Source organism: Hahella ganghwensis DSM 17046, from assembly GCF_000376785.1.
Taxonomy (GTDB): Bacteria; Pseudomonadota; Gammaproteobacteria; order Pseudomonadales; family Oleiphilaceae; genus Hahella; species Hahella ganghwensis.
The window spans coordinates 1-41,667 of sequence record NZ_AQXX01000082.1 but is presented as its reverse complement, the minus strand read 5'-3'; the positions used below and the strand labels follow the sequence as shown (position 1 = coordinate 41,667).

General features: G+C 49.0%; 39 protein-coding genes. 23 read left to right on the top strand and 16 right to left on the bottom strand.

Annotation, left to right across the window (positions count from 1 at the left end):
* Window positions 1-69: 69 nt before the first annotated feature.
* On the bottom strand, window positions 70-1,959 hold the full coding sequence (locus F566_RS0105580; RefSeq protein ID WP_020405996.1) for a hypothetical protein: 1,890 nt from the start codon (window positions 1,957-1,959) through the stop codon (window positions 70-72).
* A 580-nt stretch (window positions 1,960-2,539) separates the two neighbouring features.
* Between F566_RS0105580 and F566_RS0105575 the strand changes: the two genes are divergently transcribed.
* Window positions 2,540-2,773, top strand: coding sequence for a hypothetical protein (locus tag F566_RS0105575; RefSeq protein WP_020405995.1), 234 nt, complete (start codon window positions 2,540-2,542; stop codon window positions 2,771-2,773).
* Between the two features lie 103 nt (window positions 2,774-2,876).
* Here F566_RS0105575 and F566_RS36810 read toward each other — a convergent pair whose 3' ends face one another.
* Together F566_RS36810 and F566_RS0105565 are read right to left on the bottom strand one after the other, a co-directional pair.
* Window positions 2,877-3,311, bottom strand: a complete 435-nt coding sequence (locus tag F566_RS36810) for a hypothetical protein (RefSeq protein ID WP_157496676.1) — start codon at window positions 3,309-3,311, stop codon at window positions 2,877-2,879.
* The gene (locus tag F566_RS0105565) at window positions 3,280-3,612 is read right to left on the bottom strand and encodes a hypothetical protein (protein WP_020405993.1); all 333 of its coding nucleotides are present in this window, start codon (window positions 3,610-3,612) and stop codon (window positions 3,280-3,282) included. The genes F566_RS36810 and F566_RS0105565 overlap by 32 nt, the downstream gene beginning before the upstream one ends.
* A 224-nt stretch (window positions 3,613-3,836) precedes the next feature.
* On the opposite strand from F566_RS0105565, the gene F566_RS0105560 reads away from it, so the two are divergent.
* A complete protein-coding gene (locus F566_RS0105560; protein WP_020405992.1) occupies window positions 3,837-4,217 on the top strand; it encodes a hypothetical protein in 381 nt (126 codons plus the stop codon).
* Window positions 4,218-4,228: 11 nt separating this feature from the next.
* On the opposite strand, the gene F566_RS0105555 is transcribed toward F566_RS0105560, so the two are convergent.
* Complete coding sequence (locus tag F566_RS0105555; protein ID WP_020405991.1) at window positions 4,229-4,693, bottom strand: hypothetical protein; 465 nt, start codon at window positions 4,691-4,693, stop codon at window positions 4,229-4,231.
* A 133-nt stretch (window positions 4,694-4,826) separates the two neighbouring features.
* Between F566_RS0105555 and F566_RS0105550 the strand changes: the two genes are divergently transcribed.
* From F566_RS0105550 to F566_RS0105525, 6 genes are all read left to right on the top strand, one after another.
* The gene (locus F566_RS0105550) at window positions 4,827-5,360 is read left to right on the top strand and encodes a hypothetical protein (protein ID WP_020405990.1); all 534 of its coding nucleotides are present in this window, start codon (window positions 4,827-4,829) and stop codon (window positions 5,358-5,360) included.
* Entirely contained in the window at window positions 5,335-5,568 is a 234-nt protein-coding gene (locus F566_RS0105545; RefSeq protein WP_020405989.1) for an OmpA family protein, read from the top strand. The genes F566_RS0105550 and F566_RS0105545 overlap by 26 nt, the downstream gene beginning before the upstream one ends.
* A 308-nt stretch (window positions 5,569-5,876) precedes the next feature.
* A complete protein-coding gene (locus F566_RS0105540; RefSeq protein WP_026179784.1) occupies window positions 5,877-6,365 on the top strand; it encodes a type VI secretion system tube protein Hcp in 489 nt (162 codons plus the stop codon).
* Between the two features lie 99 nt (window positions 6,366-6,464).
* A complete protein-coding gene (locus F566_RS0105535; protein ID WP_020405987.1) occupies window positions 6,465-7,616 on the top strand; it encodes a hypothetical protein in 1,152 nt (383 codons plus the stop codon).
* Window positions 7,617-7,627: 11 nt separating this feature from the next.
* Window positions 7,628-8,377: a hypothetical protein gene (locus F566_RS0105530; RefSeq protein ID WP_245555155.1), complete on the top strand. Its 750-nt coding sequence runs from the start codon at window positions 7,628-7,630 to the stop codon at window positions 8,375-8,377.
* A gap of 21 nt (window positions 8,378-8,398) precedes the next feature.
* The gene (locus tag F566_RS0105525; RefSeq protein ID WP_020405985.1) at window positions 8,399-9,115 is read left to right on the top strand and encodes a hypothetical protein; all 717 of its coding nucleotides are present in this window, start codon (window positions 8,399-8,401) and stop codon (window positions 9,113-9,115) included.
* Between the two features lie 171 nt (window positions 9,116-9,286).
* Here the strand turns inward: F566_RS0105525 and F566_RS35255 are convergent, their stop codons facing one another.
* Window positions 9,287-13,519, bottom strand: coding sequence for a response regulator (locus F566_RS35255; RefSeq protein ID WP_020405984.1), 4,233 nt, complete (start codon window positions 13,517-13,519; stop codon window positions 9,287-9,289).
* 485 nt (window positions 13,520-14,004) lie between these two features.
* Here F566_RS35255 and F566_RS0105515 point away from each other — a divergent pair, with 485 nt between their 5' ends.
* Complete coding sequence (locus tag F566_RS0105515) at window positions 14,005-18,234, top strand: tetratricopeptide repeat protein (RefSeq protein ID WP_020405983.1); 4,230 nt, start codon at window positions 14,005-14,007, stop codon at window positions 18,232-18,234.
* Window positions 18,235-18,290: 56 nt separating this feature from the next.
* Here F566_RS0105515 and F566_RS0105510 read toward each other — a convergent pair whose 3' ends face one another.
* Window positions 18,291-19,889, bottom strand: a complete 1,599-nt coding sequence (locus tag F566_RS0105510; protein WP_020405982.1) for an isocitrate lyase — start codon at window positions 19,887-19,889, stop codon at window positions 18,291-18,293.
* Between the two features lie 301 nt (window positions 19,890-20,190).
* On the opposite strand from F566_RS0105510, the gene F566_RS0105505 reads away from it, so the two are divergent.
* The 6 genes from F566_RS0105505 to F566_RS0105480 all read left to right on the top strand — a co-directional run bounded on the left by F566_RS0105505 (window position 20,191) and on the right by F566_RS0105480 (window position 23,760).
* Window positions 20,191-20,517 carry an ArsR/SmtB family transcription factor gene (locus tag F566_RS0105505; RefSeq protein ID WP_020405980.1) on the top strand — a complete coding sequence of 109 codons (327 nt, stop codon included), beginning with the start codon at window positions 20,191-20,193 and terminating at the stop codon, window positions 20,515-20,517.
* Between the two features lie 31 nt (window positions 20,518-20,548).
* On the top strand, window positions 20,549-20,971 hold the full coding sequence (locus F566_RS0105500) for a YeeE/YedE family protein (protein ID WP_020405979.1): 423 nt from the start codon (window positions 20,549-20,551) through the stop codon (window positions 20,969-20,971).
* Window positions 20,972-21,022: 51 nt separating this feature from the next.
* A complete protein-coding gene (locus F566_RS0105495; RefSeq protein WP_020405978.1) occupies window positions 21,023-21,439 on the top strand; it encodes a DUF6691 family protein in 417 nt (138 codons plus the stop codon).
* Between the two features lie 42 nt (window positions 21,440-21,481).
* A complete protein-coding gene (locus F566_RS0105490) occupies window positions 21,482-22,096 on the top strand; it encodes an Hpt domain-containing protein (protein ID WP_020405977.1) in 615 nt (204 codons plus the stop codon).
* 95 nt (window positions 22,097-22,191) lie between these two features.
* A complete protein-coding gene (locus F566_RS0105485) occupies window positions 22,192-23,259 on the top strand; it encodes a methyltransferase domain-containing protein (protein ID WP_026179782.1) in 1,068 nt (355 codons plus the stop codon).
* 48 nt (window positions 23,260-23,307) lie between these two features.
* The gene (locus tag F566_RS0105480; protein WP_020405975.1) at window positions 23,308-23,760 is read left to right on the top strand and encodes an arsenate reductase ArsC; all 453 of its coding nucleotides are present in this window, start codon (window positions 23,308-23,310) and stop codon (window positions 23,758-23,760) included.
* Window positions 23,761-23,784: 24 nt separating this feature from the next.
* Here F566_RS0105480 and F566_RS0105475 read toward each other — a convergent pair whose 3' ends face one another.
* Window positions 23,785-24,600, bottom strand: a complete 816-nt coding sequence (locus tag F566_RS0105475) for a hypothetical protein (RefSeq protein WP_020405974.1) — start codon at window positions 24,598-24,600, stop codon at window positions 23,785-23,787.
* Between the two features lie 161 nt (window positions 24,601-24,761).
* Window positions 24,762-25,577, bottom strand: coding sequence for a DUF547 domain-containing protein (locus F566_RS0105470; protein WP_020405973.1), 816 nt, complete (start codon window positions 25,575-25,577; stop codon window positions 24,762-24,764).
* Window positions 25,578-25,950: 373 nt separating this feature from the next.
* Here F566_RS0105470 and F566_RS0105460 point away from each other — a divergent pair, with 373 nt between their 5' ends.
* Entirely contained in the window at window positions 25,951-27,999 is a 2,049-nt protein-coding gene (locus F566_RS0105460) for a methyl-accepting chemotaxis protein (protein WP_020405971.1), read from the top strand.
* A gap of 32 nt (window positions 28,000-28,031) precedes the next feature.
* Here the strand turns inward: F566_RS0105460 and F566_RS32055 are convergent, their stop codons facing one another.
* A complete protein-coding gene (locus F566_RS32055; RefSeq protein ID WP_020405970.1) occupies window positions 28,032-28,430 on the bottom strand; it encodes a DCC1-like thiol-disulfide oxidoreductase family protein in 399 nt (132 codons plus the stop codon).
* Between the two features lie 210 nt (window positions 28,431-28,640).
* Here F566_RS32055 and F566_RS32050 point away from each other — a divergent pair, with 210 nt between their 5' ends.
* Window positions 28,641-29,585, top strand: coding sequence for a GGDEF domain-containing protein (locus F566_RS32050; protein ID WP_020405969.1), 945 nt, complete (start codon window positions 28,641-28,643; stop codon window positions 29,583-29,585).
* A gap of 29 nt (window positions 29,586-29,614) precedes the next feature.
* Here F566_RS32050 and F566_RS0105445 read toward each other — a convergent pair whose 3' ends face one another.
* On the bottom strand, window positions 29,615-30,184 hold the full coding sequence (locus tag F566_RS0105445; protein WP_020405968.1) for a YceB family lipoprotein: 570 nt from the start codon (window positions 30,182-30,184) through the stop codon (window positions 29,615-29,617).
* Window positions 30,185-30,470: 286 nt separating this feature from the next.
* On the opposite strand from F566_RS0105445, the gene F566_RS0105440 reads away from it, so the two are divergent.
* A complete protein-coding gene (locus F566_RS0105440; RefSeq protein WP_020405967.1) occupies window positions 30,471-31,007 on the top strand; it encodes a DUF1439 domain-containing protein in 537 nt (178 codons plus the stop codon).
* On the opposite strand, the gene F566_RS0105435 is transcribed toward F566_RS0105440, so the two are convergent.
* Window positions 30,994-31,461 carry a TetR/AcrR family transcriptional regulator gene (locus tag F566_RS0105435; protein WP_020405966.1) on the bottom strand — a complete coding sequence of 156 codons (468 nt, stop codon included), beginning with the start codon at window positions 31,459-31,461 and terminating at the stop codon, window positions 30,994-30,996. The genes F566_RS0105440 and F566_RS0105435 overlap by 14 nt on opposite strands.
* A gap of 164 nt (window positions 31,462-31,625) precedes the next feature.
* Between F566_RS0105435 and trpB the strand changes: the two genes are divergently transcribed.
* The 3 genes from trpB (at window position 31,626) to F566_RS0105420 (ending at window position 34,832) form a co-directional block, all read left to right on the top strand.
* On the top strand, window positions 31,626-32,912 hold the full coding sequence (gene trpB / locus F566_RS0105430; protein WP_020405965.1) for a tryptophan synthase subunit beta: 1,287 nt from the start codon (window positions 31,626-31,628) through the stop codon (window positions 32,910-32,912).
* Window positions 32,905-33,681 (top strand): tryptophan synthase subunit alpha, encoded by a 777-nt coding sequence (gene trpA, locus F566_RS0105425; protein WP_020405964.1) that lies wholly within the window; start codon window positions 32,905-32,907, stop codon window positions 33,679-33,681. Before trpB ends, trpA begins: the two co-directional genes overlap by 8 nt.
* An 80-nt stretch (window positions 33,682-33,761) precedes the next feature.
* Window positions 33,762-34,832, top strand: coding sequence for an NHL repeat-containing protein (locus F566_RS0105420; protein WP_020405963.1), 1,071 nt, complete (start codon window positions 33,762-33,764; stop codon window positions 34,830-34,832).
* A gap of 105 nt (window positions 34,833-34,937) precedes the next feature.
* On the opposite strand, the gene F566_RS0105415 is transcribed toward F566_RS0105420, so the two are convergent.
* From F566_RS0105415 to yjeH, 3 genes are all read right to left on the bottom strand, one after another.
* Entirely contained in the window at window positions 34,938-36,170 is a 1,233-nt protein-coding gene (locus F566_RS0105415; protein ID WP_020405962.1) for a lytic murein transglycosylase, read from the bottom strand.
* A 217-nt stretch (window positions 36,171-36,387) separates the two neighbouring features.
* Window positions 36,388-36,741, bottom strand: coding sequence for a hypothetical protein (locus F566_RS0105410; protein WP_020405961.1), 354 nt, complete (start codon window positions 36,739-36,741; stop codon window positions 36,388-36,390).
* Window positions 36,734-37,666, bottom strand: coding sequence for an L-methionine/branched-chain amino acid transporter (yjeH, locus tag F566_RS0105405; protein WP_026179779.1), 933 nt, complete (start codon window positions 37,664-37,666; stop codon window positions 36,734-36,736). The genes F566_RS0105410 and yjeH overlap by 8 nt, the downstream gene beginning before the upstream one ends.
* Window positions 37,667-37,816: 150 nt before the next feature.
* Between yjeH and F566_RS0105400 the strand changes: the two genes are divergently transcribed.
* Window positions 37,817-38,287, top strand: coding sequence for an Lrp/AsnC family transcriptional regulator (locus F566_RS0105400; RefSeq protein WP_020405959.1), 471 nt, complete (start codon window positions 37,817-37,819; stop codon window positions 38,285-38,287).
* Window positions 38,288-38,351: 64 nt separating this feature from the next.
* Window positions 38,352-39,800 carry a TrkH family potassium uptake protein gene (locus F566_RS0105395; RefSeq protein ID WP_020405958.1) on the top strand — a complete coding sequence of 483 codons (1,449 nt, stop codon included), beginning with the start codon at window positions 38,352-38,354 and terminating at the stop codon, window positions 39,798-39,800.
* Between the two features lie 556 nt (window positions 39,801-40,356).
* Here F566_RS0105395 and F566_RS0105390 read toward each other — a convergent pair.
* Entirely contained in the window at window positions 40,357-40,959 is a 603-nt protein-coding gene (locus F566_RS0105390; RefSeq protein WP_020405957.1) for a hypothetical protein, read from the bottom strand.
* A gap of 87 nt (window positions 40,960-41,046) precedes the next feature.
* The gene (locus F566_RS36805; RefSeq protein WP_157496674.1) at window positions 41,047-41,322 is read right to left on the bottom strand and encodes a PIN domain-containing protein; all 276 of its coding nucleotides are present in this window, start codon (window positions 41,320-41,322) and stop codon (window positions 41,047-41,049) included.
* Window positions 41,323-41,667 lie beyond the last annotated feature (345 nt).

Sequence of the window (41,667 nt, the reverse complement as noted above, 5' to 3'; positions counted from 1 at the left end):
GGGGGGGAAGATCCAAAATGGCCGGAAAAACACTCTGAATATTCGGCCATATATCGTCGAGAGTTTGAATTACCTCAGAACCTTGGGGTTATTCAGACTCTCCTTAGCAATCAAATCCGCCTTCAGCAACCCACCTTTACTCAACAACTTCGCCGTAAACTTAGGATTACGACGAGCTTTATAGGCATCCACAATCTTCTTCAACCCCCTAGCTTCCAGCAGAGAAATATTCACATCCGCATCCATTTCAGCCGCTTCAATAAAGTCCTCAGAAAACCCAGGTGCTATAATCAAAACCTGCTGGACACGCTTTCCTTGCCCTTCGCAGCGATTGACATAGGACTTAACCTGCCGGGATGTCGTGCTGTACTTTGAGAAATCGCCGTTTTTGAATGACTTTGCTTCCCCCACAATGAGATCGTCTTCAGAAAGGGACAACACAATGTCCATCTTGTCTTTGGTGGTGCTGAGTTGTTTTCGGAGTTCTTCGTCCACATCCAGTCCCAGCTGTCCTAGTAGCGCACGGGTGGATTCTTCAAACTTGGATCCTAGTTCCGATTCACGGATATGGACGCCGGCAGTCTCCAGTCCTTTCATATCCCTCTGTGCTAATAGCTCATAGTTCTCAATGAGTTTGTCCGTGGCGCTGGCAAAACTTTCGAGAATTGCTTTTCTCGGGTCTTGTCGTTTAGACAATCCTAAATCATTGCGGATCGTCTTCATTTCATCATTCGAGTAGAGGTAAAGAATATCCACAGGGGTGATGGACAGCGACCGCAAGGCTTCAGTATCCATAATCTCGATAGGTTCAATCTCGAACGTATCTTGTAAGCGTTTAATCACCGATGAAGGAGTGGGCTCTCGAGCTGGTGTTAAGGTTTCAAGAAACGCCAGAAGTTCATTGAATCCTGATGAGGTGAGCGCTTTGAACTCTCTGTCTTCAGCACCGTTAAGTGAATTGACGATTAAGTCGATTCTTTCCTGAATCGTCGTGCCAATCTTGTCTACCTCAAGATCCAAATCATCAATCATTGATTTGAGTCTGTCTTTGCGATCACTGACTTGGCTTTTCGGGTCGTGCATATCTTCTGCTAACAGGTTGTGAACTGAAAAACCTGCGCGAAGTACATACTTAATTTTGTCCTGACGATCAACGCCACGTATTTGCTGATCGTGAGCTTTAAGAATGTTCGAAAGTTCGGGGTCAGACATTGATCTCAGAATGCGCACTAGATACTTATCGGGAAGGGCTTTGCCTTGGATCGTATTAAGAATTTGGACGATCTCATCGGGAACGAAGACTTTATTCGTTCGTTTATTGATAAACACAATCCCATATTCGCGCAGACTGTTGAGGGCATCTAACACCCCATTGGCAGGTACCGGAATAATTTGGTGCTCAATGGCTGCGGCTTCTTGCCGTGTAATATCCAAGCGCTCCATTAGTATGTTCAGAATGGTCCGCTCGTCGTCACTAATCTTGGCCTGACGATTGATTCGCTCGTCATTGTGATAGGCGACTTCAAAACAATCTCGATAGATTGATAGCCTATTCCCTCGATCAAACTTATTGGCATCACTAGCGTCCTTTATTTCTTCTGCCAACGTCTTCGAGAGCCTGGTTAAGCCTCGATGCTCAATATCGTATAGCTTCTCTATCCAGCTTGTTCTGGCAACACAGTTACCATCACGCGATAGAATGTTGGTTAGAAGTGTTAGTTGAGGACCTTCCAGTGCCAGGGTTTCTTTCAGGTACTGAACAAAATGTGCTTTGACCGCGAAGAACAAGCGAGTGATTTCATTACTCGACGCACTCTTAAGCTGACCATCAATACTATTGAGTTCTCTAGACAGCTTGCTGTCGGTATCACCCGCAGACTGACAAACCTTATCAAGAGCATTAATGAATTTTGATTTCTCGATTTGATTCAGTTGCCCCAAAACTTGCGTCAGTTTCATCTTGCTCTCCTCTAGCAATCGGCAAATACCACCGAAACTTTTAGCGGCCGAGGACTAGAAAGGGAACAAAGGGGTAGAAATCGAGAAGGGTCTATCTTTTCAAACAGCAACGCAGGCAGCGATAACCCGCTGGGTATCTCGCCAAATTTCCAAACTCCATCTCGAACCGCCATACAACACTCCACATCCTTAGCGCTTCAATGATCTAGTGGGTAAACCATTCATCCAAAATCGACTCGGGGAATAGTGCCGAATCGATGTTCAATTTTCAGAGTAGTAGATAATCAGAATTTGTCACCCTAGACCAAAAGGGCTATGTGATATTTTGATTTTTATCAAGAGTTGGCGGGTTCGAGAGCAATCTCCAAACTATGGGAAAAAGCAATCTCAGTCCCCTTTAAGACTGGACACCCAAGGGGCTTTGTCCTAACTATCAGCCACTTAGCCGATTAAATTTTCCCATTGAAAACGTTAGTCTAGCTTTTTCAAACGAATGAACATCCCAAGAAATGAGCATATAGAAAGTGAGGATAATTCATTTCTCTCTGAATGATATAAATCGGTCAGTTAGGAGAGAACAATGCCACAATTAGATAGCCTACCAATCCCAATGACCATGGGTGATTGGGTTCTTATCATGGAATCAATTGATGCCAAACTAAAAATCATGGCGTCAGTGGACCCTGACTCTATTGACGAAGATGACTTGGCAGACATGTACACTGATCAGCAGAATCTTGAGGGTATACTCAGTCACATCAAATCGGAGTTTGAAAAGGAATATGGGGCTTTACCGCCTCACCTTGGGAACTAAGGATTAGCTTGGGCTATTCACTTACCGAAATGCCTGAGCTTGCATAACATTTTGAGAGGAAGGGAAGTGAGCGATAAAGACCTAGCGCCCCCTTTGTAAACGCTTACTCTTCTTCAAACTCTTTGACATAGTGATATTTCAAATACTCACAATCCCATTCCTCACCAAGAAGCTCTGAAATTTTCTTTCTGTAGTAAACATAATCATTCGAATACTCTTTTCTGTATTCGTTCGGGGGAATTTCGAGTTGCTCCTTGAATATGTTTCTAAACTCTTCTGTTTTGATCGTTGTCTTTATATCGCTGGCAAGATTTTGATAATACCGCTCCGTGCTTTCAGCATCTCCGTTTTGCCAGACTTTCATCCAACGCTCAGGGTTATGTACTTCGCAGAAGTCTGCGGATTCTTTTACGTGCGAAGGGGTATTCGTAGCGCAGGCGGTTACTAACGAAATTAGCGGAGTAATAAGTAGAAAGGTAACCAACCTGGAATGAATAATAGACATTTTATCCTTTGGATTTTCCTTCAGTGAATTCACGAGCTTTTTCAGAGATAAAAGCCCCGCTTCGAATTTGGTTAGTCGCTTTCGCCAACTTATATGCCTTGCTTAGGAGATGTGGATCATCGCTCCAATCACCTTCGTCATAAGCAACAACGGCAGTGACTTCTTCAACATGGATTCGGGCTTGTTCAAGGTGGTTTTTGAGTGCCGAAACCGCTTCCTCTTTAGTATCGGCAGGTACGACACTGCGGCCAAATTTATACTTTGAACCGTCATCACTGAGGTCACAACCTTCCAGCGCGGTTACCGTGGTGTCGATTATCCAGAAAGTCTTCATAAACGCTCGCAGGTGAATTATTGGTGGCCTTCAATGACGGAAGACATTACCTTTCAAGGGACTCATCGTCTACCGGCTATTGGGCCGATTGAAGGTAGAGCGTATTCTTTCTAAAGTGCTTCCTTTTCCTGAATCCAGATAGCTATCATATGATAGAGAAAAAGCATCTCATGTAAGGTGAATAGTATCCCATGACAGACGCCATGACAGACGAGAGCTACTGAATGGATAATGCTTCAAACCCCACACGTACAAGGAAATTTGTTAACTGGCTCTTTGTTACCATAGAAGCCCTCGTGCTATGTATCCTGGCCTCTCAGGTATATTCCCGCGATTATTATCAGTCTCTTTCCGAACTTGTTACCCCCAGTGCAGAATATCTTTTCAACTCCAGACTACTTGACTGGCTGATGACAGATGTAATTAGCAACCTCCTGTGGGGAGCATTGGCAATCCTGTTGATCAAGGAGCTTGTCATCAAGCCGTTTCATGTTCGGTTTTATAGCAACGTTACCGGGCTTATTGTATTGGTGGGACTGCTGGGGCTGGTGTTTCTGCAGCTCTATCAACCCATTTGGGATCTGCAGCCGGCTCCAGCCCATTAGGCACATTACTTTCACCCAGAACTCAGCCTTTCAACTTCCATCATAACCCGCTCAGCCCAGTGGTCATCATCGACATGAATAATCAATGATTGGCACCCTTGTTGCCGGCACTCGATTTCCACTCCCGGCAGATCGTCGATCATGAGATCGATCCCGAAAGCTGCGGGGGATTTGCTGAATCTGGCATACGCCGCGTTACCTGACACAGCTTGATGATGGGCGTCCTGATTAATAATGGATGCGACATCAATTCCCCAGAGGCGCAACCAGGCTTTTATATGCCAGGGCTTACGCAGGGATGTGGTGTAGATCCAGATTTCATGTTCAGCCGCCAGGCTCTTTATTAAAGCAGGCGCACCATTTCTTAGGGGCTCGGTAAAGATGAGGCTAAACGGAAAGCGGGCCTTCTTGCTTCCGACAGAAAAGGCACGGGTGGTCGGAATAAGTGTGTCGTCCAGGTCAAAGGCAATTCGCATACTCAGGGGCTCATCAAATGCTGGTAATGATCATGATAGTTTGCCAGCATAAGCGCGGCTGTATGTAGTGGGGGGTGAACGATCATGGGTTCCCCTCGTGAGAAATATCATACTTTTCAGGAATGAATAAACCATGTTCCGTATTACCTTTTTGGTGGGCTTGTTGCTTGTCAGCCAGATTGCTTTTAGTGCTGTGGATTATTCCATGGCGCATCCGCTTATTTCACCTTACCAGGGCTCAAGCGTCTGGAACTATAAGTCTTCAGAATTTAGCAAAGCGGAATTCCCGTTAGCGGCGGTTCCTGAGGATCTCGCCAAGGGCAAATATCTCGCGGTCTCCGGAAGTGCTCACTTCTATCAGTACGATACTCCAGAAGGCTCATCGATGGCGGCTGTGACAGAGAATTATAAACTGGCACTGGAGGCTGCCGGGATGGAGCAGTTGTTCTCCTGCTCCGGTTCTGATTGTGGCCCCGGAATCAATGCGTTATTTGAAGCCAAAAAGACCAGCGACATTTGGTATCAGTATGGGGGTGACACTCCGGTTTGGCTGTACCGTCTGACCAAAGACACTGGCAACACCTATGTGTTCCTGTATTTTGAAGCGGGATTGTATAGCCCGAGAGACTTCCAGACTGTTCTTGAAGAAAAGGCGTCACACCGATGACACCGGCTCAGAGCAGCACAACCTGGATCTTTCAAAGGCCAGGGCTGAATCTGTGGCCAACGCACTCACCAAAGACTTCGGCATTGCCAGCGCTCGCCTTATGCCGAGAGGAGCCGGACCCTGGGTGCCACAATCCAGAACTGGCAGTTTACAAACCAAAAAACTTAACCGACGGGTTGAGCTGGTGCTCTCTCTGCCAAAGAAGTGACCTGAATTGAGAAAGGCACGCCATATCATTAGGGGGCCAACGGCCCCTTTTCAATCATCCCGCCCTCTTCGCTTTTCTATTACATCTCTCTCTATTACACGTCTCTGTTGCCCCCAACTATTGCACCTCCCTCTTGCATCTTTTCCAAAGCTCTCTTAACCTACCTACCACATGGAAGGTCTATACCTTATGACCTACTCGCTAATCCCTATTGTTTGATACATAACAGGTCGTTAGGGTGATTGTCTGTTCAAGTTGCGGCCGCGGAATCTGGCCGTATCTCTGTCGCCAACAACAAGGAGCATGCTGTGGCAATTTACCTGAACTTCAACAACCTTTCTGTAAAAGGCAATGTAACCGCTGAAGGCTATAAAGACTGGATTCGACTCGATGGTTTTGAATTCGGTGTCAGCCGTCATATCACGATGGAAGCGGGGCATATGTCCAACCGGGAAGCGACTCGTCCCTCTTTGAGCACACTGTCTATCCAGAAATTGATGGACTCTGCCTCTTCCGGATTGTTTAAAGAGTCCCTGACCGGTGATGCCGGGGTGAAAGCCGTGATTGATGTTGTGCGTACTGCCGCAGACAAGATCGAAAAGTTCGCCACCTACGAACTGGAAGACGTGATCATCAGCAAATACACCGTCTCTGCTGGTGGTGACTCCGCGCCGACCGAATCACTTTCATTGAGCTACTCCAAGCTCACCATGAGCTACATCGCCGCAGACCGTGCCAACAAGGGCGCATCTCCGGAGCGTGTCGGATACGACCTGGAGGCCGGTAAGAAACTCTAAGCCTTGCGGCTTTTCTGTAAGAAGCTCTTTACACAGCTATTTACAAGACAAAGCGCCCAGGTAGGGCGCTTAAAAATATAAGGCAAAAAAGGATGTGCCATGAAAAACAATAATCTACCCGACCATCATCAGCTTATTCCTTTGGAGAATCCCCTCCCAAAGTGGGAACTTAAACAGAAAGCGACCGGCAAGGCTTTGATGATTACCAAAGAAGCCGACGCTTTCATGCGCAACCTAAACATGTACGATAAAACGCGGGTTTATAAAGCTGCCGAACAGCTAACCAGCGATGGAGGTTATGGGTTAAATAGCGCTGGATTCAAAAAGTCTCCGATGTTTATGCGTTACCAATCCTGCTCCAGCGGTCTTGGTTTCATGTACAGCGTGAATCCGGAAATGATCGTCGTTAACCAGATAAAACTCGACCGCCATATTACGAGCCTGCACACCCCTCCCAACAAGCAGCAAATGGGGTTGTTTGAAGTATCCAGAACGTCGAATATCAGATGGCATGAAAGCATTTCGTCAGATGATATTGCGAAACTAACAAGGGCCTGGGGAGAGCCCAAAGCTGTGCCCAAAATCAGTACCGAACATGTCGCTATCAACGGGATGCTCAATGATCTGGAAAAAGCCTCCTGGCTGATGGGGGTTCATATGGATACAGCCTACTGGGATGACTACGCGAAGATCTATACATTGGTATATAACCCTACTCGAGGCGGTATTCCTGACTTTTTTGAGTGCATACTAGACAAAATCGGCACCAGCAAGCTGGCTGAGTTTCTGGCAGTGATGATGGTAGAGAGTCAGCAAACAGGTAAGAAGCGCAAATGGACCGCTCATAGCCAAGGTGGGATTATTCTTACGCGCGCTGTAGAACTTGTGAATAAACGCAATATTCGTCTGGATGGACAACGGGTATCTATTCACGCCGGAGGAAACAAGAAAAAGAGAGCAGAAAAAGCCTTCCTAAAGGCAGGAATGACCATCGATAATATCAAACGCGATCATCCCTGTGATATTGTTCCTAATATCGCTGGTATGAATGACCTGTCTTGGTCTTCAATTAAGCGCAGCGCCAGTCACGCATCGTTGGTGGCAGGCAGCAAGCGTCCTGTGGAAGCCAGTCCACATACACTTCCCTACCTCAGCGCAGAATACAGTATTCGTTTGCTACAAATGTGCGGGTATCATGATAAAGCAGAAAAACTGGCAGGGTTTGTTACCAAAGAAATCGGTAAGTCATGATAAAACAATTTATGAAACCAGCACTAACCGGCAAAGGACCTGACTTTTCATTGTTGGATGAAAAGGAGTGCCGCTTGGGTAACTACCAATTACGCTACAAATTGCCGGGTAATCCAATCAACTCCGGACACGCCAAAAAAGCAAAGCCATCCCAGGTAAACCTCCAGAAATCTCTTTTTGATGCCTATGATTGCGAAAAAGAATTTAACCGTCGTTTCGTAAGAGTTGAGTTTGAGTGGTGGGCTTATAAAGGGCTTTTTTTTCAGGGACACTTGGGCAATCTCAGTCAGTTCAGTATGTACATTGATGTCAATCGCAGGGAGCCTCATTCCAGCTTTGAAGAAGGCAAACTCAGTCATTTCGAAGACTACTTGAAACAAGACTATTGGCAATATTACGAAACTGAGAGCAACCCAGATGGGCAACCAGGCGCTAACTGGGAGAAACGCAACAGGACAGATCCCAACAATCCCTACATTGATAACAGCGGCTCCCCATTGGTCCAACTGCCCGAGCGCTATGAGCGCGAACAAATAAATGGCACTGAGTGGCTTCATTACCAAATTCAGGGAGAGGGCGTTGGAAGGGGGCTGAATGATTACTGGGCTTACCCGATTAATAGCGACTTTTACCTGACCATCAGTTACTGGATGTCATCAGAGCAGGGAGACAAAGACTCTCGCTATCTGCGTATGCTAGATGATGCCAGGCGTATCATGTCCATGGTCGAGCTAAGTAAAGCTTCTGCCGCACCTATTTAAGAGCATGTATAGATAGTCGTAATGCCAAAATTAACCGGTACAGGGCCAGACTTCTCTAATCTGCAGAGAAAAGAATGCGGCATTGGCAGCTATAGGCTGACGTTCAGACTTCCCGGCAATCCCTACATGCAGAACAGACCTGAGGAAAATTTACCTACCCAGGTAAATCTTCGTTCAGATCTGTTTGATTCCGGTTGTACTCACACATTTAATCGCACACATATCACGATCGGTTTTGGATGGTGGGCATATAAGGGGTTCATACTTCAGGGAAATAAGGGGCAGTTGTGTGATTTATGCCTGCATATCGATGTGAATAAAGTGGAAGGAGATGCAACCCTCCAGAAAGGAGACCTGATTAGCCTGGAAACTTATCTAAAAGATGACTTGGATAAGTATTACGAAGCCGAGGGTGGGGTTAATTGGAAAACCCGCCAACGCAGCCAATCCTCCAATATTATCCGTCAAGGCGAAACACCCGCGCAGTTCCTCGCTCTATTGCCGGAGCGATATGAAAAAGATCGAATTAACGGTATTGACTGGTTGTCCTACCATTTTGGCTCAGAAGGCGGCGGTATGTTTCGTCGCAGTGATTATTGGGCATACCCATTGGATGCGAATTACTACCTCACCGTAAGATTCAAGCTTACCTTTGAGGCTGGGGACCGAGAAAGCCGGTTACAACGAATGCTGCAGGATGCCAGACGCATCATGTCTATGGTGGAACTGCACAGTTAATTACCTTTCCCAACCACCGTATTCACCTCAACCGGCGCTTCTTTTGAGACGTCCAAAGTGCCACGAAAATCCAGATCACCGACTGACGACTGAATGCAGCTGATTTAGCGGTCAGTATCAGGGGCTGACGGGTATCATCAGATACTTGGTGATATTCCAAGTATAGCGCTGTTAGGAATTCACAGAGCCGGATAACAGGGATTTGGAGATTTCCTTCAGTACTCTGCTCAATTCTTTTAGTAAAGGCTCCACTGAAACGGCTTTCCCCGCACGTAGATTGCTCTCAACATCATCCGCTGCATCGGCAAGCATATGGGCGCCAATGGCCAAGCTGGAGCCCTTCAGGGTATGCACGAGGTTGATCGCTTTTTCATCGTCAGACTGATCAATGAATTCCCTGAGTTTGATTTCAGCCACCTGAAACTCCAGATAGAAACTCTCATAGATTTTTCTTAACAGGACCCAGTTTCCTCGCGCCCGATTGGCAACTTCCTGAATATCCACCCCGTCAATCGTGAAAGGTCTCTCCAGATCAAGGGACGGCTTTTCCTTTTCCTTTTCCTTTTCCTTTTCCTTTTCCTTTTCAGAAGCAGGTTTCGGCCTGGGCTGAATATATTGCAACAAGGCGAACGCAAATTCCCTGAAATCGATGGGCTTGACGATATGCCCATTCATTCCAGCCTCATGGGAACGGGCTTTATCCACCTCCATGGCGGCTGCGGACATCGCCAAAATAGGTATATTTTTTCCCCGGGGAGTCTTTCGGATACGACGGGTGGCCTCCAGTCCGTCCATTAACGGCATGTGGATATCCATTAATATCAGATCAAAATCCTGTTCCTTGACCAACTCCACAGCTTCTTTGCCGTTATTGGCGACGGCGGGTTTTAATCCGCATTGTTTGATCAGGTTAACGGCGACCAGTTGGTTGGTGACGTTGTCTTCAACCAGCAGAACTTCCGCCCCTTGAATGGCTGACATATCCGGCAGATCAGCCATTTGTCGGGATACCCGGGGTCTGTGTTTTTTTCTGGATTGGGTCTCAAAGCTCTGCAGTTCCACCAGCGTATCCTGTAATTGAGAAGCGATGATTGGCTTTTCCAAAAAACCATCAATGGGAATGCCCTCTGCTGCTTCCTGCACTTGCATACGACCATGGGCGGTGACCATAACGACCACGGTTTCTACCGGAATATTCTCGCGCGCATATATCTGACGAACATACCGTCCCAGCTCCAATCCATCCATTTCCGGAATTTGCCAATCAATAATGAATAGCCGAATGGGATCGCCTTGCTGCTTTGCTTCCTCAATCATGGCCAGTGCTTCTTCGGAGGATTGCGCCAGGAGCACGTCAAATTTCCAGCTTTGAAAAATCTTGCCGATGATTTCCAATGACTCCGGCTGATCGTCGACCACCAGCGTTTTCATTTTTCTCAGGGGCACCAAGTCAGGCTGCCTTCCCTCCACTGCAGTGACCGGCACGGAAAAACTGAATGTCGAACCCTCACCTTGCCGGCTGATAACACCAATATCGCCCCCCATCAGTTCGACCAGTTTCTTACAGATCGTCAGACCCAGACCTGTACCACCAAAGCGTCTCGTAATTGAAGTGTCTGCCTGAGAGAACGGCTGAAACAATCGATTGGCCTGTTCAGCGCTCATCCCGATGCCGCTATCCTCTACGGTGAAATAAAGCAGCGTTTTATCTTCCTGAAAGTTCATTTCACTCACACGAATACGTACATGACCTTTCTCAGTGAACTTGATGGAATTGCTGACGATGTTGTTCAACACCTGCCCAATACGCATGGCATCGCCATGATAAAAACGGTTCATGTCCGCCTGCATATCAAACAACAGTTCCACTTCCCTTTCTTCCGCACTGAGCGCATAAAGTCCGGAAGTATTCAGCAGGAGTTTTTCCAGATCAAAGTCCTCCGCGACAATATCGAGCTTGCCGGCCTCGATTTTGGAGTAATCCAGTATATCGTTGAGAATATTCAGCAATGACTGGGATGAGCCGCGCACTTTCTCCAGGTAGGATCGTTGTTGATCATTCAGTTCTGTTCCCAATACCAACTGGGTCAACCCAAGGATTGCATTCATTGGTGTGCGGATCTCATGACTCATATTGGCGAGAAATTCAGACTTATACTGGTTCGCCCGCAGAAGTTCTGCCTCTATCTCCTTGCGGGAGGTGATATCGCGAACCACGATAACAATCCGCTTTCCGTGTATTCTTGCCAACCTTGCTTCGAAAGAACGAGGGCCTATATCTTTAAGATCAAGTTGGTATTCCACCAGGATTGAGGAGAAATCATAGCGTACTGTTTTTATCGCCTCATCAAATTGTTTCCCCACGTCCGGGGGTAGTATCTCCTGCATACGCCTGCCGAGAAATTCATTGGGCGCCATGTACAGGCCGCTATGGTCGCTGGCTCGGAAATCTTCGATGTAGTCATTGGCATCCAGCCAGAAATACATATCACCGAATGACTGACAGATTGCCTCCAGATTGGATTGCTTGGTCAGTAATTCATTTTCTTTTGTCAGTCTTTCCGTGATGTCGGAGAACACCATGACAGCTCCGGTGATGCGATCCCCGTCCTTGACCGGGGTGACAATATATTCGACGGGGATAGCGAGACCGTCTATCCGCCAGAGGATTTCATCATTAATGCGGGCAGTCTCCCCAGTGGCCAGAGTCCTGGCAATGGAGTTGGTACCAGCGTCGAATGGCTGTCCCTCTTTGTTCCTGCACTGAATGACGGGCAACATCAATTGACCGATATACTCATCAGGAGAGTATCCCAGAATTTTATATGCTGCAGGGTTGATAAAGGTGGCTTTGCCCTCGTCATCCAGTCCCAGAACCCCCTGCCCCACCGATTCGAGTATCGCTCGGGTGGATTCCTCGGATTGCGTGAGCTGGCGGTTTTTCTGCTCCGATTTCAGGCTCAAATACGTCATGAATCCGATCGCAAGCGAAAGCATGGTACCGAGTATCAATTCCAGTGACACCAGAGGTGTAGACAGCTCATTTACCAAGTCATCAGAAGGCGCAATCAACAGGTCCACATTCCGTTTCCCCAAGGAAAACTGCATTTCGGTCTGATACTGGTAGTTAATCACTGCCTCCCCTGTCACTCCTTTTTGAAGGATCGGAAATCCATCCAAGGAGAGGATGAAGTGGTATCCATCCAGGCGAGACAGTACAAACTGGTTTTCGGCCAGAGAATCCAGCGCCAGATAAGAAATCAGCATGGGTGTTTCTCTCGCTGCTCCTGCCGTTTTTCTTCCCAGGGAGATTCTTTCAATCAATCCATAAGAACCCGTCGCGGTTTCCCAGACATCCACTATTGGCAAGTTGCCAGGATGGCGGCTCCTGATGCGGTTAAGTGTTTCTGGTTGTCCAAATTCCGCGTCTTTGTACTCCGCCTGTAATTCACCATCCTCCTGAAGCCAGAAAATACTGCGGTATATATCGTGATCCTGAAGGTATTCTTTTGCGTCCTGCCGCCAGATTTCCTCCCGGTTCACATCATCAATTTCGGTCAATTGCGTCAGCCGGGAGGCCATTCGCTCTAATGCCTGATACTGATCACCATACACATTCAACACAATCTCACGCAGGCTGATCGCGGATTTTTCAGACTCCAACCGTATTGACCGCTGGTTATCGCTACTTAAAGCCACTCCCAGCAACAATGTGAACAGAAGACAGATATAAAACACCACAAATGGAAGATATCTATCGGTTTCCGGCCTTCGCTTGATCAGGTTCAACCGGCCGGCAAGAAATGTGGATGAGAGCAGAATGAATCCGAGGGAGGTGTGCACAGCCATCCTGGTAAACTCGCTCCACCCGTATGCATCTTCAATGGAAGCAAGGTAACCGATCAACGCTGTCGAAGAGAGGGACAATACGATGCCACTGAGAATGATGACCGAAATTATCACACGTGCCCGGTTCTCAAACCAATGCCAGGTGATGATGGCGGTATTCAGCAGGAAAAAGCAGGTAGCTGAATTAGGAGACATTCTCCCCGGATGAGACGTCTTGGTGGTAATGCCGTGGTCAACGAAGAGCTCGTCTATACCAAGATTGATGTCGGCAACATATTCCACCAGAGTCATCACGGCGATCAGGCAGGGAATAGAAGCAAAGATGATGGCAGCTCGCTGACGTGCCTGAACCGTAAAGATCACCGCGAACGCTGTCAGTAGCAGCGACAGCGCCGTATTGAACTGCATGGGAGCAAAAGAGGGATAAACCTGAACCAGTCTGGAACTGTTGAAGAACCATCCCGTCATGACGGAGATTGTCACGACAATCACAACGGCGGGCGTCAGGTATCGCAAGGAACGAACAAATTGGCGACTTATAGAGTGATTCATCATGAAAGCTACAACATCCTTATTTGTCGTAGAGTCAATTCAGCCCGCGTGAGATATTGACCTCAAACTTCCAATTCGCACTTCTATGTTATAGGCCCAAGCAGGGCAAGTCGCAAGGAGGATACTCAGGTTATTCAACTGAATCCATTTCAACTCCACATTCCAACAGCTCTAAACCACCGACGCACAGGGCCGCACATGTTAGTTAGAATACCGAATAAAAATGCTAGGTTGTTACTTTTTAAATAGCGAAGCAATTGCTAAGCTACTGCCGACGTTGCCGACCCTATGTAGAACGAGTCGTTAGCCTCTCCCGCACCCTGTTGCGCCAGGACGGCACATGTTTTCAGGAAATCTGAAGCCAAAGCTCCTCAGTGTCCCTGAATACGAAGTAACCAAATTACCTGATAAGGCCAATACCCGTTTGTCTTGACCCAAGGCTCTCCTGTCAGGTAACTGCCAGATTAATATGATCAGAAGGTGTATGAATGATCAGTTGGTTCAGGACTATCTACCCTAACGTTTCCAATAACTTAAAGACCATCAGGAACCTTTATTGTAAAAAGCAGACTTCCGAGGCTTACTCTCAGTTCAAAGTGCTCAGGTCCTCAGGTGAGAAACTTCTTCAAAAACCTGGCGACGCATTGTTACTCCGTGATGTGCTCATTGCTGTCGGTAAATTCAAAACGGCCAATGCGATCATTCGTATTTCCTCTCGTCTCTTTAAACAACATTTGGAAACACAGCTGAATTGGTTAATTGTCCAATCCAAATTTCGCAACTCGTTGAGTTTACTGGACCAGGCACAGAATCTCCGTTCACTCTGTCAGTCAAAAAGTGAGGAAGCTCTGCATAGCGCCGTATGCGCCAGACTAGCAGCAAGTTTCGGGGTAATTCAGACCTCTGAAAAGCATTTACTTCAGGCATGGCAGTCCCTCGGCAAAAGACAGACAGAAGGCTGGATGCACCTGTGCATCGCCTCGGCATTGCTTAAAAACTGGGATCGGGCGGTTAAAGCGGGCCGCCAACTTCTCTCCTGCGATTCCAAACAAGAGAACAAAGTTCTGCTGATATCCACGTTACTCTCCCAAGGAAACTTAACAGAAGCCCGAAAGCTGCTTGATAGTCTGGACCAGCAAAAAGGCGTGTTTTATCCAGCTGATTACTTTGCAAGCCAATTTCACTATTTTCTGGGTAACTTGGAATTCGCATTGGAGCGTTTACAACAACTAAAAACAACCTGGCCCGATTCGGTTCCAGACTCCATTGACCATTCGATTGTTCATTTGAACTGGATGCAGGGAAATATCGAAACCGCCCAAGAGCTTGCAAAGGAAATCGACAGCGAACTCTATGAGCAGCTGGTTAAAGCTCCATTGGAGTCCAAGAGGGTTCTTATTCCCCTCCCGGTGATGACTCAGGAGCCGTTGATGTGTGTCCCTACCACGGTGGCAATGTGTGCATCAGCGTTCGACATCAAGTTAAATCCAAATGAATTGTTTAAAGCCATGCGCGGTAACGACGGCACCGAGATCTGGCGCATGCAGGCTCACCTGGAAACCTTAGGGTTTGAAGTTCTTTATTTAAAACCTGATGTGTGCACGGTTAAGTACTTTCTCGATAACGGTATTCCTCTCATTGGTTCATTGTTATCGTTATTCAGTGCTCACGTCGAGGTGATCGCAGGCTACGATGAGGGCATGAAGCGCTTTTTTATCAGGGATCCCGAATTACTGAGCCCAAATGTTGTCAATGAAGACTATATAAGCCAGGCATACAAGGCAGCAGGTAATTATCTGATCGCCATTGCTCCCAAAGGTCGTTTTGGAAAAATCGACAAGGAAGTCATCAACAATGAAGCAAACAATCTAATAGCGCTCAGCCGAGCGGTTGCAGAGGGTCAGACTGAAGAGGCCCTAAAGCTTTATAAAGGCATTCCTGACCACAGTGACTGTGCTTTTATTCGTGATATCTATGGTTTCGGCGTTAGCCTTTCACCCTCACAGTATTCAGAAGCAATGAAGCAATATGCGAATAATAGAGATGTGGCTGAAGTCACCCGTCTGAAAGCAGCTATGAATACCCAGAACAGTGAGTTTTTTGAGCAATGGGTTCAGGAGTTCATTGCAGACAACAATGACGTCAGCCAGAGCTTCACTCACTATCTGGATATGCTTGTGGCGCTCAATCAAAGGGACTTTGAACTGGTATTGAAAAAACTCAGTTTTCTATTGGCAAAATCCCCCTCATGTGACGCGTTATGGATCAATAAGGCAGAAGCTGAGCTTGAGCTGGGTCTTCTGGAAGAAGCCAGAAAGAGTGTCCAGATTGCCCAGGATCTGTCTCCAAAGTCCTATTCGATAAAGCAGCGCTTGCGTCGGCTATATCCGTATCAGGAACGATTTTCCACCACGCTTTCCAGCCTGGAGGAGCACATTGATGAATATCCCGGAGTTTACCAACTGGAGGAAGAGTATGCAGATCTCCTGATACAGGGCGGAAATGGGTTTGCCTATGAATCCGCCATCAAAAAGTGTATCGAAAAGCGCCCATTGCTCCCCTGGAATTACAACAAGCTGGCGAACTGGTATCTGAATCAGAACCGGGTAGATCTTGCCCGCGCGATCATGCAGGAGGCAAGACTTCACCTGACAGAGGAAGACCTGCCAAAGCAGCCGTTCGAAGAGGACCAGGAAACAGCAAGAACACAGGAAGAGCAATTAACGGAGCTTGATACTTCTGACACAGATCAACCATTAGAACCGGCAGCAAATGCCAGACGAATTATCCACAGGTGGTTGGAACAGGTTTCACCATCGAAAGATGACATCAGTTTTCTCTCACTTCTGTTAGACAAGGAGAAGGGAGATTTTGAAGAACTTGAGCTTTCCTGGTGGGAGCAAGTCCAGCTTTGGGCAATATCCTATGCCTTGGCGGATCGTGAGGGACGTTCGTCTGATGAACTCAGGAGCAGGCTTCCTGAGTCTTTGCCGGGCGTCACTGTGTATTCCGTTCTCAGCTTTAACAGAGCACTCGAATACATCCGCCTGTCCTCATCAGCCTGCAATATCCTTTATGAGTGGCAAGTCTCTATTCTAGGTGGGTCTGAATGGCGATACGATGTGGATTTTGACCTTTCCTATTTAAGAGAACAGGCTGGACTTCTAAATGAAGCACAGACCCGATACTCCAATATTGTGAAAAAGGTTCCGGGATATGCCGCTGCCCACTATCGATTAGCTACCGTACTTGATCGTAAAGGCATGCTCAACGAGGCTGTTAAGCAGTATGAATCCAGTCTTACTATTTCTCCTCGTATTGAAAATGCAGCCAGAAGACTCGTCGACATTTACGCCGACAACCAACGCTATGATGACGCTGTTTATTGGTCAGCCTATCTGAAGAAAATTTCTCCCTACAATTTTGAATGTATTGAACGTTGGATTAATTTTGTTGCCCAGGCTGAAGGAATGGAGGAAGCCTTCCGGCAGTTGGAACTTCATGCAAAGTATTTAACCAATACCGGATTATGCGCCATACGGGCCCGCCTCCTGGAACAACAAGAGCAGTATACGGCGGCCTTGGCGGAGCTTGATAAAATCGACAATGACGTTGAATTGGACAGGCACATACTCGTCACTCGCGTCCACTGCTCGTTGAGGCTAAAGGATTGGCAAATGGCCATGACTCTATGTGACCAGGCTTTGGAGCGCGCGCCAGATGATCACTGGTTTATCGACGCTAGACTGGCCACTCTCAGCGAAGTGGATCCCAATAGCATGGGAAGCTTTGTTGCGGCCTGTCTGGGAAGGAATGTCGTAACGGAAAACCTGGTTAATTGCTGGATCAAAGAGCAGTTGGAAGACGGACAAGTCACTGAGAATGTTTATTCCAAAGCCAGAGATATGATTATTGGTGAAGAAGGCACGGCAGCAAATTATGCACTTGCCCGTTACCTGACCCAGTTTTTCGGGCAGAACACTGATATGTACCTGCTTATCAAATGGCTCGAAATAGCCATTACGATTTTCCCCTTGGATGACTATTTCACTGAAGTTCTGGCTGGTGAATATTTGACTCTGGACCAGAACGCCGCTGCCGAGAAACTCGTCCATGAATACTACGAGGCGAATCGGGAAGACACCAATGCCATTTTGTTGATGGGTAAAGTTCTGGAGGACACCAACCCCACGGAAGCTATGATCTATTTGCAGGAGGCATACAAGAAAAGCGGTTCAGTGGAAAGTCTCTCTCGCATAGGTAGGGTCCATCATCTTCTCCGGGAACATACATTAGCGATAGAAACTTACTGGCAAGTACTGAAACTGGACCCTCTGCATGATCTTGCTATGAATAATCTTCTTATTCTGGGTATGGAAGCCAGGAGAATGAGCTCTTACTTTCTCCATGCATTATCCCTGGGGATTGGAGGAAACACCCAATACTTCCTGATAAATGCGATTAAATGTGCGCAGTCAGTCGGGGAAACCGTTCCCGATTTGTGGCTTCCTCTTGCTCAACGGAGATTTAAACAACTAGAGATAGAAAAGCCTTTTAATGATGAGAAAGAGCGCTTAGCGGCTGCCTTGTATGAGTGGTACAGGAAAGCAGGGGATGTAGAAAGTGCCAGGGAAGTCCTGGTACAGGCAGGTATAAAGAAACCATTGCTGATTGGTTTTTTGTGGCCAGGAAAGCGTTGGATTCCCAAGCAGGCGTAGAGCCGGAAATAAAAAAGGGGCAGAAAATTCTGCCCCTTGCTACATCGGAAATCCGATTAGCTGAACTGGTTCATGGTGTTGTCTTTACCAGACGCTTTCAGTGCGGCGTCACCAGAGAAGTATTCTTTGTGATCGTCACCCATGTCGGAACCGGCCATGTTCTGGTGCTTAACGCAAGCGATACCCTGACGGATTTCTTTGCGCTGTACGCCAGCGACGTAGCCCAGCATGCCTTGCTCACCGAAGTACTCTTTGGCCAGGTTGTCAGTAGACAGGGCCGCAGTGTGGTAAGTCGGCAGAGTGATCAGGTGATGGAAGATACCCGCTTCACGAGCAGCGTCACGCTGGAAGCTCTGGATACGACGGTCAGCTTCTACAGACAGCTCGGTTTCGTCATATTCAGCGCTCATCAGTTTGGCGCGGTCGTAGGCAGACAGATCCTTACCTTCTTCCGTCCAGGCATCGAACACTTGCTGACGGAAGTTCAGAGTCCAGTTGAAGGATGGGCTGTTGTTGTAAACCAGCTTGGCGTTGGGTACCACTTCACGGATACGGTTAACCATGCCGGCGATCTGACCAACGTGAGGCTTCTCGGTTTCAATCCAAAGCAGGTCAGCACCGTTCTGCAGGGAGGTGATACAGTCCAGAACAACACGATCTTCACCAGAACCTTTCTTGAACTGGAACAGACCTGACGGCAGACGCTTAGGCTTGAGCAGTTTACCGTTGGCTTTAACAACCACATCACCGTTGGCAATATCGTCAGCGCTTTCTACGTAGTCACCGTCAAGGAAAGCGTTGTACTTGTCACCCAGGTCACCTGGCTCATTGGTGACAGCGATCTGCTTGGTCAGGCCAGCACCCAGGGAGTCAGTACGGGCAACGATGACACCATCATCGACACCCAGTTCCAGGAATGCGTAGCGAACGGCGCGGATCTTGGCCAGGAAGTCAGCATGAGGAACAGTAACTTTACCGTCCTGGTGACCGCATTGTTTTTCGTCGGAAACCTGGTTTTCGATCTGGATACAGCAAGCACCTGCCTCGATCATACGCTTGGCCAGCAGGTAGGTAGCTTCTTCGTTACCGAAACCTGCGTCGATGTCAGCAATAATCGGCACAACGTGGGTTTCGTGGTTATCGATTTTGGCTTGTACTTCAGCTTCTTTTGATTTATCGCCAGCTTCACGTGCAGCGTCCAGCTCACGGAACAGACCACCCAGTTCACGCGCATCAGCCTGACGCAGGAAGGTGTACAGTTCTTCGATCAGATCAGCAACAGAGGTTTTTTCGTGCATGGACTGGTCAGGCAGAGGACCGAACTCTGAACGCAGAGCCGCAACCATCCAGCCAGAGAGGTACAGGTAACGACGCTTGGTATTACCGAAGTGCTTCTTGATAGCGATCAGTTTTTGCTGACCGATAAAGCCGTGCCAGCAACCCAGTGACTGAGTGTACTGAGCAGTATCAGCATCATACGCAGCCATGTCTTCACGCATGATTTTCGCGGTGTACTTGGCGATATCCAGACCAGTTTTGAATTTGTTCTGGGCGCGCATGCGAGCGGCATACTCAGGGTTGATTGCGTCCCAAGTCTTGCCTGCAGTTTCTTTGATAGCTGCTACAGCTTGAATGTCATTTTGAAATTGAGACATGTGCTGATCCTCAAGATATCCGTTATTTAGTGAGACCATTCTGGTATACGACTGGCCTGTTTCAATGTTCGAAATGAAGTCTAAGGAACCGAGCAGAATAAATGAAATATATATAATCGATACTCGATATAAAACTGATGAATATTTGCGTCACATCAACTTTACGACTTTAGTATTAGATCTAAGTGAATGGTTTTGTTTGATTTTTACACAAGACAAATTAGTTATTGCTAATTTAGATTTTACTAATATAAAATTCAAACAGGTTAAAAATCATTCAACCGTAGGTTAAATTCGACTTATGAACCTGCAAGAGAACAACTCCGACACCGGCATGTCACAACTCGCTGAAAACGCAAAAGAAGCTGCCGGACTGTTGAAAGCGATGGCCAACGAGAACCGATTGATGGTGCTGTGCAGTCTTTTGGAGAAGGAGCTGACAGTAGGTGAGCTGAACCGCGTGGTTCCTTTGAGTCAGTCAGCTCTGTCGCAACATCTGGCAGCGCTGCGAAAAGCCGGGTTGGTCAGCACCCGGCGCGAAGCACAAACTGTCTGGTATCGGTTGGAGGGAATCGCTGCCCAACAAGTAATTGCTGTGCTGAAAGAGTTGTTCTGTCCCGAGAGCTGACGAATATCGTCCTTTACTACGAGGATCTACTATGTCTCTGTCGTTTGATTTTGTCTGGCCGCTCACGGGCGGAGTGTTGATTGGTTTAGCCGCTGTTCTGATGCTGTGGCTACTGGGCCGTATTGCAGGTATCAGCGGCATTCTTTGGACGTCGATAGTCGAAACAGATCGTCATTGGCGACTGGCTTTTATTGGCGGGCTGATTCTTGGTCCTGTTCTGGCTCACTTTTTCCTGAAACTCCCCATCCCCGAATCGGGAGGCCAAAACTGGTTGCTCATTATCGTCGCTGGGCTACTGGTAGGATTCGGAACACGACTGGGCAGTGGCTGCACTAGCGGCCATGGTGTCTGTGGGTTGGGACGCCGCTCTCCCCGCTCTCTTAGTGCCACCCTTACCTTTATGGCGACCGGCATCCTGACAGTCTTCATCGTCCGACACCTTTTGACCAACTGAGAGCCATCTGAGGCTCATACTTTGTCAGATTAACAAATAGGACAGCATGACATGACACAACTGATTGCCCTGATCTGCGGAACCCTTTTCGGAATAGGCCTGGCCATTTCAGGTATGACGGATACACATAAAGTGCTGGGCTTTCTGGATCTCTTCGGCACCTGGGATCCGACACTGGTATTTGTGATGGGTGGAGCCGTGGTTACCACTTTTGTCGGTTTTCATATCGTCCAGAAACAGGCCCGCCCGGCATTTGCCAGCTCCTTCTCGTTGCCGGTTAACAAAAATATCGACCGCCCACTCCTCATCGGCGCCGCCTTGTTTGGTATTGGCTGGGGGCTTTACGGCTATTGCCCGGGGCCGGCCATTTCCAGTCTGGCCTATTTGAGGCCGGAATCCCTGGTATTCGTATTGGCGATGGTCACCGGCATGTGGCTGGAAAAACTCTGCAGTGAGCGTACTATATAGAATCTGTTGTGTTTTAATTGCTCACTGGTTCCAGGAGACTATATGACCCCACAACCACCTATCGATCCAGAGGAAGGAGATATCTTCAATCCGGCTCAGCTTGATCGATTGGTCAGTTTAGGCTCCAAGCAAAGACAGCAAATCATTCAGTTGATATCAGACTTTATAAAAAAGTGGCCTGCGGAAGTGGAGCGATCCGAGCAACTTTTCAAGCAAGGCGACCAGAAAGAAGCCGCCAGGATACTTCATACTTTACGAGGCTCCTGCGGTACGGTCGGCGCCAAAAAGCTGGTCGATTCATCTTTCCGGGCCGAGAAATCGATGCCGGAAGTTCCCGAAGAAACCACTTTGGCCAATATCAGTGAAGTCAAAAAGGATCTTGATAAAATGCTCCAATTGGCGTCTGTGTGGTTAAACAGTATCGAGTCAGAGCCCCCCCAACCAGAAACCGATACAGACTTTGACCAAACGAAGATCCAGCGGCTTATTGAGCATCTGGAAGCTCAGAATATGGAAGCGCTCTCGCTTTATCCAGAGCTAAAGCCATCTCTGGATATGCATATGACACCAGACGCTCTGGAAGAACTGGATGAGGCCGTACATCAACTTAATTTCAACTCAGCAGCACAAATTCTGAAACAAACGAAATTTCATTGAACCTTTCGCTGAATCAGGGTTCCAATAACGATTGATTGGGCCTGTCATGCATAGGTCCGCTTTCTGACTTCAGCACAACCCAACTTGGATTCCACATGCGCGACGAAGTACAAGACTATTACGGTAAAACGCTCTCCTCTTCTGACGACCTACAAACCAATGCCTGTTGCACAGCAGGAGACATGCCTGAACACCTGAAGCCTGTTCTGGGCAAAATCCACGATGAAGTCATGACCCGCTATTACGGGTGCGGCCTGATTGCACCAGACCATCTGGAAGGCACTCATATTCTGGATCTGGGCAGCGGTTCCGGGCGTGACTGCTATGTCTTGAGCGCTCTGGTGGGAGAGCAAGGAAGTGTGACCGGCGTGGACATGACCGAGGAGCAACTGGAGGTGGCCCGTCGGCATGTGGATTACCACCGGGATATTTTTGGTTATCAAAGGCCGAATGTCAGATTCCTGCATGGGTATCTTGAACAGTTACATGAATTGGAGCTGGAGAAAGAGCAGTTCGATATTATTGTTTCCAATTGCGTGTTGAACCTTTGCACTGATAAGGCCGCGGTACTTCGTCATGCCTATGAGCTCTTAAAACCAGGCGGCGAGCTGTATTTTTCTGATGTCTATTGCGACCGGCGTGTCCCTGAAGCCCTGACCAAAGATCCGGTTCTTTATGGCGAGTGCCTGTCAGGCGCCCTGTATTGGAATGACTTTGAGAATCTTGCAAAGCAGGCCGGCTTTGGTGACCCGCGCCTGGTGGAAGATCGACCTTTGACCATCGATAACCCGAAACTGGAAAGCAAAGTCGGCAATCTGCGTTTTTTCTCTGCCACTTATCGACTGTTCAAACTCGATGGCCTGGAACCTGCCTGCGAAGACTATGGTCAGGCCGTGCGCTACAAAGGCACCATCAGCCATAATCCGGACCGCTTTGTGTTGGACAAACATCATGTGATTGAAACAGGTCGTGTATTCCCAGTCTGTGGCAATACTTACCGCATGCTGCATGACACCCGTTTCCAATCCCATTTCGAGTTCTATGGTGACTGGAGTACCCACTACGGTATCTTCGAAGGCTGCGGCACCAGTTTGCCTTATGACACGGGTTCCAATGGCAGCATGACCAGTAGCGCAGGCACGTCCGGTGGCGGATGTTGTTGATATTCTTTTACCACTCTTTACCGGTTTATCGCAGCACAGGAGCCACCTATGGATCTATCAGCCACTGAGCGGAGAAAGCTGCTGTTTCTCTGTACGGGTAATTCCTGCCGCAGCCAGATGGCAGAAGCGTTGGCAAAGGCACTTCATGGCGACCACTTCGATTTTTATTCTGCCGGCATTGTCGCACATGGGATGAATCCGAATGTCGAGGCCGTGATGGAGGAAGTGGGCATTTCCATGCAGGGACATTATTCGAAAACCCTGGAACAGCTGTCCGACGTTGCTTTCGATTATGTGGTCACGGTCTGTGACCACGCCTCGGATCATTGTCCTGCCTTCCCGGCCACGGTTTCCTGCATTCACCAACCATTTCCCGATCCTCCCAGGTTGGCCAGAGAGGACATGAGTGAAGAGCAAAGGCTTGATTGTTACCGCCAGGTGCGCGACCAGATCCGACTCTGGCTGACAGAGCAGTTTCCTGCTCCCTCTTACGCGAAATAATAGGGCCCAGGAGACATAATGACTTTAACCGCCCTGGTAACTCTTCAAGCGGTTGATCCAGCCCGGCAGCCACTTTTCCCGTTCTATCGGGTCCTGGGCATTATTCGCCCGGCGTGTCAGGACGACGATCGCCGCCTGTTGAAAACGTGTGACAGGACTCATGCTATCGTCTTCGGACATCTGCTGAAGCACCTGCAATAATCCCCAGCCGTTCCCCTGATAGGATTCTTCAGGAGAGAGCCCCTCGCCCTTGAAGTTCACGTAATCGATGAGGGCATATACGCCCGCCGGTGCCGACGTTAACGCATCCAGGTGCTGGCGGATTGTTTCACGCTCCGTCTCAGGGGCGGCTTCAATGACTCGTTTCAACGACGCTTTTGCACGGGCAAACATAAACTCTGCCTGAACACCTCTGGTCGAAGATAGAAACTCGCGCAGAGACTGAATCCGGGAATGGTTCTGTTGTGAAAGGAAGCTGTCTCGATCTGGCCAGGGAGCATCAAAGGGCTCCAGCGTTTCAAGCCAGGGCGGCAGAGATACGGAGGCCTTTTGCATATAAGCAATTAATGAGGGAAAACTTTCTACGAAAGGGTCGTCTACTTGTGCGGGGTACCAGATAAAGTGTCCAATGCCCAGGGAAGGAAACGACTCGCCTTCATTCCAGTGGACCAGGCAAGCTTCCTGACCGGCACATTCATTCTGGAAAATTTTCTGTCCTACCCAGTCGAGCTGATCCGGCGTCAGGCTGATAGATATGTCCGCCTCCTGATCGGAACATCCCGCCAAGAACACCATGGTAAGCACAAATGGAAGCAGGATGATTGGTACCGCAGACTTCACTATAACCCCTTACGATTGCGACTGAATAATGATTCTCGCATGTTCGTTGCGGGCTTCGCCAGATCAGTATTTTACCGTATCAGGCTCGGTACCGGCTCAATGCTGTGCTTCCTCCTATGGCTGAGAGTGAGCAGTGAAGAACGCCTATAAAAAACAGGGATCTATTTTAGCTCGTTGAGGCGCCAGTCATACTCATAATCGATATCGCCATCAAATCCTTCCAATGCTTTTTTTAAGTCTGGTCTGGCATAGCTGCTCAGGTGCCGAAGGACATCCTGCTCATCTTTGCCGAAATCCTCCTGATACCACTTGTATATGGAGGACAGCACCAACTCATCGCCCTCCAGATCGACGCCTCTTTCGTGATTGATATAGCTTGTAGCCCCCTGCTCCAACAATCTTTCCAGATTGGTTGAGGTATAGGCCTCACTGGCAAGATTCGGACAACTGAAGCTGGCACAGTTCACTGCATAGTGAATACGAGGGTCCTGCCATATGGGACGCAGAATTTGGTGCTCGATATCATTTAGGGTCAGTTCCTCGCCAGCCACGGTCACGGCATCGTCATCCCAGGGGCCAAAGGCGAAAAATGTCTCCCCCAGATCAGTAATTGACTCCACGGGATAGTGTTTCAGTATCAACTTAACTGTCAAAGCGTTATAGAGATTAATCCAATAAGCTTTTTGCTCTGCCCTGGAGAACTCTCTCGGATCAAGTTCTGCCAGATTGTGAAGGTACTCGGACAGCTTTTTATGGTCTTCAGAGGTCACATCACTGTATCGAAACAGGTGAACACCTGAAGCATGATTGACGTCGAGATAAGTTGCCAGAACTTGATTCCACCGGCTGTGGTCGATGGAGGAACGATTCAGTTCATCACTCTGCCGCCAGTCGTCGGTATCGGCGGCAAACACGTGCATGGACAATAGGGTCGTCAGTACCAGTAATGTCTTTCCTGCCCATTGGCTAAGAATCATTTTTGCTCCCGGATAATGCAGATTTCAGACAGAGGCCATTAACTCACCTCTTACACTGATCTCTATGACAACAGGAAGCCCTGGCAGTTCCCGAAAATGCGCATCATGGATAACGGCAACCGGTTTAAATCCTGCGACAGCTTTTAGTTCCGGACAGCTTTTAATCCGCGACAAGCTTCCAATTTCATCCATACCTGAAGCAGGCTCGGTTAACCTGTGGAGATTTATGGAGTTTTATTTTGCGCAAGTCCCGCCACAATTTTTCGTAACAACCTATTACAGTATTCCATGTGGTCAATGACCCGGATGCCAACTATTCTGAAATAAAACAATACACTGAATTAAAACAAAAACTCTGCGATAGAGGTCTAACATGGCAAGCATGATTCCCTCGCAGGTAAGTTCAAAGTTCAACAGCATCAGTTTTCGTGTGGTGTTTTTACTGATACTTACCGCCGTGATTATCTTTGGAATTTTTGCCTTTACATGGAATGGACTCGGGCAGATCGAGGAGCGCTTCAGCCACTTGATCAACAATGTCAGTAAGGCGGATGACCTGTCTGATGCTCTCACCGTCAACTACCTGCAAACCACCAAGGGTGTGAACGAAATCCTTTCTGTCAGCGAGGTGGGGGAAATACAGCAGAAACACGCCACAATCCAGTCGCTGACGCCTGATTTTATTAAAGAAGCTCAAGAGCTGGCAGGGGTATTACCGGAAACTGAGGGCGATGTACGCAAACTTCTGGCAAGCCGTACCCAGCTCGATAAACTGGTGGGCAATGTGGTGCAGTTCCAGATTCAGGCACTTCAGCTCGATGATAAGAACCTGGACTTAATCGAGGATTTCAAGGCCAGGGGTGATGAAGTCTCCAAGTTGCTAGAAGAGCTGATATCTCTTATCAATATGTTTGCCAGTGACTATCCGGTCGTCATTGAAGCCCAGAATCTCAATAAAACGCTCCTGACCCTACAGATCGTGTTGACTGAGTTCATGTCCGAACGCAACCCGGACACGCTGAATAAGCTGCGTATTGAATTTGAGGACCAGCAAAAGGAAGGGATCGCCACGCTGGAAACTCTCAGCCGTATGGTCGAGGATGAGCTGACGCTGGAGGATATCGCTAAAATTAAAACCAACTATGAATCCTGGCTGGCAAAAGCGGTGGAGGAAGACAAAGTCTTCGAGTCCAGAATTACGCAACTGGAAACCAGGGCTAAAGCCCTTTCACTGATCAGTGACATTGAAGTGGTTATCGGACAACTGGACGCCACCGTGAACCGGATCAAACAGGTATCCATACAGGCAATGAGCGACTCGGGAGAGTCCACCAATCAAGTGGTGTCCCAGGTGACCAAAGCGATTTCCATCGGTGTGCTGGTTGCCGCTGTGGCCTTTGTCCTGGTGGCCATCATCCTGCTCAATGTTGTCATAAAACCCATTAAGGAAATTACCAGACGAGTCCTGGATATTGCCGAAGGCGAAGGGGATCTCACTCAGCGAATCAACTTGGGCAGCCGAGGTGAAATCGGCGTACTGGCGTCTCATTTCAATACCTTTATCAGCAAGATACAAGAGGTCATCACTCATATTCGCGATGCCAGTGAGAATATGCTCAACAATTGCAATGAGTTGAATACCTGCGCCCACAACACCACCGAATTCAGTGAGAAACAGCGCAAGGAAACCTCACTGTTGATGAATGACATGTCAGCGTTGTCCAATTCGGTCGACGTAGTGGCTCAATCTTCTGAGCAGGCCATTACCCTGGCGGAAAAAACCGCTCATATCGGTGAGCAGACCAAGGTACTGGTAGAAGACTCGATTGCTGCCATCGAGGCGCTTGCGGAAAATATCAGCCATGGTACTGAAATTATCAACAATCTGGGTGAGGAAATTGAAAGTATCGATTCCGTGGTGAGCGTTATTAATTCCATTGCCGAACAAACCAACTTACTGGCCCTGAATGCCGCCATTGAAGCCGCCCGTGCTGGCGAACAGGGCCGTGGATTTGCGGTGGTGGCCGATGAAGTTCGTTCACTCGCATCTCGTACTCAGGAGAGCACTGCGGATATTCAGGCCATGATTGAGCGTCTGCAACAGGGCTCCAAAAACGCCACCAGTTTTATGCATCAAAGCCAGATCAAAGGTAACGAAACGGTGGACGAAGCCCGTGCAACCGGAACCCATCTGGATGAGATGGTCAGCGCCATCAATAATCTGCGCAATATGAATCATGAAATCACCACCGCTACTCAGGAGCAGATGGCTCTTACCGGTAGCGTTAATCAACGTATTGAGGTGGTGGAAAGTATCAGTCGGGATACCGATCAGGAAGCCCATCGCAGTGCCGGACACAGTGAAGACATGAACGAACTGAGCGAGGAAATGAGCAAACTGGTGCACAGGTTCAAAATATAGGCGATAGAATCAGTATCGACGTACAGTCACTATCAGCGGGATTCAGGGGGCGGGTCCGGACGCTCACACTGATCACAGACAAGATACCCGTCCCGCTCCAGACGTCTGGTGACGGACTGACGATAGCTGCGGCGCAACGGCTCTCTGATCCAGCGCAATGAGATCATCCAGGCCAGAGGTTTCAGCCAGGGAATCTGGTCCAACAGCACAATATAGCTTTCAATATCCTTTTCAATACGCCCGTCAGGGTGCTCGATATGCAGTTTCAGTCGTGCTTCCTGAGGATCAATGCCTTTTGCACGCAGCATCTCTTCCTGTCCATTGATATCGAACCAGTGAACTCTGTCTTTGCCTGCCCAGAAGTCATATCTACGCCTGTCACGACGGCATCCGGCGCAGGCAGCATCGTAATACACCGTTATTTTTTCCATACCTCATTATAAGCTTCTGGCCATCCATCCTCTATGTTGAATATATACAGAATTGCCACAAACTAATCATTCAATATTGCCAAAAAAGGACTATGCTTAAAGCATTACTGACTTCATCCGGGGAATTCCCTTAGTCAGTTAACCGCAGACCCGAATCGTGCGAAACAAACACTTAACAATAATAGAAATTATTTGGAAGCGGAGCCCGGCATGTTCTCCAAAGATAAAGGAATACAACGCAAGTTATTCGATTTTGTGGATAAGAGCGGCGATGCCTATGCCGTCTTCAGCGCCGAGGACACCCTGATTTACTGCAACGGTTCCTTTGCCAGCATTTTCAACAGTGAATGCAAAGATCTGATGGGGAAAACCTTTGAGGATCTGGCCAAACAATCTTACGAACTGAATGAAGGTCTGCGCATTGATGCGGACGACCTGGAAGGGTGGCTGCAGTACGCACAAAGTGTGCGACGCTCCAAAGACTTTCGAATCTACGAGGTCAACCTGACCGATGGAAGCTGGTTCCTGTTCTCCGAACAATTAAATGATAAAGAAGAACTGCTGGTTCACGCCAAAAACATCACCGAGCAAAAACGCCTGGAAGAACGCATCCAACAAAGCAACCATAAGTTGAGACAATTGGCGCTCACCGATGAACTGACCGGCATTGCCAACCGACGTTGCTTTACCAGTTCTGCCGAAGCGGAATTAAACCGATGCTGGCGCTCCGGTGCTCAGGCGGCCCTGATGGTGATTGATATCGATCATTTTAAGAATCTGAACGACCAGCATGGTCATCAGGCCGGCGATGCGGCGTTGGTTCACATGGCAAGCCTGATTCGACAGACACTCAGGGAGTACGATATTTTTGGCCGGCTCGGCGGCGAGGAATTTGGTATCTTTCTGGGCCAGGCTGACGCCGATCTGGCCGAGCAGATTGCGGAACGCATTCGTCATATCGTGGAAGAGCATCCGGTGCGCTATGAAGAAAAGAGCATCACAATGACCGTCTCCATTGGATTGACCAAAGCGCCCTGTGACACCCCTTATGACCAATTATTCGAAAAAGCCGATGAGGCCCTGTACAAAGCCAAGGAGGGAGGACGCAACCGGGTCATTGTGAATGTCATCAAGGCCTCCAGCACCCCTGCCTGAGATATTCAGGCCTCAACTTGCCGATCCGATCAGGAACCGGTCTTTCCTGCCGGTACCAACACGAGTTTTCCTGGCGCGACTTTAATATCAAGGTCAGTCAAACCCAGTAACTGGCCGGTGAGATTGGATTCGTCCAACCGATAAACCGGCATGGTTTCCAGCATTTGCGCCAAAGCACGCATCAGGTTTTCGGCTACCGGTTTGAAATCGCCTTTGAACAGGCTGGATTCGACCCGGCTATCGATCAGATTGAGGCGGCGGATATAGATCGCTTTCTCATCACTCTTATAAACAGGAGCACCTTCCACCTTCAGGAAAACATCCACAGGGATTTTGGTTACCAGTGCGTTCACAGCTACTTCTCCCTGAACACTTAACACCGCGACATCACGTCCATCCGGCCCCAGTGTGACATCCACATCACTGAGTTTCACGCTCAGGGGAGAACCGGATTTGAGCTGCTCTTGGTCAAACCGGTGCACTTGCTCCTGGAGATAGCCTTCCAGGGAGTTTTCACTGATGCTCAGTGGCGACCATGTGGCACAGGCGGATAGAAGAGACGTGATAAAAAACAGTGTCAGAACTGATTTGATTTTCATGGTATTGAAAGATTCCGGTCAGTAAATTTTCTTTTGTGTATACCATGATCTCCATCCAGTGTTAAAACCTAATTTGTCAGCCTTCCATTATTTAATGAACAGACCAAAGGTGTTTCTTGTGGGCAAGGTGCGGATATCAGGAGGTGGAAAAACACTCGATATTAATGAACGGATTTGAACGCCGGCACAAATTTCACGCTCTGAAAAATCCCGGCTGGACTCCGCTCACGGGACTGATTAGGCTGCAATAGCACGCTATTGCAGTAAGAGCACGGATAATCACGCCATGCACACACCCAATGTCATTTCGCCTTATCATATCAGCCGACATATTGTCCGCGCTCTGGCTTACCGCCTGGCATTGACGGATAAAGCGCTGGAGCGGCACCTGGCCCGCTTCTTCCCACTTGAAGCCAGAAAGCTGGGTATTTACCTGCAATTGTCCCACCCCACGGTCAAACTGGATGAACGGGCAAACCGCATACACTTGAGGGTGAATCTGCTGGTACGCCTGCCTGGTCAGATCACGACCGAAGGACAGTTGGAGCTTTCAGGTAATCTGGTGTACGACCCGGAGGAAGGTGCGTTCTATCTTAACCGGCCGGAAATCTGTGAGTTCTCACTGGGGTCAATCCCAAGGGGATACCTGACGCCAGTCAGAGTTCTTGTGAGAAGCCTGCTGTCACGCTTTGTTACCAGCGTGCCTCTGTTCAGGTTTCGGAGCACCAGCCTGAAACACAGACTGGTGCGTTCAGTGGTGAGAAATGTCGAAGTTCACCGGGGAAAGCTTAGGGTTCGCTTTGCGCTTCCTAAGCGTCTCTGAGACGACTCCAAAGCTGATGGCTGATCCAGGCCTGAAGATACTCATCACCCATACTCTGAATCTCCAGGTTTTTGTAACAGGTGATCGCAAGATCATGCCACCTGGCGTCAAACTGCTCCCAGAACAACTTGGCATATGCGGGAAAACGCCAACCCTCACCGATGATCAGGCGGTACAGCGACATCACATCTGAATTCCACCACAACGTCGCGAGCCGCTCTTCCAAATGTTTTTCAGAGAATATTTCCTCCAGCGCTACCGGATGTTGCTGAAGCCATCTTTCAATAACTGCACCCATCAACTCCGATTTATCCGGAAAATGATTGTAAACCGTCGGCTTGGAGACCTGGCAGGCACTCACCACCATATCGATGGAAGTTCCCTTAAATCCATTTTCCAGGAATACGCCGGTGGCAGTTTGCACGATAAAATCTTTCTTTGACGCTCTTGCCATTTGATTCCTTTCGCTATATTTTAACTAAACCGTTTAGTTTAAATTGACCTTACCCCAGCATTATCTATCAGGGACTCAAGGAGTTCTACCCCAGTCGGTGGAGAATTCCGACCAGACCACAGAAACAGTCCTGAATAGATATCCGCAACAAAAGGAGAATCAGCATGATCCGCAGCCAAAACGGTATGTTCGGCGAATTTGGAGGACGCTTTGTCCCAGAAATATTACTTCCAGCATTGCTTGAGCTTGAAGAGATGTTTGGTCGCTTACGTGAGGATGCGGACTTCTGGCAGGAATATGTTGAGCTGACCCAACAATTCAGCGGCCGCCCGACCCCTTTGACGCCTTGTCATCGACTTTCAGAACATCTCGGTGGTGCGTCTATCTGGTTAAAACGGGAAGATTTGAATCACTCGGGCGCACACAAGGTGAATAATGTGCTCGGCCAGGGGCTCTTGGTCAAACGCCTGGGGAAAAAACGAGTGATTGCTGAAACCGGCGCAGGTCAACACGGCCTGGCGACCGCGATCATGGCTGCCCGACTGGGCCTGGACGCCACCATTTATATGGGGGCCGATGATATTGAGCGCCAATACAGTAACGTGTTCTGGATGCGCCAGTTGGGAGCGACGGTTGTTCCGGTGACCACCGGGGCACGTACGCTGAAAGAGGCTATGGACGAAGCCTTGAGAGATTGGGCGGCCAGTTGCGAGACAACTCACTATGTTCTGGGTACTGCCTGCGGACCAGCGCCTTTCCCGGAACTGGTGACCTATTTTCAGAGCGTGATTGGCATTGAACTCAAAGACCAGATCCAGACGGCAATCGGCAGAATGCCTGACGCTATTACCGCCTGTGTCGGTGGTGGAAGTAACGCCATGGGAGTCTTTACACCGTTTCTGGAGCAATCAGAGGTGAAACTGATTGGTGTGGAAGCCGGTGGCCGCAGTCGCGACGATGGCGATCATTCCATCCGACTCCAGCCGGATACCGCTGAAACTGGAATCGCCCAGGGCTTCAAAACACTGTTCCTGCAGAACCAGGACGGTCAGTTAGGGCACACTCACAGTATTGCTGCAGGATTGGACTATGTGGGCGTTTCCCCCATCATTGCCCATCTCCATCAAAGTGGCCGGCTCACTGCAGATTCCGCCAGCGATGAACAGGTTCTGGATGCCTTCAAACTTCTGATGCAATACGAAGGCATCATTCCGGCACTGGAGTCATCCCATGCCCTGGCCGGAGGTTTCAAAGCCGCAGCTGAAATGAGCGCGGATCAGCATCTGGTGATTAATCTCAGTGGTCGCGGCGACAAGGATATCTTTAACGTAGCCCGGGCCTTTCCCCAGCCGGAATGGACCGCATTTCTGCAACGGGAAATCGACCGCCAAAATAATGAACCTGCCGATCAATCGTCTATCGCCGCTGCAGAGGAGGCTCGCCATGCTTAAATCCGGATCACCTTTACAGGTCATGTCACACGCGGTGGTGGGTTTTCCCTCGCTGGAGGAGAACCTTCGGGCAATCGATGGGCTGGTCGAGGCCGGGGTCCGAATGATCGAACTCCAGGTCCCGTTCAGTGATCCCGTGGCTGACGGCCCAACGTTGGTCAATGCCTGCTATCAGGCCTTGCAGCAGGGAGGCTCGGTTGCCGCCACGCTAGCGCTGGCCAGACAGGTCAGCACGCGACACCCTCAGGTGACCTTCATCCTGATGAGCTATCTTAATCCGCTTTACCGGTATGGGCTCGAACAATGTTTCCGGGATGCTGCCGAAGCCGGCATACGAGGGCTGATTATTCCAGACTGGCCTGTGGAAGAAGTGGAACCCATGCTGCCGTTACTGGATGAACTGGACCTGTCGCCAATACTGATGGTCACCCCGAATACGTCTACCGACCGACTACCACGCATCTGCCGGGCCAGCCGAAAAATGGTGTATGTGGTCGCCCGCATGGGAGTGACAGGCAGCGCCACCAAATGGGATCAGGAATTTATCGATTACATTGACCGCATACGCTCCCACACCAAGCTTCCACTGGCAGTAGGATTCGGCATACGTCACGCCGAAGACCTGAAATCTCTTAAGGACAAGGTGGAAGTCGCCGCCGTATGCTCGCGTTATATCGAGTGGCAGGACCAGGAAGGTAGTGACGCAGCAGCAGCCAATATGGCAACTCTGATCAAAGATTCAGGTTTGCCCCGTTTGGGGGATTCCTAAGCGCGACGGTTTACCTAATAATGTGTCCCTTCGTGGGTCAGCCGACCCACATAAAAAATAACATAAGGGACTAGAAAAACATGTCGACCAAGTATTGTGTTGCGTTGTTAACCTCTGCCACATTGTTGAGTGGCTGTATCGAAAAAGAACATATTGTAGACGTGCCTGACGCCGAAAACCTGATGTTCGCCAGTAATGGCGACCTACTGGTTACCGGTGGAAATGGCGTCTTCCAGGTCACCCGGGAAACAGATCAGAACGGTAATAGCAGTTATAGTAAACGCTCTCTGTTTCCTGATTTTTCCTGCACCTTTACTGGCCTGACTCAGCATAAAAACTGGGTATTCACGGCCTGTGAGAAACGCACCTGGTTTGTGTTCAAAAACAATTATCTTTTTGCCGCCAACCTGGATGAACCAGACTACCGCTTTCGGGTGATTTCCCCTTCCAGCAATGATCCTATGGACTCTCTCTCGATTCCTAACGGTATGGCATTCACCCCAAAAGGTGATTTGCTCATTGCTGATACTAATTTCTTCGCCACATCCGGCATTGCTCGGGTTAATCTGGATTTCAGCGGTGACACACCACGTATCCGCAGCTTTACCAAAAACTGGATAGGTCCCAATCACGGGTTGAGCTCCGCAAACGGGCTCAAAATTGCCGGCCAGTACCTTTACGTTTCAGACGGTCAGAAGGTGAAGCGGTTTGCGATCGATGGCAATGACAATGTCCCCATTTATGTCAATGACCGAGATGGCAACCAGGTACTGAACGAAACTGTGATGTGGGAAGCCCCCAGGGCGATTGTGGATGATATCCAGACTTATTGCGGCGGTGTCGCACTGACGAACTTTATCAGCGGCAGAATCCACTATGTGGCTTCCTACACACGGCCGGATACCGGTGAGGAAACCTTCCCTGTCATTTACTCTTCACCCACCTTTGGATTCGAGAGTCCGACATCCCTGGCGTTCGGGAATGGTCCCTGGTTCAATGGGGAAGACATTCTGGTTACCGAAAAAGGCATGCTGTTTGATTTGCATTCCTCTTTCGGAAATCAACTAAGCCGCGTATCTCTGGGGATTGATCTCAATGACCCTGACGCCTGTCTGATGATACAGGCTGAAGCAGAGTCACGCGTACTTTAACAAGCTAGGGTCTTTACAGGCCAAGGGCTTCGGTTTGATTCCGAACCGAAGCCCTCATTGGCGATGTCGACACTATTGCAGCAGGGAAAAACCAGCTCAGGTGAGCTACTGTTTCTGTTGCTCCTGTTGTGGAAAAGCGACCCCCAGTTTTGCAAAGGTGGTTGAATCAGGAAATCCATCTGCCACCAACCCCTTCTGATGTTGATATTCCCGTAATGCCTTTCGCGTTGCCGGTCCCAGAATGCCATCGAGCGCACCAGGATCGACGCCATTGGCAATCAGTTTTTCCTGCAACTCAAGCACAATCTGACGACTCAGGCGGGGGGAATCTGAAGGGGGTGGATTTTGCAGTGCACCGGCCCCGGCGATTCTGTCAGCCAAATGGCCAACGGCCAGGGCATAAAACTCAGAACGATTCCAGCGCATGATCACGTCAAAATTATCATAGACAAGAAATGCGGGTCCTTCATGTCCGGCAGGCACCAGCAAGGAGGCTTTGACATCCACATCGGGCAATGCTCGTCCAAAGGCATCGGTCAGGCCAAACTCCCGCCATTCTGCCAGGGATTTGGTTTGCCCCAAACCGGCCATCTGATAGCTGAACGTTTTCGGCAACAGGACTTCACGTCCCCAGCGCAGACCACTCTCCCAGCCAATTCCCTTGAGAAAGGTTCCGGCTGAGAGCATGGCATCGGGAATGCTGCCCCAGAGATCCCGGGCACCGTCCTGATCGGCATCTCGAGCGTAGCGAAGAAATACCGATGGCATAAACTGCACATGCCCCAGAGCACCAGCCCAAGAACCCTGCATACGTTCTGCTTCAATATCCCCACTATCGATAATCTGCAGAGCCGCCATTAACTCACCGGTGAAGTATTCACTTCGCCGGGGATCGCAGGCCAGAGTGGCCAGGGAATCCAGCGTCGACATTTTACCGAAATAGCTGCCATAGTTGGTTTCCAGGCCCCAGAAAGCCACCAGGTAGTGACCGGGCACACCGGTTTCACGAGTTACCCGCTGCAGCAGGTCCTGGTGCTGACGATAAAGCTCCCGGCCCTTCTGAACCCTCTGTTCGGTTACCCTTAGCCCAAGATACTCAGAAAATGGGGTGGTGAACTCCGGCTGACGACGATCGAGTTCAATGACCCGGTCCAGGTAATTGACTCCGGCCAGTACCTGGTCAACGGTCGTATTGGATATGCCGTGGGCTCTAGCTTTATCCTGTAGATCCTCAACACACTGCTGGAAGTTGTCATTTGCCCACGTCAAGGAGGCAACACTGAATGTGGATAAAACAAGCACGGCTTTGACGACCGGCCGCAAGAGATCGATTCGCACTTTTGATACCTATTGCCTTGAAACCCTGGCCTCCCGGATGACATTCGGTCATGACGCTGCAGAGAGGCTGACAGGGTCTTTTATATGAGCTGATGGCAATGAGGATCTCAACGCCTTCATATACTGTCAACTGCCGACCCCATTAAGTTTCAGAAAGAATTCCTCAGGTTATGTATCTAGCCGCTAATCTAACTGTGCCAAGGTCACGGTCAAAGCTTCAGGCACCATCTCCCATCAGGTTGGCCTGGCTTAGGGTCTGTCTTCGGAACCACAACCAAAGCAAGGCATACAACACCCCGGCATAAAGCATGGAGGCCGCCAGAGTGTATGCCAGCCATAAACAGATGATCATGCCCATCGCCGCCATGAGTTTGTGGCGTCGGGATAACAGTTTGATGGCCGCCATCATGGTCATGATATAGACCAGCACGATAATGCCATTGGCCAACATGATCAGTCCTTCCAGAGAAACCTTAAGATGACTGGACAACAGAATGCTGAGCAAGCACACAACCGTCATCGTCATGACACTGTTGGCTGGAACCTGTTGCCGATTCAGTTTTTCAAGCACCCGAGGAGCATCTCCAGATGCTGGCCAGACTCCAGAGCATGCGGGAAGTACTGGCGTGATAGATGTTCATCGTCGCTATACAGGACAGAAACCCGAACAGGCCAATACACAAACCACCCCATGATCCAATCAGGCGATCAAACAACACGACCATTGCCGGTGTATCGGGAGTATGTGCATCCGGGTAGGAAAGTACCAGCCAGGTACCCAGGGCGTAGACCAGTCCGACAACCAGCACCCCGATGACCAGAGCCAGCGGAAAATCGCGCTGAGGATTACGAAACTCAGCCGAAACATGCGCCAGGGCCTCGACACCGATAAAGCTCCAGAACGCCAGTGCCGCGGCAGCCGCAACGGCTCCCAGTTCAATCCCTGACACGTCAAAGGGGTGATATTGGTGAACCGCCTCTGGCCCTGTATCAGTCAAAGCCAACCAGGTAAGCAGAAAAATCACACTGCAAACCGTCACGGAGATTATCGTCTGGATGGCTCCGGATAGCCTGATCCCCCTCAGATTCACCGCCAGTATCAGCAATAGCAGCACTACCTTGGCTACCACCTGCTGAAACTCGGACATACTGATTAAACTGTCCAGAAACCATATGGCCATTTCCATCGCAGCGGGTAATCCCACTGGCAGCAACGCCAAAAACAACCAGCCGACGATACGTCCCTGAATACGTCCAAAAGCCATTTCAACAAAGTGAGAGGCACCACCGGCATGGGGATAACGTCGCCCTAACTGCCCAAACGACAGAGCCACGGGCAAAATCGCCAGAATCAGCACCAGCCAACCCCAAAGAGCACTGGTTCCCGCTGTTCTGACGGTCAGCTCCGGCAACATAAAAACACCTGTGCCTAGTAACGCGGATGTTAATAACCCAAGACCCTGCATGAGGGTGAGCGTCGGCTTTAGTTCGGTCATGCGAAGTTTTCCTTATCGCCGGATTAGTGGTAATACAGACTGACAATAAACACGGAGAATTCGGCTACAATGGTCTGGTATTTCGATGCCATCGGACCCAGGCTGTCAGAGGCTTAGATTAGCGTATCTTCTACTTGCAATTTGTCGTAAATGACCGCCAGAATGCGTGATCTTCCGGCACCTTGTTCCGAGGCCAAAGTGGATCGTTTTGACGAAAAGATAATCGAGTTGTTGCGTGAAAACGCCAGGCAGTCTGTTTCCTCCATTGCCGAAAAAGTAAACCTGTCCCGCTCTGCTGTCACTGATCGCATTAGAAAGCTGGAGGAAACCGGCATTATCCGTGGCTACCAGGTTCTTCTGAATTCCGGAGCGCAGGATGACGTCACCGTTTACCTGGAAATCAGCTATAACAACACACAATGCGAGGAAATCGCCCGCCAACTGCGGCGAATCCCGGAAATCAAAGTGTGTCACGGGGTGGCCGGAGATACTGATATGATGCTGACCGTAAAGGCAAAATCCATGGATCGTATCCAGCAGGTTCGGAATACCATTTCTAACATTGAAGGTGTCGGGCACATCAAAACCCATGTGGTGTTAATGGAATTTATCAACGAATAACCGGTAACTCCTCCCTGCACCATGATCGCTTTAATAGATCTGCCCTAAAACAGGATGTGGCCAGATGCTTCTATTCAAACCCTTGTTCCGACTCCTGTCGATTGCCCTGCTCGTACTTGGCATCCTGATGTTGTTGCCGCTGACATTATATCTCTTTGGAGAGCCCGTCCATTTCAAAGGATTCAGTATCAGCGCCTGTGTGACACTACTTGGTTCAGCAGTCTGCTACATTGCCAGTGGCGAAGGGGTTGAACGGCTGATTTCCAAGCAACTGTTCATTATTACCAGTGGCGCCTGGTTTATCGTGCCAATATTTGGGCTACTGCCTTTTCTGTTAATGCACAATCCCCTCGGTTTTACGGACGCGGTATTCGAAACCGTATCTGCTTTGACCACCACTGGTTCCACGGTAATGTCCGGGCTCGACGACACGCCCCACGACATTCTGCTATGGCGCTCGATTCTTCAGTGGTTTGGCGGTATCGGTATTATCGGTATGGCTATTGCGATTCTGCCTTCCCTGAAAGTCGGCGGCATGCGCCTGTTCCAGACGGAATCATCAGACTGGTCTGAGAAAGCCACCCCGCGGGCGCACCAGATGCTGGTCGGGATCATTATCGCCTATCTGGCATTATCCGTACTTTGCGCAATCGCCTACATGCTTGGCGGCATGTCTCCGTTCAATGCCATTAACCATGCCATGACGACCGTCTCCACGGGCGGGTTCTCGACCTCAGACGCATCCTTCGGGCAGTTTGATTCAAAGCTCCTGCAATGGATATGCACAATATTTATGATTGCCGGCTCTATCCCATTTTTGTTGTACTTCCGCGTGTGGTCCCACCGCAACCTCGTCCACTTCAATGATATCCAGATCAAAGGACTCATCGGCTTGCTATTGGGGGTATCACTGGTACTGGCCGTTGATCTTGAGCTCAAAGATAAGATGGATTTCTGGGACGCCTTCACTCTCAGTGCCTTGAACGTCACCTCCGTTGTCACAACCACCGGATTCGCCAGTGCCGATTACTCACACTGGGGTAATGCCGCCGTCGTATTATTCTTTTTCCTGACTTTTATCGGTGGCTGCTCCGGTTCTACCAGCGGAGGCGTCAAAATTTTCCGCTGCCAGATATTCTTTATCATGCTGAAAACACAACTGGTCAAGTCCGTGCACCCCAATGCCGTCATTGCCAGTAAGTTTGGGGGGCGAACGGTCAGCGATGACATTATCCAGTCCTGTATCGCCTTCCTGTTTTTCCTGATGACAACGCTCATTGTGCTGACTTTCCTGCTGTCGTTGACCGGACTGGATTTCATTACCAGCATCACCGGAGCATCCACCGCCTTAATGAATGTGGGACCAGGACTTGGTGATCTGATTGGTCCGGCTGGCAATTTTCAGAACATAGAAAGCAGCGCCAAGTGGTTACTGACAATCGGCATGCTGCTTGGAAGACTGGAGTTTCTGGCGGTCATGATTCTATTTACCAGGACTTTCTGGAAAGGCTGACAGGTGCACAAAACCTCGTAAAACCATCGATAAAACGGGGCATCTCGAACGAAAAAGCTGATGTAAGACATGTCGCACAGTCATTGCGGAGATATAGACTTTTTCCGACGCGACAATTTGCCTAATATTAATCTCGCAAGGACGCAAACTAACACGTAAGGATACGGAGCAGGGACGCGGCAAGGATGATTGTGACGCCATAGGATTTGGCAACGGAAATCGCATATTGCAGGACACAGCATGGATGCTGTGTCCTTTCCTTTATTGTATTTTCTAGAACTTATTCCCTTATATTCAATAGATTAGACAATACCTGATAGGTACCAAAGCGCCTAAATTCTCATGTGTGTCCACATAATGTCCACACAGGTATTTTCCCTAATCTATTTGAAGAATCAGGGGTGGATTGAAAATCCCCGTGTCGGTGGTTCGACTCCGCCTCTGGGCACTACTTAAATTCCCTCAAAAAACTGGAACTTACGAGAAATCGAAGTTCCAGTTTTTTTATGCCTACCCCAAAAGTGTCAACACAGAAATACCTTAGGTACTCACTTAACTAGCCAGATAGTGTTTGGAACATTTTCTCTTGCTGTTGATATCGCTTCTCCCTGCGCTCTTTGATTTGTATAACCTTGTCTTTCATATGCTGAATCGGGTCCCAATCCTCACTTTCTTTCTCAGGCAATCCACCATATTTTCGGAGCTTTATTGCTAACTCACTAGCCTTAACTCCCAACTCTGCATAACGAAACTGACGTTCCTCAAAGCCTTCCGAGAAATCAGGAGGGCCCGCCACATATTCAAAAGTAGAGTCGATAGCGGAGTTAGAACTTTCTATATGTAAAGGATAACTTAATACTTCATATAACAAGTTAGTTGGTATCGATTTCCAATTTACCTCTAACTTTTCGGGTTCAAAACTTGGTGTGACAACTTGTACTCTGCTATAGCCCTTTTCATCTGGTTGTCCATGATATAGTCCATCGTCACAAACCACGTCATAACACGCGGATACAAATCGATCTAGCAGGCAGGCAACTTGGATGCATAAATATTCTGAGTCCTTTCTGTTCTTAGCCTTTTGAGTGAGCCAATCCTTCAACCATGTAAGCAGAATGCCTACAACGACCCCGATTAAAGCATAAAACACCTTTTCCATATGCCTTTCTCTTTTCGCACTAGGTTATATATTGTTTAACAATGAATCGCGAACTTGGTTAAATGAGTCACGTGGCATACTAAGAACTCATAGGTCGGCCAATCTTAGTCTGGCTTTTTCCAATGGCAGTCTGCGACCCACCGCTTCCATTTTGTTGTATGCTTCATGCGCCTGTCTGGTATCGATTAACTCGTGCTTCACAAGTTCTTCAACAAGCCAAAGGGTACCGCGTACTTCGACCAATTCAGATTCAGCCGCGGCACGGAGATCCCTATCGCCGGAAAGCAACGGACAGTCTTCTTGTTGTGCCAATAAAAGAGCAAAAACATCATTCGTACTCGGGCCTGCATACTTTACTTTCATGACGGCCACCTGGGAAAGCGATTCCGCTGTTAGCTCTCTTAATCTCAGGCCCAATTCGCATAAGTGCGAGTGCTGATCATCTAGGGAGAGTCTGAATAACCCCAAGGTTCTGAGGTAATTCAAACTCTCGACGATATATGGCCGAATATTCAGAGTGTTTTTCCGGCCATTTTGGATCTTCCCCCCCTGTGGGGCGTCATCTGGGCTCACTGCCCCTATACCTGCAGCTCTTTCCTTGCCATCAGCAGATTGCTGAAGGCCGCCAACAGATAGGGCCGGCTCTTGTTCTTGGCCAAGCCTCGATAGCGGACTTTGTCGTAACCAAACACCTGCTTGATGTATCTG

Bases quoted from the DNA above. Each gene is read 5' to 3' on its own strand.
- F566_RS0105580 (WP_020405996.1), bottom strand. From the start codon at position 1,959: ATGAAACTGACGCAAGTTTTGGGGCAACTGAATCAAATCGAGAAATCA.
- F566_RS0105575 (WP_020405995.1), top strand. From the start codon at position 2,540: ATGCCACAATTAGATAGCCTACCAATCCCAATGACCATGGGTGATTGG.
- F566_RS0105565 (WP_020405993.1), bottom strand. From the start codon at position 3,612: ATGAAGACTTTCTGGATAATCGACACCACGGTAACCGCGCTGGAAGGT.
- F566_RS0105560 (WP_020405992.1), top strand. From the start codon at position 3,837: ATGGATAATGCTTCAAACCCCACACGTACAAGGAAATTTGTTAACTGG.
- F566_RS0105555 (WP_020405991.1), bottom strand. From the start codon at position 4,693: ATGCGAATTGCCTTTGACCTGGACGACACACTTATTCCGACCACCCGT.
- F566_RS0105550 (WP_020405990.1), top strand. From the start codon at position 4,827: ATGTTCCGTATTACCTTTTTGGTGGGCTTGTTGCTTGTCAGCCAGATT.
- F566_RS0105535 (WP_020405987.1), top strand. From the start codon at position 6,465: ATGAAAAACAATAATCTACCCGACCATCATCAGCTTATTCCTTTGGAG.
- F566_RS0105530 (WP_245555155.1), top strand. From the start codon at position 7,628: ATGAAACCAGCACTAACCGGCAAAGGACCTGACTTTTCATTGTTGGAT.
- F566_RS0105525 (WP_020405985.1), top strand. From the start codon at position 8,399: ATGCCAAAATTAACCGGTACAGGGCCAGACTTCTCTAATCTGCAGAGA.
- F566_RS35255 (WP_020405984.1), bottom strand. From the start codon at position 13,519: ATGATGAATCACTCTATAAGTCGCCAATTTGTTCGTTCCTTGCGATAC.
- F566_RS0105515 (WP_020405983.1), top strand. From the start codon at position 14,005: ATGATCAGTTGGTTCAGGACTATCTACCCTAACGTTTCCAATAACTTA.
- F566_RS0105510 (WP_020405982.1), bottom strand. From the start codon at position 19,889: ATGTCTCAATTTCAAAATGACATTCAAGCTGTAGCAGCTATCAAAGAA.
- F566_RS0105505 (WP_020405980.1), top strand. From the start codon at position 20,191: ATGAACCTGCAAGAGAACAACTCCGACACCGGCATGTCACAACTCGCT.
- F566_RS0105500 (WP_020405979.1), top strand. From the start codon at position 20,549: ATGTCTCTGTCGTTTGATTTTGTCTGGCCGCTCACGGGCGGAGTGTTG.
- F566_RS0105495 (WP_020405978.1), top strand. From the start codon at position 21,023: ATGACACAACTGATTGCCCTGATCTGCGGAACCCTTTTCGGAATAGGC.
- F566_RS0105490 (WP_020405977.1), top strand. From the start codon at position 21,482: ATGACCCCACAACCACCTATCGATCCAGAGGAAGGAGATATCTTCAAT.
- F566_RS0105485 (WP_026179782.1), top strand. From the start codon at position 22,192: ATGCGCGACGAAGTACAAGACTATTACGGTAAAACGCTCTCCTCTTCT.
- F566_RS0105480 (WP_020405975.1), top strand. From the start codon at position 23,308: ATGGATCTATCAGCCACTGAGCGGAGAAAGCTGCTGTTTCTCTGTACG.
- F566_RS0105470 (WP_020405973.1), bottom strand. From the start codon at position 25,577: ATGATTCTTAGCCAATGGGCAGGAAAGACATTACTGGTACTGACGACC.
- F566_RS0105460 (WP_020405971.1), top strand. From the start codon at position 25,951: ATGGCAAGCATGATTCCCTCGCAGGTAAGTTCAAAGTTCAACAGCATC.
- F566_RS32055 (WP_020405970.1), bottom strand. From the start codon at position 28,430: ATGGAAAAAATAACGGTGTATTACGATGCTGCCTGCGCCGGATGCCGT.
- F566_RS32050 (WP_020405969.1), top strand. From the start codon at position 28,641: ATGTTCTCCAAAGATAAAGGAATACAACGCAAGTTATTCGATTTTGTG.
- F566_RS0105445 (WP_020405968.1), bottom strand. From the start codon at position 30,184: ATGAAAATCAAATCAGTTCTGACACTGTTTTTTATCACGTCTCTTCTA.
- F566_RS0105440 (WP_020405967.1), top strand. From the start codon at position 30,471: ATGCACACACCCAATGTCATTTCGCCTTATCATATCAGCCGACATATT.
- F566_RS0105435 (WP_020405966.1), bottom strand. From the start codon at position 31,461: ATGGCAAGAGCGTCAAAGAAAGATTTTATCGTGCAAACTGCCACCGGC.
- trpB (WP_020405965.1), top strand. From the start codon at position 31,626: ATGATCCGCAGCCAAAACGGTATGTTCGGCGAATTTGGAGGACGCTTT.
- trpA (WP_020405964.1), top strand. From the start codon at position 32,905: ATGCTTAAATCCGGATCACCTTTACAGGTCATGTCACACGCGGTGGTG.
- F566_RS0105420 (WP_020405963.1), top strand. From the start codon at position 33,762: ATGTCGACCAAGTATTGTGTTGCGTTGTTAACCTCTGCCACATTGTTG.
- yjeH (WP_026179779.1), bottom strand. From the start codon at position 37,666: ATGACCGAACTAAAGCCGACGCTCACCCTCATGCAGGGTCTTGGGTTA.
- F566_RS0105400 (WP_020405959.1), top strand. From the start codon at position 37,817: ATGACCGCCAGAATGCGTGATCTTCCGGCACCTTGTTCCGAGGCCAAA.
- F566_RS0105395 (WP_020405958.1), top strand. From the start codon at position 38,352: ATGCTTCTATTCAAACCCTTGTTCCGACTCCTGTCGATTGCCCTGCTC.
- F566_RS0105390 (WP_020405957.1), bottom strand. From the start codon at position 40,959: ATGGAAAAGGTGTTTTATGCTTTAATCGGGGTCGTTGTAGGCATTCTG.
- F566_RS36805 (WP_157496674.1), bottom strand. From the start codon at position 41,322: ATGAAAGTAAAGTATGCAGGCCCGAGTACGAATGATGTTTTTGCTCTT.